51 protein-coding genes and 1 tRNA gene (1 of these 52 cut by a window edge) are annotated in these 57,400 nt (G+C 63.2%); 38 read left to right on the top strand and 14 right to left on the bottom strand.

What is annotated here, in order from left to right:
- The 11 genes from AC0ZT5_RS21250 to AC0ZT5_RS21200 all read left to right on the top strand — a co-directional run.
- Nucleotides 1–965, top strand: the 3' portion of a protein-coding gene (locus AC0ZT5_RS21250; RefSeq protein WP_488498033.1) for an aminodeoxychorismate synthase component I. Its footprint begins 181 nt before the window's first position; only the last 965 of its 1,146 coding nucleotides appear in the window; the start codon falls outside the window, past its left edge; the stop codon is at nucleotides 963–965.
- Complete coding sequence (locus tag AC0ZT5_RS21245) at nucleotides 914–1,576, top strand: aminotransferase class IV family protein (RefSeq protein WP_488498032.1); 663 nt, start codon at nucleotides 914–916, stop codon at nucleotides 1,574–1,576. The genes AC0ZT5_RS21250 and AC0ZT5_RS21245 overlap by 52 nt, the downstream gene beginning before the upstream one ends.
- Before the next feature lie 13 nt (nucleotides 1,577–1,589).
- Nucleotides 1,590–1,877 (top strand): YciI family protein, encoded by a 288-nt coding sequence (locus tag AC0ZT5_RS21240; protein WP_488498031.1) that lies wholly within the window; start codon nucleotides 1,590–1,592, stop codon nucleotides 1,875–1,877.
- A 3-nt stretch (nucleotides 1,878–1,880) separates the two neighbouring features.
- Nucleotides 1,881–2,813, top strand: coding sequence for a heme-dependent oxidative N-demethylase family protein (locus AC0ZT5_RS21235; RefSeq protein WP_488498030.1), 933 nt, complete (start codon nucleotides 1,881–1,883; stop codon nucleotides 2,811–2,813).
- Between the two features lie 126 nt (nucleotides 2,814–2,939).
- Entirely contained in the window at nucleotides 2,940–4,385 is a 1,446-nt protein-coding gene (locus AC0ZT5_RS21230; RefSeq protein WP_488498029.1) for a homospermidine synthase, read from the top strand.
- Between the two features lie 87 nt (nucleotides 4,386–4,472).
- Nucleotides 4,473–4,847 carry an outer membrane lipoprotein Omp10 gene (gene omp10, locus AC0ZT5_RS21225; RefSeq protein WP_184876625.1) on the top strand — a complete coding sequence of 125 codons (375 nt, stop codon included), beginning with the start codon at nucleotides 4,473–4,475 and terminating at the stop codon, nucleotides 4,845–4,847.
- A 190-nt stretch (nucleotides 4,848–5,037) separates the two neighbouring features.
- Entirely contained in the window at nucleotides 5,038–7,044 is a 2,007-nt protein-coding gene (locus AC0ZT5_RS21220; protein ID WP_488498028.1) for a 5'-nucleotidase C-terminal domain-containing protein, read from the top strand.
- 138 nt (nucleotides 7,045–7,182) lie between these two features.
- Nucleotides 7,183–8,247, top strand: coding sequence for a ferrochelatase (gene hemH, locus AC0ZT5_RS21215; RefSeq protein WP_488498027.1), 1,065 nt, complete (start codon nucleotides 7,183–7,185; stop codon nucleotides 8,245–8,247).
- Between the two features lie 52 nt (nucleotides 8,248–8,299).
- Nucleotides 8,300–9,514 carry an NAD(P)/FAD-dependent oxidoreductase gene (locus AC0ZT5_RS21210; RefSeq protein ID WP_488498026.1) on the top strand — a complete coding sequence of 405 codons (1,215 nt, stop codon included), beginning with the start codon at nucleotides 8,300–8,302 and terminating at the stop codon, nucleotides 9,512–9,514.
- A 118-nt stretch (nucleotides 9,515–9,632) separates the two neighbouring features.
- Nucleotides 9,633–10,583: an SPFH domain-containing protein gene (locus AC0ZT5_RS21205; RefSeq protein ID WP_488498025.1), complete on the top strand. Its 951-nt coding sequence runs from the start codon at nucleotides 9,633–9,635 to the stop codon at nucleotides 10,581–10,583.
- Between the two features lie 13 nt (nucleotides 10,584–10,596).
- Nucleotides 10,597–11,061 carry an NfeD family protein gene (locus tag AC0ZT5_RS21200; protein WP_488498024.1) on the top strand — a complete coding sequence of 155 codons (465 nt, stop codon included), beginning with the start codon at nucleotides 10,597–10,599 and terminating at the stop codon, nucleotides 11,059–11,061.
- Between the two features lie 45 nt (nucleotides 11,062–11,106).
- On the opposite strand, the gene AC0ZT5_RS21195 is transcribed toward AC0ZT5_RS21200, so the two are convergent.
- Together AC0ZT5_RS21195 and AC0ZT5_RS21190 are read right to left on the bottom strand one after the other, a co-directional pair.
- Entirely contained in the window at nucleotides 11,107–11,715 is a 609-nt protein-coding gene (locus tag AC0ZT5_RS21195) for a hypothetical protein (protein ID WP_488498023.1), read from the bottom strand.
- Between the two features lie 170 nt (nucleotides 11,716–11,885).
- On the bottom strand, nucleotides 11,886–12,887 hold the full coding sequence (locus tag AC0ZT5_RS21190; RefSeq protein WP_488498022.1) for a KpsF/GutQ family sugar-phosphate isomerase: 1,002 nt from the start codon (nucleotides 12,885–12,887) through the stop codon (nucleotides 11,886–11,888).
- A 228-nt stretch (nucleotides 12,888–13,115) separates the two neighbouring features.
- On the opposite strand from AC0ZT5_RS21190, the gene AC0ZT5_RS21185 reads away from it, so the two are divergent.
- Nucleotides 13,116–14,909, top strand: a complete 1,794-nt coding sequence (locus AC0ZT5_RS21185) for an outer membrane beta-barrel protein (protein WP_488498021.1) — start codon at nucleotides 13,116–13,118, stop codon at nucleotides 14,907–14,909.
- Nucleotides 14,910–15,061: 152 nt separating this feature from the next.
- On the opposite strand, the gene galU is transcribed toward AC0ZT5_RS21185, so the two are convergent.
- Nucleotides 15,062–15,967, bottom strand: a complete 906-nt coding sequence (galU, locus tag AC0ZT5_RS21180; protein ID WP_488498020.1) for a UTP--glucose-1-phosphate uridylyltransferase GalU — start codon at nucleotides 15,965–15,967, stop codon at nucleotides 15,062–15,064.
- Nucleotides 15,968–16,176: 209 nt separating this feature from the next.
- On the opposite strand from galU, the gene AC0ZT5_RS21175 reads away from it, so the two are divergent.
- On the top strand, nucleotides 16,177–17,397 hold the full coding sequence (locus tag AC0ZT5_RS21175; RefSeq protein ID WP_488498019.1) for a lytic murein transglycosylase: 1,221 nt from the start codon (nucleotides 16,177–16,179) through the stop codon (nucleotides 17,395–17,397).
- A 127-nt stretch (nucleotides 17,398–17,524) separates the two neighbouring features.
- Complete coding sequence (locus AC0ZT5_RS21170; protein ID WP_488498018.1) at nucleotides 17,525–18,745, top strand: SGNH/GDSL hydrolase family protein; 1,221 nt, start codon at nucleotides 17,525–17,527, stop codon at nucleotides 18,743–18,745.
- Between the two features lie 150 nt (nucleotides 18,746–18,895).
- On the opposite strand, the gene AC0ZT5_RS21165 is transcribed toward AC0ZT5_RS21170, so the two are convergent.
- Nucleotides 18,896–20,350 carry a glutamate synthase subunit beta gene (locus tag AC0ZT5_RS21165; protein WP_488498017.1) on the bottom strand — a complete coding sequence of 485 codons (1,455 nt, stop codon included), beginning with the start codon at nucleotides 20,348–20,350 and terminating at the stop codon, nucleotides 18,896–18,898.
- A gap of 141 nt (nucleotides 20,351–20,491) precedes the next feature.
- On the bottom strand, nucleotides 20,492–25,237 hold the full coding sequence (gene gltB / locus AC0ZT5_RS21160) for a glutamate synthase large subunit (RefSeq protein ID WP_488498016.1): 4,746 nt from the start codon (nucleotides 25,235–25,237) through the stop codon (nucleotides 20,492–20,494).
- Nucleotides 25,238–25,705: 468 nt separating this feature from the next.
- On the opposite strand from gltB, the gene AC0ZT5_RS21155 reads away from it, so the two are divergent.
- A complete protein-coding gene (locus AC0ZT5_RS21155; protein ID WP_488498015.1) occupies nucleotides 25,706–26,755 on the top strand; it encodes a threonine aldolase family protein in 1,050 nt (349 codons plus the stop codon).
- A 9-nt stretch (nucleotides 26,756–26,764) separates the two neighbouring features.
- Nucleotides 26,765–27,661: an MBL fold metallo-hydrolase gene (locus AC0ZT5_RS21150; protein WP_488498014.1), complete on the top strand. Its 897-nt coding sequence runs from the start codon at nucleotides 26,765–26,767 to the stop codon at nucleotides 27,659–27,661.
- Between the two features lie 54 nt (nucleotides 27,662–27,715).
- On the opposite strand, the gene AC0ZT5_RS21145 is transcribed toward AC0ZT5_RS21150, so the two are convergent.
- Nucleotides 27,716–28,183, bottom strand: a complete 468-nt coding sequence (locus tag AC0ZT5_RS21145; RefSeq protein WP_023759726.1) for an Hsp20 family protein — start codon at nucleotides 28,181–28,183, stop codon at nucleotides 27,716–27,718.
- Between the two features lie 469 nt (nucleotides 28,184–28,652).
- Between AC0ZT5_RS21145 and AC0ZT5_RS21140 the strand changes: the two genes are divergently transcribed.
- Nucleotides 28,653–29,630, top strand: a complete 978-nt coding sequence (locus AC0ZT5_RS21140) for an alpha/beta fold hydrolase (protein ID WP_488498013.1) — start codon at nucleotides 28,653–28,655, stop codon at nucleotides 29,628–29,630.
- Nucleotides 29,631–29,648: 18 nt separating this feature from the next.
- On the opposite strand, the gene AC0ZT5_RS21135 is transcribed toward AC0ZT5_RS21140, so the two are convergent.
- Complete coding sequence (locus AC0ZT5_RS21135) at nucleotides 29,649–30,161, bottom strand: DUF1579 domain-containing protein (RefSeq protein WP_488498012.1); 513 nt, start codon at nucleotides 30,159–30,161, stop codon at nucleotides 29,649–29,651.
- Nucleotides 30,162–30,337: 176 nt separating this feature from the next.
- Here AC0ZT5_RS21135 and AC0ZT5_RS21130 point away from each other — a divergent pair, with 176 nt between their 5' ends.
- The 3 genes from AC0ZT5_RS21130 (at nucleotide 30,338) to AC0ZT5_RS21120 (ending at nucleotide 31,789) form a co-directional block, all read left to right on the top strand.
- Nucleotides 30,338–30,493 carry a hypothetical protein gene (locus AC0ZT5_RS21130; RefSeq protein WP_488498011.1) on the top strand — a complete coding sequence of 52 codons (156 nt, stop codon included), beginning with the start codon at nucleotides 30,338–30,340 and terminating at the stop codon, nucleotides 30,491–30,493.
- 3 nt (nucleotides 30,494–30,496) lie between these two features.
- Nucleotides 30,497–30,760: a DUF1127 domain-containing protein gene (locus tag AC0ZT5_RS21125; protein ID WP_488498010.1), complete on the top strand. Its 264-nt coding sequence runs from the start codon at nucleotides 30,497–30,499 to the stop codon at nucleotides 30,758–30,760.
- Between the two features lie 198 nt (nucleotides 30,761–30,958).
- Nucleotides 30,959–31,789 (top strand): helix-turn-helix domain-containing protein, encoded by an 831-nt coding sequence (locus tag AC0ZT5_RS21120; RefSeq protein ID WP_488498122.1) that lies wholly within the window; start codon nucleotides 30,959–30,961, stop codon nucleotides 31,787–31,789.
- 71 nt (nucleotides 31,790–31,860) lie between these two features.
- Here the strand turns inward: AC0ZT5_RS21120 and hisN are convergent, their stop codons facing one another.
- Nucleotides 31,861–32,634 (bottom strand): histidinol-phosphatase, encoded by a 774-nt coding sequence (gene hisN / locus AC0ZT5_RS21115; RefSeq protein ID WP_488498009.1) that lies wholly within the window; start codon nucleotides 32,632–32,634, stop codon nucleotides 31,861–31,863.
- 315 nt (nucleotides 32,635–32,949) lie between these two features.
- On the bottom strand, nucleotides 32,950–33,891 hold the full coding sequence (locus tag AC0ZT5_RS21110) for an N-formylglutamate amidohydrolase (RefSeq protein WP_488498008.1): 942 nt from the start codon (nucleotides 33,889–33,891) through the stop codon (nucleotides 32,950–32,952).
- Nucleotides 33,892–34,054: 163 nt separating this feature from the next.
- Between AC0ZT5_RS21110 and cpdR the strand changes: the two genes are divergently transcribed.
- Together cpdR and AC0ZT5_RS21100 are read left to right on the top strand one after the other, a co-directional pair.
- The gene (cpdR, locus tag AC0ZT5_RS21105; protein ID WP_006199474.1) at nucleotides 34,055–34,417 is read left to right on the top strand and encodes a cell cycle two-component system response regulator CpdR; all 363 of its coding nucleotides are present in this window, start codon (nucleotides 34,055–34,057) and stop codon (nucleotides 34,415–34,417) included.
- Nucleotides 34,418–34,535: 118 nt separating this feature from the next.
- Nucleotides 34,536–34,610: transfer RNA gene (locus AC0ZT5_RS21100), tRNA-Val, on the top strand.
- Between the two features lie 62 nt (nucleotides 34,611–34,672).
- Here AC0ZT5_RS21100 and AC0ZT5_RS21095 read toward each other — a convergent pair.
- A complete protein-coding gene (locus AC0ZT5_RS21095; protein ID WP_488498007.1) occupies nucleotides 34,673–35,479 on the bottom strand; it encodes a M15 family metallopeptidase in 807 nt (268 codons plus the stop codon).
- A gap of 74 nt (nucleotides 35,480–35,553) precedes the next feature.
- A complete protein-coding gene (locus tag AC0ZT5_RS21090; protein WP_488498006.1) occupies nucleotides 35,554–36,714 on the bottom strand; it encodes a dihydrodipicolinate synthase family protein in 1,161 nt (386 codons plus the stop codon).
- 242 nt (nucleotides 36,715–36,956) lie between these two features.
- Here AC0ZT5_RS21090 and AC0ZT5_RS21085 point away from each other — a divergent pair, with 242 nt between their 5' ends.
- The 14 genes from AC0ZT5_RS21085 (at nucleotide 36,957) to AC0ZT5_RS21020 (ending at nucleotide 52,900) form a co-directional block, all read left to right on the top strand.
- Entirely contained in the window at nucleotides 36,957–38,015 is a 1,059-nt protein-coding gene (locus tag AC0ZT5_RS21085; RefSeq protein WP_184876671.1) for a LacI family DNA-binding transcriptional regulator, read from the top strand.
- Entirely contained in the window at nucleotides 38,012–39,028 is a 1,017-nt protein-coding gene (locus tag AC0ZT5_RS21080) for a Gfo/Idh/MocA family protein (protein WP_488498005.1), read from the top strand. Before AC0ZT5_RS21085 ends, AC0ZT5_RS21080 begins: the two co-directional genes overlap by 4 nt.
- Nucleotides 39,025–40,626 carry an acyl CoA:acetate/3-ketoacid CoA transferase gene (locus AC0ZT5_RS21075; RefSeq protein ID WP_488498004.1) on the top strand — a complete coding sequence of 534 codons (1,602 nt, stop codon included), beginning with the start codon at nucleotides 39,025–39,027 and terminating at the stop codon, nucleotides 40,624–40,626. The genes AC0ZT5_RS21080 and AC0ZT5_RS21075 overlap by 4 nt, the downstream gene beginning before the upstream one ends.
- Nucleotides 40,619–41,395, top strand: a complete 777-nt coding sequence (locus AC0ZT5_RS21070) for an enoyl-CoA hydratase/isomerase family protein (RefSeq protein ID WP_488498003.1) — start codon at nucleotides 40,619–40,621, stop codon at nucleotides 41,393–41,395. Before AC0ZT5_RS21075 ends, AC0ZT5_RS21070 begins: the two co-directional genes overlap by 8 nt.
- 14 nt (nucleotides 41,396–41,409) lie before the next feature.
- Nucleotides 41,410–42,921 (top strand): aldehyde dehydrogenase family protein, encoded by a 1,512-nt coding sequence (locus AC0ZT5_RS21065; RefSeq protein ID WP_488498002.1) that lies wholly within the window; start codon nucleotides 41,410–41,412, stop codon nucleotides 42,919–42,921.
- Between the two features lie 59 nt (nucleotides 42,922–42,980).
- Entirely contained in the window at nucleotides 42,981–44,234 is a 1,254-nt protein-coding gene (locus AC0ZT5_RS21060; RefSeq protein WP_056595179.1) for an ABC transporter substrate-binding protein, read from the top strand.
- 90 nt (nucleotides 44,235–44,324) lie between these two features.
- Nucleotides 44,325–45,281 (top strand): carbohydrate ABC transporter permease, encoded by a 957-nt coding sequence (locus AC0ZT5_RS21055; protein WP_488498001.1) that lies wholly within the window; start codon nucleotides 44,325–44,327, stop codon nucleotides 45,279–45,281.
- On the top strand, nucleotides 45,278–46,222 hold the full coding sequence (locus AC0ZT5_RS21050) for a carbohydrate ABC transporter permease (protein ID WP_488498000.1): 945 nt from the start codon (nucleotides 45,278–45,280) through the stop codon (nucleotides 46,220–46,222). Before AC0ZT5_RS21055 ends, AC0ZT5_RS21050 begins: the two co-directional genes overlap by 4 nt.
- Nucleotides 46,223–46,226: 4 nt before the next feature.
- Nucleotides 46,227–47,342 carry an ABC transporter ATP-binding protein gene (locus AC0ZT5_RS21045; RefSeq protein ID WP_488497999.1) on the top strand — a complete coding sequence of 372 codons (1,116 nt, stop codon included), beginning with the start codon at nucleotides 46,227–46,229 and terminating at the stop codon, nucleotides 47,340–47,342.
- Between the two features lie 5 nt (nucleotides 47,343–47,347).
- A complete protein-coding gene (locus AC0ZT5_RS21040) occupies nucleotides 47,348–48,865 on the top strand; it encodes a GMC oxidoreductase (protein WP_488497998.1) in 1,518 nt (505 codons plus the stop codon).
- The gene (locus AC0ZT5_RS21035) at nucleotides 48,862–49,623 is read left to right on the top strand and encodes a 3-ketoacyl-ACP reductase (protein WP_488497997.1); all 762 of its coding nucleotides are present in this window, start codon (nucleotides 48,862–48,864) and stop codon (nucleotides 49,621–49,623) included. The genes AC0ZT5_RS21040 and AC0ZT5_RS21035 overlap by 4 nt, the downstream gene beginning before the upstream one ends.
- A 13-nt stretch (nucleotides 49,624–49,636) precedes the next feature.
- Nucleotides 49,637–51,265, top strand: a complete 1,629-nt coding sequence (locus tag AC0ZT5_RS21030; RefSeq protein ID WP_488497996.1) for a GMC family oxidoreductase — start codon at nucleotides 49,637–49,639, stop codon at nucleotides 51,263–51,265.
- A gap of 8 nt (nucleotides 51,266–51,273) precedes the next feature.
- Nucleotides 51,274–51,591 carry a Dabb family protein gene (locus AC0ZT5_RS21025; RefSeq protein ID WP_488497995.1) on the top strand — a complete coding sequence of 106 codons (318 nt, stop codon included), beginning with the start codon at nucleotides 51,274–51,276 and terminating at the stop codon, nucleotides 51,589–51,591.
- A gap of 91 nt (nucleotides 51,592–51,682) precedes the next feature.
- Nucleotides 51,683–52,900 carry an MFS transporter gene (locus AC0ZT5_RS21020; RefSeq protein ID WP_488497994.1) on the top strand — a complete coding sequence of 406 codons (1,218 nt, stop codon included), beginning with the start codon at nucleotides 51,683–51,685 and terminating at the stop codon, nucleotides 52,898–52,900.
- A 9-nt stretch (nucleotides 52,901–52,909) separates the two neighbouring features.
- Here AC0ZT5_RS21020 and AC0ZT5_RS21015 read toward each other — a convergent pair whose 3' ends face one another.
- From AC0ZT5_RS21015 to AC0ZT5_RS21005, 3 genes are all read right to left on the bottom strand, one after another.
- Nucleotides 52,910–53,755 (bottom strand): EamA family transporter, encoded by an 846-nt coding sequence (locus AC0ZT5_RS21015; protein WP_488497993.1) that lies wholly within the window; start codon nucleotides 53,753–53,755, stop codon nucleotides 52,910–52,912.
- Between the two features lie 7 nt (nucleotides 53,756–53,762).
- Nucleotides 53,763–54,674, bottom strand: a complete 912-nt coding sequence (locus AC0ZT5_RS21010; RefSeq protein ID WP_488497992.1) for an endonuclease/exonuclease/phosphatase family protein — start codon at nucleotides 54,672–54,674, stop codon at nucleotides 53,763–53,765.
- A gap of 92 nt (nucleotides 54,675–54,766) precedes the next feature.
- Nucleotides 54,767–56,317: a cation:proton antiporter gene (locus tag AC0ZT5_RS21005; RefSeq protein ID WP_477285828.1), complete on the bottom strand. Its 1,551-nt coding sequence runs from the start codon at nucleotides 56,315–56,317 to the stop codon at nucleotides 54,767–54,769.
- A 126-nt stretch (nucleotides 56,318–56,443) separates the two neighbouring features.
- Between AC0ZT5_RS21005 and AC0ZT5_RS21000 the strand changes: the two genes are divergently transcribed.
- Nucleotides 56,444–57,070, top strand: coding sequence for a glutathione S-transferase family protein (locus AC0ZT5_RS21000; RefSeq protein WP_488497991.1), 627 nt, complete (start codon nucleotides 56,444–56,446; stop codon nucleotides 57,068–57,070).
- Between the two features lie 102 nt (nucleotides 57,071–57,172).
- Nucleotides 57,173–57,400: transposase (locus AC0ZT5_RS20995; protein ID WP_488497990.1), on the top strand; the 228-nt coding region annotated here is incomplete at its 3' end.

Raw genomic sequence — 57,400 nt, 5'->3', positions numbered from 1 at the left:
ATCTGCTCGAACCGAAGCTTGTTCCCTTGCTGCCGAAGGGGCGCCGCGCTCCGCTCGTGTGCCTTGGGGTGTTCGACGCGCCGGTCGAAGAGGCGGTGCCGCCCCGCAACGCAGCGGCGACCAATGGCCCGATCTTCGATGCGCGGGCGACTTGGTTGTTCGAGGATTACGAGAAGCGGTTCGCGCGGCTGCACCAGCACATCAGGCAAGGCGACTGCTACCAGGGCAACCTGACCTTTCCCATTCACGCGCAATGGTCCGGCGACCCGCTGGCCGCCTTCGATGCGCTGACCGAACGCCAGCCGGTGAAATATGGCGCGCTGGTCGCGCTCGGTGATCCCATCGTGCTGTCGCGCTCGCCCGAACTGTTCTTCGAGATCGACGCCGCAGGCATGATCGAGACGCATCCGATGAAGGGCACCGCACCGCGCGGCGCCACCAAGGCCGAGGACGAGCGGCAGAAGATCTTCCTGCGCAACGACGAGAAGAACCAGGCCGAAAACCGGATGATCGTCGATCTCCTGCGCAACGATATCTCGCTGATCAGCGAGGTCGGCACGCTGGACGTGCCGGCATTGTTCCGCATCGAGACCTATCCGACCGTCCACCAGATGGTGAGCGACGTCAGGGCAAAGCTGCTGCCGGGTCTCAGCATCCGCCAGGTGTTCGCGGCGCTGTTTCCGTGCGGCTCGATCACCGGCGCGCCAAAAATCCGTGCCATGGAAATCCTGCACGATCTGGAAGGTACGCCGCGCGACGCCTATTGCGGCGCCATCGGCTGGATCGCGCCGGGCGGCACGATGCGCTTTTCCGTGGCGATCCGCACCATCTCGCTCTTTTCCGGCGGCGAGGCCGTCTACAATGTCGGCGGCGGCGTCGTCTTCGATTCGACGGCTGAGGAGGAGTATCAGGAGTGTCTGCTGAAAGCGCGCTTCGCGACGGGAACACTGCCGACTTCCAGCTGATCGAGACCATGCGCTGGCAACCCGGCTCGGGCTTCCTGCGCTTCGATCGCCACCTTGCCCGCCTCTATGGCTCGGCAGCGGAACTCGGCTTTGCCTGCGACCCGCAAAGGGTCGGCGACGTGCTGGGCAATGCGGTCAGCGGATCCGGCATCGCGTTGCGCACGCGCCTGGCTTTGTCGTGCGACGGCGAAGCGACCGCCTCGGCACAGCCCTATGAACCGCTGGCCGCCGACAAGGTCTGGACGCTGCGGCTGGCACGGACAAGGCTCGATTCGCACGACACGTTGCTGCGCCACAAGACCAGCCGGCGCCAGCTCTACAGCCACGCCCGCGCCGAATATCTCATCACCCAGGCCGACGAGGTGCTTCTGGCCAATGAGCGCGGCGAGATCTGCGAAGGCACCATTACCAACGTCTTCGCCGATCTTGGCGATGGCATGCTGGCAACGCCGCGGCTCGACTGCGGCTTGCTGCCTGGCGTACTGCGCGCCGAGCTTCTGGATGAAGGCCGCGCCCGCGAAGCGATCTACAGCTACGGCGATCTGCAGTCGGCCAAGGCGATCTTTGTCGGCAATTCGCTGCGCGGCTTGATTCCCGCAAAGCTGGCATGACCGGGAGAATGCTATGTTCGTCGTTTCGCTGAACTACAAGGTGCCGCTGTCCGAGATCGACCGCTTGCAGGCGGAGCATATCGAATGGCTGAAGACCTGCTATGCGGACGGCATCTTCGTCGCCTCCGGACCAAAGAAACCGAGAACCGGCGGCATCATCATCGCGCAATGCCCGCGCGAAGTGCTCGACGCCAGGCTGGCAGCGGATCCCTTCGCCATGGCCAACGCAGCCGACTATGAGGTCACCGAATTCCTGGCGCGGATGACCACCGCCGGTCTGGACGATTTCAGGGAAGCATGAGCTTTGGCCGAAGCGCTGCCCACCCATACGCCTTATGACGGCTCGTCGAAGCTCTTCAGCATCGGGCTGAAGCCGCTCGATCCGGCAGACTGGATCGAGGTCGACGACCATCTGCTGCCGTATCTGGCCGAGAAGCGCCGGCTCTATGCCGAAATCCCCGAGCGGGTTTTCGTCGAGGAGGACGGCACACGGGACGCCCAGCGGGAAGTGCTCGACTTGCTCGGCGCGTATCTGCCGGGGCGATTTCCGCGCACCCATCGCCGCACCGATGCAGGCGTCGAAATCGTGGGCACGGCGAGCCATTTCGGCATCCCTTCCGGTCTCGACGGCGCACCGCTCGTCGCCGCCTCGCTGTTGGTCCAGGAAGACCTGATCCTGATGCGCCGTAACGACAACGGCTGGCGGCTCGTTGCCGGTTCGTTGTGCTTTCCCTCATCCTGGCTGCTGGTCGAGAAGTTCGGCCGGCCGCTGCAGGATATCCACGCGCCGGTGCCGGGCTTCGGTCCGGGCACCCGCCCGGCCGAGCTGATCAACCGCATGTTCGACGGCCTCCAGGGCCAGGCGGTCGAGCGCTTCAACTGGTCGATCCAGGCCGACAATGCGCTCTATCATCCGCTGTCCAATGTCGAGCGCATCGACCGCGCCACCAGCCGGCCGACACGCTTCCCCGATGGTGACGTCAGGGTGCACGCCTTTATCCGCGTCGAGCGTCAGACGTTGCGCAAGCTGCCGTCCTCGCGCGACATCCTGTTCACCATCCGCATCCACCTCGACCCGCTCGCCGTGTTGGAGCGGCACCCGGATCGGGCGACGCTCGCAGTCTCTTTCGCCGCCCAGCTCGAAGGGCTCGATCTCGCCCAGCTCGACTACAAGGGCCTGACTTCTGACCGCGACCGGCTGATTGCCGTCCTTAACCACATGGCCAATGACGCGTAGCCCCGGTTGGCGCTTTTCGCTGGTTTGTGACAATGATCTGTGATGTAGCGCATGGCCGCCGGGCAAGAATGCCCGGTTTTGCATGTGTTTTCCCAGTTTCCTGGGTTTTGAGGAGTGCTCGATAAAATGGCGAATGAAAACTGGCCCGTTTATGGTGAGATCACCGGCCCTGTCGTGATGATCGGCTTCGGCTCGATCGGACGGGGGACGCTGCCGCTCATCGAACGCCATTTCACGTTCGACAAGTCGCGCATGACGGTCCTCGACCCACGCGACACCGACCGCAAGCTGCTCGACGAGCGCGGCATCGCTTTCGTCCAGGACGCAGTGACCGAGAAGAACTACAAGAAGCTTTTGACGCCGCTTCTGACCAATGGCGGCGGCCAGGGCTTTTGCATCAACCTGTCGGTCGATACCGGCTCGGTGGACCTGATGCGGCTCTGCCGCAAGCTCGGCGTGCTCTACATCGACACCGTCGTCGAGCCATGGCTCGGCTTCTATTTCGATGCCCAGGCCGACAATGCCAGCCGCACCAACTACGCGCTGCGCGAAGCGATGATCAAGGAAAAGCACGACAAGCCCGGCGGCGCGACGGCGGTCTCCACCTGCGGCGCCAATCCCGGCATGGTCTCGTGGTTCGTCAAGCAGGCGCTGGTCAACCTCGCCACCGATCTTGGCCTCGAGTTTTCTGAGCCTACGCAGGACGACCGCGAGGGCTGGGCCAAGCTGATGAAGAAGGCCGGGGTCAAGGGCATCCACATCGCCGAGCGCGACACCCAGCGCACCAAGAAGCCGAAGCCGATGGATGTGTTCTGGAACACCTGGTCGGTCGAGGGCTTCATTTCCGAGGGCCTGCAGCCTGCCGAGCTCGGCTGGGGCACGCACGAGACGTGGATGCCGAAGAACGCCAAGAAGCACAAGCACGGTTCGAAGGCCGCCATCTATTTGGAGCAGCCCGGCGCCAACACGCGCGTGCGTTCATGGTGCCCGACGCCAGGACCGCAATACGGCCTGCTTGTCACGCACAACGAGGCGATCTCGATCGCCGATTTCTTCACCGTGCGTTCCAGGAAGGGCAAGGTTCAATACCGCCCGACCTGCCACTATGCCTATCATCCCTGCAATGACGCGATGCTGTCGCTGGACGAGATGTTCGGCGCCGCGGGCAAGCCGCAGCCTGTGCACCACGTGCTCGACGAGAATGAACTGGTCGACGGCGTCGACGAACTCGGCGTGCTGCTCTACGGCCACGACAAGAATGCCTACTGGTACGGCTCACATCTTTCGCTGGCCGACGCGCGCAAGCTGGCGCCCTATCAGAACGCTACCGGCATGCAGGTCACCTCGGCGGTTCTCGCCGGCATGGTCTGGGCTCTGGAAAACCCTGAAGCCGGTATCGTCGAGGCCGATGAGATGGACTACAAGCGCTGCCTGGAAGTGCAGTCGCAATATCTGGGACCGGTCAAGGGCCACTATACCGACTGGACGCCACTCGATAACCGGCCGGGCCTGTTCCCGGAAGACCTCGACCGCAGCGACCCGTGGCAATTCCGCAACATCCTCGTCCGATAGCAGCCCCGTCAGCATGCCTCGTTGCCTTGCAATCGCCCGGAAATCAGGCGATTGAAGGGATGCGGACTGAGGAGAGGATTTTTTAAAATGAACATTGCGCGCAAGATTGTTTGGATGAGCGTTGCAGCAGCTGTAGTGGGACTTGCTGGCTGTGCGACCAGTGGTCCGGATGAACCGCCGATGGCGGCCTCACCGAAAGGCGTCGAAGGCTCCTGGATCGACGCCAAGGGGACGGGCCTTTCGACCTTCGCCAGCGGCACCTTCACGACCGTCGCCACCGACACTGGCCAGAAGCTTGCCGACGGCAGCTACACCATGACCGGCGCCACGTCGGTGCAGATCAACGGCACGTCGCTGATCCGCCAGACCGCGGTCAGCTTCAACTGCCTGATGGTGTCGACTAGTCAGCTCAACTGCACCAGCTCAAGCGGCCAGAACTTCGTGCTGACACGGCGCACCTGAGCCGACGAGCATTCGCTTCCCCAGGGGACGGCGGCCAATGGCCGCCGTCCCTTTTTTATGCCGGCAAAAGTCCCCGGATTTCCGCTTGCGTCATCTGGAACGCGATGGGAACATACTCCAAACGCCGACTGTTATGTTCCAGTCAAGCAAGAGCGTTAAACGCCTCTGATCAGCCTTCCGGGAGACGAAGATGAAGAAATTTGCCGCCATTGCCGCCCTCTCCGCCTCAACGCTCGCTCTGTCGTCCGGCGCATCCTTTGCCGACTACACGCTGAACATCCTGCACATCAACGACTGGCACAGCCGCATCGAAGGCAACAACAAGTATGAATCGACCTGCTCGGCCGATGAGGAGACCAAGGGCGAGTGCATCGGTGGCGCGGGCCGGCTGATCACCGCCATCGCCCAGGAGCGCAAGAAGCTGGCAGGCCAGAACGTGCTGTTGCTCAGCGCCGGCGACAATTTCCAGGGATCGCTGTTCTACACGACCTACAAAGGCAAGGTCGAAGGCGAATTCCTCAACGAGATGAAGTTCGACGCCATGGCGCTCGGCAACCATGAATTCGACGATGGCGAGACGGCGTTGGCGCCGTTCCTCGACATGATCAAGTTCCCGGTGCTCGGCGCCAATGTGAAGGCCAACGCGCAATCCAAGCTCGGCGACCGCGTCAAGCCGTCGATCGTAGTCGAGGTCGGCGGCCAGAAGATCGGCATCATCGGCGCGGTGACCAATGACACCCCGGAACTCGCTTCCCCCGGTCCCAACATCACCATCGAGGACGACGTCAAGTCCATCACCGCCGAGGTCGAGAAGCTGAAGGGCGAAGGCGTCGACAAGATCATCGCAGTGACCCATATCGGCTACAAGCGCGAGCGCGATGTCATTGCCAAGATCCCGGGCATCGATGTGGTCGTCGGCGGCCACAGCCACTCGCTGCTGTCGAACACCGACCCGAAGGCGGAAGGCCCCTATCCGACGATGGTCGACAATCCCGACGGCTACAAGGTGCCGGTCGTGCAGGCGGCGTCCTATTCCAAATATCTCGGCGAGTTCAAGGTGGTGTTCGACGACAATGGCGTCGTCAAATCGGCCAGCGGCGACCCGATCTATCTCGACAAGTCGATCACCCCTGACCCGGCTGTGCTCGCCCGCATCAAGGAGCTTGGCGCGCCGATCGAGGCGTTGAAGAACAAGGAAGTGGCCGAGACCACCGACGTCATCGACGGCAGCCGCGAGAACTGCCGCACCCGTGAATGCGCGATGGGCAACCTCGTCTCCGACGCCATCCTCGACCGCGTCAAGGGACAGGGCGTCGAGATCGTCATCTCCAATGGCGGCGGCCTGCGTGCCTCGATCGACAAGGGCACCGTGACCATGGGCGAGGTGCTGACCGTGCTGCCGTTCCAGAACACGCTGGCAACCTTCCAGATCTCCGGCAAGGACCTGGTGGCCGGCCTCGAGAACGGCCTCAGCCAGATCGAGGACGGCGCCGGCCGCTTCCCGCAGGTCGCCGGCCTGAAATATTCCTTCGACAAGTCGGTTGCTCCCAATGCCGGTCGTGTCAAATCGGTGGAAGTCATGGAAGGCGGCGCCTGGACGCCGATCAATCCGAACAAGGACTACCTCGTCGCCACCAACAACTATGTCCGTCAGGGTGGCGACGGCTACAAGATCTTCGCCGACAAGGCCAAGAATGCCTATGACTACGGTCCGGGCCTCGAACAGGTGGTTGCCGACTATCTTGGCGCGCACCGGCCTTACACGCCCAAGCTCGATGGCCGCATCACGGAGATCGCCGCGACCGTCGCGGCGGCTCCGGCAGCTGAGCCGGCCAAGCCTGCCGAAGCAGCAAAGCCCGCTGAGGCTGCGCCTGCAATGCCCGAACTGCCCGCCAAGTCGGGTGATATCGCCAACACACCGCCGGCCGTATCGACAGAGACAGCGCCGGCCGCACCGGCCGCACCGGCCAAGCCCGCGGAAGCGGCACCGGCGCCCGCGCCCGCCGAACCGGCAAAGCCGGCAGAGGCCGCGCCGGCCGAAAGCAGCCATGTCATCGTTGCCGGCGACACCTATTGGGATCTGGCAAAGAAGGCCTATGGCGACGCGACCAAATGGAAGCTGATCTATGAGGCCAACAAGGGCCAAAGGCCTCATCGGCTTGCGCTTGGCGCAACCCTGACCATCCCGCCAAAGTAAGGTCGCTGCGCCTCTTTCAACGACGCGCCCGCCCGGGAAACCGGGCGGGTTTTTTCGTTGCCTGCTAAGGTGCGGCCAGACGCTGCATTGAAAACTGGCGTCGCATCGCTAGTTTCGCGCCGTGTCCGGAGACCAGGTATGACCCTTTCCACCCCTGCCGATCCCAAAGCCGCGAAGACCGGCGGCCCGTTGCCCGCCGGGCATCCGCCGGTCAAGGCTGGCAAGATCGGTGTCATGCTGGTCAATCTCGGCACGCCGGACGGCACCGATTTCAAGCCGATGTGGCGCTATCTGCGTGAATTCCTGTCCGATCCACGCGTCATCGAGCTCAACAGGGCGATCTGGTACCCGATCCTCTATGGGCTGGTGCTCACCAGGCGGCCGAAGGCGTCGGGCGCCAACTACGCCCGGATCTGGAACCGGGAGAGGAACGAGTCGCCCTTGCGCACCTACACCCGCGCCCAGGGCGAGAAGCTGGCCGAGGCGTTGCGCGATCTGCCGGAGGTCGTCGTCGACTGGGCGATGCGCTACGGCAACCCTTCGACCGCGAGCGTCGCCCAGGGGCTGGTCGAAAAGGGCTGCGACCGCATTCTTTCATTCCCGCTCTATCCGCAGTACTCGGCGACCACCACCGCCACCGCCAACGACCAGTTGTTTCGTGCCCTGATGAAGATGCGCCGCGCGCCGGCCATCCGCAGCGTGCCGCCTTACTACGACGAACCGGTCTATATCGAAGCGCTGGCGCGTTCGATCGAGCGGCATCTGGCGACGCTGGATTTCGAACCGGAGGTTGTCATTGCCTCCTTTCACGGGATCCCAAAACCCTATTTCGAGAAGGGCGACCCTTATCATTGCCACTGCCAGAAAACGACGCGGCTGTTGCGCGAACGGCTCGGCTGGGATGAAAACAAACTGATCATCACCTTCCAGTCGCGCTTCGGCGCACAGGAATGGCTGCAGCCCTACACCGACAAGACCGTGGAGAAACTGGCCAGGGACGGCGTCAAGTCGATCGCCGTCGTCAATCCGGGCTTTTCGGTCGACTGCATCGAGACGCTGGACGAGATCGGCCGCGAGGCGGCCGAAACCTTCCATCACGGCGGCGGCAAGAACTTCGCCCACATCCCTTGCCTCAATGACAGCGCCGAGGGCATGGCGGTGATCGAGGCGATGGTGCGGCGCGAACTGTCCGGCTGGGTCTGACGCCGGAACAACACAAGCTCCGGGGCGTTGAGCAGCACCTCCGGAGAATTTTATGCCTCGCAAGCTTGACCTCAGAAGCGGCCGGCCCGTCTGGTCCGCCTACCGGGCGCCTGCGGTCCCGACAGCCGCGCTGACCCGTGACGCCAAGGCTGACGTGCTGATCGTCGGCATGGGCATCAGCGGCGCCATGACGGCCGAGGCGCTGACGGCGCAAGGCCATGCGGTGATCTGCATCGACCGGCGCGGCCCGCTGAAAGGCTCGACGTCCGCGACCACCGCTCTCGTGCAGTTCGAAATCGACCAGCCGCTTTCGATGCTGTCGAAGATGATCGGCAAAACCTTGGCGGAGCAAGCCTGGCGGCGCTCGCGGCTCGCCGTTTCCAACCTCGCTGCCCGCATTGCCGAACTCGACATCAACTGCAGCCCGAGCCGCAACCCGTCGCTCTATCTGGCGGGCACTCTGCTCGGCCCGTCGGAACTCCGGAACGAGGCCGAAGCGCGAAGACAGGCAGGCATCGCCGCGACCTATCTCACGGCGGCGCCGCTGGCGGAGAAATTCGGCATCGACCGCGAAGGCGCCATCCTCAGCCACGGCAACATCGCCCTCGATCCGCGCAAGCTGACGGCCGGGCTGCTGCTGAGGGCCTCGCAGCGCAAGGCACGCTTCTATGCTCCCGTCGAAGCGACGGCGATCAAGCACAGTGCCGACGCGGTGGTCGTGGCAACCAGGGATGGGCCGACCATCACGGCACGGCATGTTGTTCTGGCCACCGGCTACGAGTTGGTCGACATGGTGCCAGCGGCAGCCCACCGGATCATCTCGACATGGGCGATCGCGACACGCACGCAACCGCGAAAGATCTGGCCGCGGGCAGCGTTCATCTGGGAGGCGTCGGACCCGTACATCTATATGCGCGCGACATCGGACGGCAGGGTCGTCTGTGGCGGCGAGGACGAGGACTTTATCGACGAGACGCGGCGCGACGGGCTGATCGCCGACAAGAGTGCACGCATCGCCGAAAAACTTGGCCGCCTGTTCCCGCATCTCGACGTCAGGCCCGAATTCGCCTGGACCGGTTCGTTCGGCACCACGACCACCGGCTTGCCCTATATCGGCGCCATTCCCAGGCACCCGCGCATCCACGCCGTGATGGGTTACGGCGGCAACGGCATCACTTTCTCGCAGATCGCTTCCGAGATTGTCTCGGCCTCGATCAACGAGCTGAGCGACACGGATGCAGAGTTGTTTGCTTTCAACCGCCGATAGCAAACCTACAAACAATCCATCATCACCTGATTGTAACGCACTTGAAACACACTTAAGTCTTTGTTGAAGCCGGCTGCGCGAGAATGGCTTTCGCGGCCTGCCTCTGAGGGAGAGCCAAATGGATTTCAGTGGTTTCGATATTGCGGTCATTGTTCTGGTCGCGCTTGTCGTGCTGGTGCTGTTCAAAGGCATCAAGACAATTCCGCAAGGCTATAACTATACGGTCGAACGTTTTGGCCGTTACACCAAGACACTGAGTCCAGGCCTCAATCTCATCACGCCTTTCGTCGACCGCATCGGCGCCAAGATGAACATGATGGAGCAGGTGCTCGACGTTCCGAGCCAGGAAATCATCACCCGCGACAACGCCATCGTCGGTGTCGACGGCATCGCCTTCTACCAGATCCTCAATGCGGCGCAGGCCGCCTATCAGGTTGCTGGACTGCAGAACGCCATCCTCAACCTGACGATGACCAACATCCGTACCGTCATGGGCTCGATGGACCTTGACGAGCTGCTGTCGAACCGCGACGCCATCAACGAGCGCCTGCTGCGCGTCGTCGACGAGGCCGCGCATCCGTGGGGCATCAAGATCACCCGCGTCGAGATCAAGGACATCAACCCGCCGGCCAATCTTATCGAATCGATGGGTCGCCAGATGACGGCCGAGCGCAACAAGCGCGCGCAGATCCTCGCCGCCGAAGGGCTCAAGCAGTCGCAGATTCTCGAGGCCGAGGGCCGCAAGGAAGCCGCCTTCCGCGACGCCGAGGCGCGCGAGCGTTCTGCCGAAGCCGAAGCGCGCGCCACGCAGGTGGTGTCGGAAGCAATCTCGAAGGGCGACGTGCAGGCGCTGAACTACTTCGTGGCGCTGAAATACACCGAAGCGCTCGGCAGGATCGGCACGGCCACCAACAGCAAGATCGTGCTGATGCCGATGGAAGCCTCGTCGCTGATCGGCACGCTTGGCGGTATCGGCGAGATCGCCAAGGAAGTCTTCCGCAGCGATGGCACGGCCGGCGCGCAAAGGCAGGCCGCACGCCCGCCGGTGGTTCGCCCAACCGAGAACTGAGGGGCATACTCCCATGTTGGACCGCATCATTTCCGAACTCGGCCCGTGGAACTGGATGGTTCTGGGCTTCGTCCTGCTGGTGATGGAGATCATCGCGCCAGGCATCTTCATGCTGTGGATCGGCATCGCCGCCCTGATCATCGGTGCGGTGTCGCTGTTGATCTGGGATACCGGCTTCTGGACCTGGCAGGTCCAGGTCCTCGCCTTCCTGGCGCTGTCACTGGTCTCGGCCTATGTCGGCAAGAAACTGGTCGGTGGTCGCGATGATCCGACCGACCAGCCGCTGCTCAACCGGCGCGGCGCTCAGATGGTCGGCAAGATGGCGACGCTGGCCGAACCGATCCGGGACGGGCGTGGCCGCATCAAGCTGGGCGATACACTGTGGCGTGTCTCCGGCCCGGATCTGCCGGCCGGCACCCAGGTGCGGGTGACGGCTGCGGCCGACACGGATCTGGAACTGACCGTCGAGCGGGTCTGACATCGAAGCATTGGTTTTGGGAAATCCGAGCGTGGCTGGAAAATGTCATCCAGTCGCGATTGTGGCCGCTTCGTTTCTCGCTTTTGTCAGGACGGCATCGTCCCGCGCAACCGCAAACCTGTCACAATACGCATCGAGGTGGTTCTGGCCCCTATCCGCCTCTCCGATGGCGATGAGGACCAAGCCCCACGCGAGGTCCGTTTGCACATAATTTTCCAACGAAAAGCGTCGAAACTCCATCTTCGATCGTCGTTCGAAACTATCAGCAACGTCGTTTAGCGAAGTGATTCTAGACCAGTCCTGTCGTGCCGCATCGAGCACCTTCAAGGCGGCGTGTGCAACTCGATCATCGCGATCATTGCTGTAAAACGAGCACCAGCTAGGGATCCGGCCTGATACGTCAATGGGGTCGATACAGAGATCGAAGTTTGCCGACTTTGCTGTCCTTTTCCACCGTAAGCTTCCGCCTCTGGAAATTGGAACAAAGTCGACTGAGAGGCCCCAGCAGGCAGAGAAGCTCATCCCTTTCATCGCCTGAAATTTCAGCAGATAACGGATATGATCTGTCGAGCTTCCAGCCCAGGACAGATCGCCCACTCGTTGAAAACCGGGCGCCAGGCTGCCTTCCAATGCTCCAGCGACGATGTCGCCCAACACTTTTCCACATTGCGGCGGACGACTAAAGTCCGGCCGCCGACGAAATCTTTCGATTAGGCTGGAGAACATCTGACCTCGTCAACGGCAATCGTGAGCTAGGGCTTTGCAAGCAATCATTGCCGATCGCAACAGGTCGAATCAAGTCGTCCAGAGCGGCTTGAGTTAGACTAGGCCGCGCCGATGCGCAGGAGATCGTGCAGGTGGATCAATCCGACCGGCCGTCTGCCTTCCACCACCATCAGACTGGTGATGGCTGAATTGTTGATCGTCTGCAGCGCCGTTGCCACCAACGTGTCCGGCGACGCCGTCTTCGGTCCTTTTGTCATCACCTCATCCACCGTCATCGCCAGCAGATTGCTGCCGATGTGACGCCTTATGTCACCGTCGGTGATGATGCCGACCAGCGCGCCGTCGGCGTTGGTGACCGCCACGCAGCCAAATCCCTTGCGCGACAGTTCAAGGATAGCATCCTGCATGCCGGTGCCCGTGGCCACCAGCGGCAGCCTGTCGCCGACATGCATGATCTCGTGGATCTGCGTCAGGTTGGCGCCGAGCTGACCACCGGGGTGAAAGGTGCGGAAATGGTCCGGCGTGAAGCCGCGTGCTTCGAGCAGGGCGATCGCCAGCGCATCGCCCATCACCAGTTGCAGCAGCGTCGACGTCGTTGGCGCCAGGCCGTGTGGACAGGCTTCAGGCGCGCGGGGCAGCAGCAGCATGACGTCCGCGGCTCGCGCGAGCGCCGATGTCTCTCCGGCGGTGATGGCTATAAGCGGAATGGAGAAGCGCCTGGAATAGGCGACAATGCCCATCAGTTCCCTGCTCTCGCCCGACCACGACATGGCGATGATGGCATCGTCCCTGGCAATCATACCGAGATCGCCGTGATTGGCTTCGGCGGGATGGACGAAAAAGGCCGGTGTGCCGGTCGAGGCCAGCGTCGCCGCGATCTTTGAACCGATATGGCCGCTTTTGCCGACGCCGGTGACGATCAGCCGACCCTCGATCTTCGAGATCATCTCGACGGCCTGGGCGAAAGGCTCAGCCAGTCCGTTCTCGAGTGCCTCGGCAAGGGCCGCGACACCAGCCTGCTCCGTTGCCACCGTTCTCAGCGCCGAAGCGATCGAGGCTTGCCTGTCCAAAGGCTTCTTATTCAGGGATCCCGCATGCATGGCTGATGCGATTAGCGCGTTGCCGCCCGCCTGTCCAACAGAAATGGCCCCACAGTGCTTCGGGACAACGACAAGCAGGCAACCAAAAGGCTTAACGCACGCCGCATGAAACCCTTTGAAAGTCGGCACTTGAGGTCGCTGCGGGTTGCCGCCTCAACCCTCCGTTAACCATCCCCATTTACGGTTCGGTAAGTATGGCGCGCGTGCGCCGCGCAAGCAGTGGTGAAGATGTCCGGGGGCCAGCCAGAAAAATCAGGAAGACGAAAGGGCAAGGCTGCCTGCGCCTTGCTGCTGGCGACCGGCATGCTTGCCTTGCTGCGCCCAACGGCGCTCCATGCCCAGGAAACGGAGCTGCGCGGCGAGGTCTCCGAAACGGCGATCCTGTCCGACCAGCAGCGCAAGGCGAGACAGCTGGCTCTGGCAGCCCAAGGCCAGCAGGCGCCGGCCAACGCCGCGCAGGACAATGCGCCGGCACGAACCTACCTGCCGGCCAGCGCCGGCGCGGTGCCTGACAACACGGATACCGACTCGGCGACTGCGACCGGCAGCGTGTTCGATCCGCCTTCGGCCACCGACGATGCCTCCGCCGATGCCGCGGCACCGCCAAAGCCTCGCCGCCGACCATCAACCGCCAGCCAAAATGCAGCGGATCAGGCCAAGGACAAGGCGGCCGGCAAGTCGAAGAAGAAAAAGCCGACGGGCGCGGCCACGGACGCCGCGACCACAGGCGCCATCACATCCACGACGGATGATACCGACACCAATGACGCGGACCAGGAGGCAGCCAACCGCCGCGCCGTCACCATCGACAGCGTCGATAGGCAGAAGCTTGACCGCGGCGCCGAACGCACCGCCTCCATCGAAGGCCAGGACACGAAGGCCGAGGACGATCCGTTTGCCGCCACCGGCGTCAAATGGGGCTCTTTCGTCATTCGGCCGACGATCGAACAGGGCCTGACCGCCACCTCGAACGGCGACGCGAGCAGTGCCGGCACGTCGGCGCTGCTGTCCGAGACGGCGCTGCGCTTTTCCGCCGCCTCCGACTGGCGTGAGAACTCGGCGACGATCGACGGCTATGGCCTTTTCCGCGAGACCGTGTCGGGCTATTCGGTTCACAATGAGCAGGGCCGCATAGAAGGCCAGCTCAACGTCGACCTCGACAACGAGCTGCGCGCCATCGCCAAGCTCGGCTACGAGGCGGTGCCGGAATCGGCCTCCTCGCCGGACGCCATTGCTGGCGTCAACACGCAGCCGCTGCGGCAGACCGTGGACGGCAGCCTCGGCATCGAGAAGGACGTCGGCAAGATGCGCTATGCGTTGACCGGCGCGGTGACGCACGACTTTTATGGCGACGCCGAGCTTTCGGACGGCACCACGTTGTCGCAGAAGGACCGCGACTCCACACTCTATACGGCAACCCTGCGCACGGGCTACGAGATTTCTCCGGCACTCACCCCCTTCACCGAAATCGAGGTCGGCCGCCGGACTTATGATCAACGCATCGACACCGATGGCTTCGAGCGCTCCTCGACGCGGCTCGGAGGCCGCGCCGGCCTTGAGCTCGACATGGGCGAGAAGCTGTCGGGCGAATTTTCGGCCGGCTGGCTGAGGGAGGCGATCGACGACGATCGGCTCGAAGCAATTTCGGGTGCGACCGTCAACGCCGACCTCAAATGGTCGCCGGAACGCGGCACGACGATCGGCCTGACCGGCCTGACCACCGTCGAGCCCACGACCACCGCTGGGCAAAGCGGCGATATCCTTTATTCAGGCCGCTTGACGGGCGAGCGGCAGATCCGCGCCAACCTCACCGGAAATGCGGCTCTGGGCCTTGATTGGCGCGATTATATCGGCGTCGACGGCCATGACCGGACCCTGAGCGCTGAGGCCGGCCTGACATGGTGGCTGAACCGCTATGCCGGCCTCACCACCCGGGTGAGGACCGAAAAGCTGACCAGCAATCTGCCAGGCCGCGACTACACCGCCAACAGCATCTTCCTGGGCGTGAAGGTGCAGCGCTGAGCACTGCGCCGAGTGTATGTTGAGATTCAGGTCAGGACGAGTCGAGCGATGGATTCCGAGAACCGGAGCGGAGCGTACGTTCGGGTACGTGAGCACCGGAAGCTCAGGAAACCGTCGCTCGCAGGCCGGCCTCACCTGAATACCGACATAGCCTAGAAGGCGGCGCCGCGACGTTCTGATGGCTTCAGCTCGTCGAGAAGCGTGCGGATGACACCGGCCATGTTCTCGTTCATGTCGCTGCGCCACAAAGCGAAGGCGACATTGGCCTCGACGAAGCCTTCCGGCGATCCGCAATCGAACGTGCGGCCCTGATAGTGGTAGCCATAGAAAGGCTGCTGCTTTTCCAGCTTCAGCATCGCGTCGGTGAGTTGGATCTCGTTGCCGGCGCCCTTTTCCTGGCCTTCGAGGATCTTGAAGATCTCGGGTTGCAGGATGTAGCGCCCATTGATGTAGAGATTGGACGGTGCGGTGCCGGTCTTCGGCTTTTCCACCATCTCGGTGATCCGGAAGCCGTGATGCGTGTCCTCGCCACGGCCGACGATGCCGTATTTGTGGGCTTCGGCGGGGTCACATTCCTGCACCGCAATGATGTTGTTGCCGGTTTCCTGGTAGAGCTCGACCATGTCCTTCATGCAGCTCTTTTCCGACTGCATGATCATGTCGGGCAACAAAAGGGCGAACGGTTCGTCGCCGACCAGCTCGCGCGCGCACCAGACGGCATGGCCAAGGCCAAGTGGCACCTGCTGGCGAGTGAAGCTTGTCTGCCCCGGCGCCGGCTGCAGGCGTTGCAGGCGGGCAAGCTGGTCGTCCTTGCCGCGCTGGGCCAGCGTGTCGTAGAGCTCGAACTGGACGTCGAAATGGTCCTCGATGACGGCCTTGTTGCGGCCGGTGACGAAGATGAAATGTTCGATGCCGGCCTCGCGCGCCTCATCCACCACATATTGGATCACTGGCCGGTCGACGACGGTCAGCATTTCCTTAGGGATGGCCTTGGTGGCCGGGAGAAACCGTGTGCCGAGACCGGCGACCGGGAAGACTGCCTTGCGAACTCTCTTCATACTGTCAATTATCCGTTTGATGGCCTGCTCCGCAATCCCCGTCTCAAGACATTTTCACGCCGGAATTGAGGACTACTGAGCGACTGAGGGGAACATCCCCCGGTAAAGCTTTGAGGCGTCTTTTCGTTCCCGGCGGCACGTATGGTAAACTAATTCCTAACCTGGTTCGGCGATGAATGGTCTTTCCTGAGACAGAGAAAGGGGAAAAGATGTCCGTTCGCAGTGCCGCAAAGCGTTTTACCAGCGTCATCGCGGTAGGCAGCCTCTCGCTCGCCCTGCTGATGCCCGGCCCGGCTTTCGCCGATGCCGGTTTCCGGCAGTGGGTCGCCGGCTTCCGCGCCACCGCCGTGCAGAGCGGCGTTTCCGGTGCCCTCTACGACCAGGCCTTCAGGGACATCAGGGATATCGACCCGGTGGTGCTGGAAAAGGCGCGTACGCAGCCTGAATTCACCGCACCCGCCTGGGACTATTTCGACAACCGCGTCCATGACCAGTCTGTCGCCGTCGGCCAGCAAATGGCCAAGAAGTGGAAGCCATGGCTGGACAGGATCGAGGCGAGGTTCGGCGTCGACCGCTACATTCTGCTCGCCATCTGGTCGATGGAATCGAACTATGGCGAAATCCTCAAGCGCGACGACATCATGCGCAACGTCGTGCGCTCGCTGGCCACCCTGGCCTATGCCGATCCGAAGCGGGCGAAATTCGCCCGCACCCAGCTGATTGCCGCACTCAAGATCCTGCAGACCGGCGATATCGACGAAAGCCATCTGAGCGGATCCTGGGCCGGCGCCATGGGCCACACCCAGTTCATCCCGACCAGCTATCTGCACTATGCCGTCGACATGGACGGCAACGGCAAGCGCGACATCTGGAATTCGATCCCCGATGCGCTGGCGACGTCCGCCAATCTGTTGAAGAAGAATGGCTGGCAGGCCGGCAAGACCTGGGGCTATGAGGTTGCCTTGCCGGCCGGCAAGCTTCCTGGCGGCTCGAAGACGCTGTCGCAATGGCAGGCGCTCGGCGTCGTCAGGGCCAACGGCAAGCCGTTCAAGAACGGCTCCGACAAGGCGACGCTGAAAGTGCCGGACGGCCGCGGCGGGCCGGCCTTCCTGATGATCAAGAATTTCTCGGTCATCAAGGCCTACAACAATGCCGACAAATATGCGCTTGCCGTCGGTCTTCTCGCCGACGAAATCGCCGGCTCCAGCGGCCTCGTGCAGGACTGGAAGCGGCCTTTCACCAAGCTCACTTTCGAGGAAAGGCAGGAACTGCAGAAACGGCTTTCCCAGCATGGCCTCTACGACGGCAAATTCGATGGCAAGATCGGCGACGGCTCGAAAACCGCCATCATGGCCTTCCAGGCCAAGGCCGGATTGGCCCAGGACGGCTATCCGAGCATGGAAGTGCTGAAGTGGCTCCGGCAGAAATAGAGCCACCTGCGGTGCCGCGCGGCCTTTCGGACGCGCAAAGGACACTGTAGCAATCTGTTTGGCGCGATGACCCTTGAAAAGTCGACGCGACTTTTCAAGGCAGTGCGCCACGGGATGGAGGAAAAAATTGGCTTCGGCTGCGCGCATCGCAGGGCTTGTTCGTCGCATGCCGGTGCTGATCCTGGCCGTCGTCGTGCTCGCCGTCGGCGTGGCTGGCGCCTTCCATGCGCCGGCCATGGCGCAGGAGCAGCAATACCGCGGCTGGTCACTGCGCGACCTTTTGTTCCCACGCCGCAGCGAGCGGATCGAGCCGCCACTGAACATCCAGAAGGCGAAGCCAAAGCCGCGCAAACCCCGCGTCCCGCGTGCGCCGGCCGAACCGCAAATACCGATCGCCGAGAAAGTCCCTGATGCCCGCACCGTCCTGGTGGTCGGCGATTTCATGGCGTCCGGGCTTGCCGAAGGTCTCGACACCGCCTTTGCCGAAAACACCGGCATCAGGATCGTGGCTCGCAGCAATGGCTCGTCCGGCTTCGTGCGCGATGATTTCTACAACTGGCCCGAGCAGATCAAGACGTTGATCGAGACCGAAAAACCGGCCGCCGTGGTCGTCATGCTGGGTTCCAACGACCGTCAGCAGATGAAGGTAGGGGATGTGCGCGAGCCGCCCCGATCCGAGAACTGGACCAAGGAATATGACCGCCGCACCGATGCGCTCGGCAAGGCCATCGCCGACGCCAAGGTGCCCTTCCTTTGGGTTGGCATGCCGGCCTTCCGGGTGCCGAAGATGACCTCCGACATGCTCGCCTTCAACGACATCTACCATCAGGCCGCCGAAAGCCATGGCGGCGAATTCGTCGACGTCTGGGACGGCTTCGTCGACGAGAACGGCGCCTTCGTCACCAGTGGACCGGACATGAACGGCCAGCCCGTGCGGCTGCGTGCCGATGACGGCATCAATGTCTCGAAGGCCGGCAAGCGCAAGCTCGCCTTCTATACCGAGAAGCCGCTGATGAAGATCCTCGGCCTCGCCGCGCCGGGAGGCGTGGCCCCGGCGACCGCGCCGGCGGGCGCTCCCGTCGAAGCGCCTGGGCCGGCCGCCGCGCCCATCGTCATCGACCGCACCGCGCCGATGCTGCTCAGCGATCCGGCACTCGACGGCGGCTCCGAACTTCTGGGCGCAGCCCCGCCGGCAAAAGCCAATCCGGATCTGCCCGGTGAAAAACTGGTGGTCGAGGGCAAGGCGCCGCAAGCCTCGCCCGGCCGCGCCGACGATTTCTCCTGGCCACCCCGGACGCAGCCTGCTTCGGCGGCGGCACCCGGCACGACGACGGCGATCAACCCTTAGAAGCTCCCCTGAGCCCGTTTCGAAATTCGCTCCCGCGAGTCATATGGTGGCGGTTTCGAGAACCGGCGCGGAGCGTACGTCTAAGTACGTGAGCACCGGAAGCGCAGAAAACGCCTTCAGATGGCCGCGAGAGTAGAATTTCCAACGGGCTCAGCTCGGCAGTACGGTCGCCCCCATCAACGCCTCGTCGATCGAACGCGCCGCCTGGCGGCCCTCGCGGATCGCCCAGACGACCAGCGACTGGCCGCGACGCACGTCGCCCGCCGCATAAAGCCTGTCGACGCTGGTCCTGTAGTCGCGGTCATTGGCTTCGACGTTCCTGGAACGGCGGCTGTCGGTGACGATCTTCATCTGGCCGTCCAATTCCCCAATCAGGCCGGCCGTGGCCGGGCCGGCAAAGCCGATGGCGATGAAGGCGAGATCGGCGCGGATGACGAATTCGGTGCCGGCGATCGGCTTGCGCTTCTCGTCCACCTCGCAGCACTTGACGCCGGTCAGTTGACCCTCCTCGCCGATGAACTCGAGCGTCGCCACCTGGAATTCGCGCTCCGCCCCTTCGGCCTGCGAGGACGAGGTGCGCATCTTGGTTGCCCAGTAGGGCCAGACCGACAGTTTGTCTTCCTTCTCGGGCGGCTGCGGGCGAATGTCGAGCTGGGTGACGCGCACGGCGCCTTGGCGGAAGGCGGTGCCGACGCAGTCGGACGCGGTATCGCCGCCACCGACGACGACGACATGCTGGCCGCCGGCGATGATCGGGTGCGACGGCCAGGCCACCGACTGGATCGGCTCGCCGCCGACCCGCCTGTTCTGTTGCACCAGATAGGGCATCGCATCATGCACGCCGCCGAGATCGTCGCCGGGAATGCCGGCCGCGCGCGGCGTTTCGGAACCGCCGCAATAGAGCACAGCGTCATGTTCGGCGAGCAGCTCGGCAACCGGCTTGTCGACACCGACATTGACGCCGCAATGGAAGGTCACGCCCTCGCCCTGCATCTGCTCGATGCGCCGGTCGATATAGTGCTTCTCGATCTTGAAGTCGGGAATGCCGTAGCGCATCAGCCCGCCCGGCCGGCTTTCGCGCTCATAGACATGGACGTCGTGGCCGGCGCGGCCAAGCTGCTGGGCAGCCGCCATGCCGGCCGGGCCGGAGCCGATGACGGCGACGCGCTTTCCCGTCTTCTTCTCCGGCGGATAGGGCCTGATATGACCGGTCTCATAGGCCTTGTCGGCGATCGCCTGCTCGACCGTCTTGATGGCGACGGGAATGTCCTCGAGGTTCAGCGTGCACGCTTCCTCGCAGGGCGCGGGGCAGATGCGACCGGTGAACTCCGGGAAGTTATTGGTCGAATGCAGGTTGCGAATCGCGTTGTCCCAGTCGCCATTGTAGACGAGGTCGTTCCAGTCCGGGATCTGGTTGTGGATCGGGCAGCCCGTCGGTCCATGGCAGAACGGAATGCCGCAATCCATGCAGCGCGCGGCCTGTTTCTCGACCTCCTTGTCCGACATCGGCAGCGTGAATTCGCGGAAATGCCGGATGCGGTCGGAGGCCGGCTGGTACTTGTGCACCTGCCGGTCGATTTCGAGAAAGCCTGTTACCTTGCCCATAGTCCAGTTCCTGCTGTCCAGATGGTACGGTTTTCGCCGCACCCGTTAACCTCTTGAGGCAGCCATGGCAACCTTGCCTTCGAGGTCAAACTTTCGATGAAAGTGGACCGGGAAACCTGAGCCTCCCGGCAACTGCCAAGTCTATTCCGCCGCCACGCCCATGCGCATGCGTTCCATCTCGATCAGTGCGCGGCGGTATTCGACCGGCATGATCTTGCGGAATTTCGGCCGGAAGGTCGTCCAGTCGTCGAGGATTTCGCGACCGCGCACCGAACCGGTGTAGTGCACATGGTTCGAGATCAGCTGGTAGAGCCGCTCCTCGTCATGGCTGGTCATGTCACCGGACACGTCGACGCGACCCTTGTGGTCGAGGTCGCCGCCATGGTGCAGCAGCCTTTCCATCAGGTCGTCTTCTTCCGGAACCGGTTCCAGCTCGACCATCGCCATGTTGCAGCGCTCGGCGAAATCGCCCGCCTCGTCCAGCACATAGGCGACGCCGCCCGACATGCCGGCGGCGAAGTTGCGGCCGGTCTTGCCGATGACGACGACGATGCCGCCAGTCATGTACTCGCAGCCATGGTCGCCGACACCTTCAACGACGGCGGCCACGCCCGAATTGCGCACGGCGAAACGCTCGCCGGCGACGCCGGCGAAATAGGCCTCGCCCTCGGTCGCCCCATAGAGCACCGTGTTGCCCACGATGATGGACTCCGCCGCAACGATCTTGGCCTCTTCCGGTGGCCGGATGACGATACGGCCGCCCGACAGGCCCTTGCCGACATAGTCGTTGCCGGCGCCGACGAGATCGAACGAGATGCCGCGCGCCAGGAAGGCGCCGAAGGACTGGCCGGCGGTGCCGGTCAGCTTCACCGAAATCGTGTCCTCACGCAGGCCCTTGTGCTTGAAGCGCTTGGCCACTTCGCCTGACAGCATGGCGCCGGTCGAGCGGTCGACATTGCGGATGTCGACCTCGATCTTGACCGGCTGCTTGCTTTCGAGCGCGGGCTTCGCCAGTTCGATCAGCTTGCGGTCGAGCACGTCGTCGATCGGGTGCTTCTGCCGCTCGGTCCAGTGCACCGCTTCATGCGGCGCGTCCGGCTTGAAGAACATCTTCGAGAAATCGAGCCCGCGCGCCTTCCAGTGGACGATCAGGTCGCGCTTCTCCAGCAGGTCGGCGTCGCCGATGATCTGGTCGATATGGGTGTAGCCCATCTCGGCGAGCAGCGCCCTCACCTCTTCTGCCACGTAGAAGAAGAAGTTGATGACATGCTCGGGCGTGCCCTTGAAGCGCTTGCGCAGCACCGGGTCCTGCGTCGCCACGCCGACCGGACAGGTGTTGAGGTGGCACTTGCGCATCATGATGCAGCCGGCCGCGATCAGCGGCGCGGTCGAGAAGCCGAACTCGTCGGCACCGAGCAGCGCGCCGACGATGACGTCGCGGCCGGTGCGCAAGCCGCCATCGACCTGCAGCGCCACGCGCGAACGCAAGCCGTTCAGCACCAGCGTCTGGTGCGTCTCGGCAAGGCCCATTTCCCATGGGCTACCGGCATGCTTGAGCGAAGTCAGCGGCGAGGCACCGGTGCCGCCATCATAGCCCGAGATGGTGATGTGGTCGGCCCGCGCCTTGGCGACGCCCGCAGCAACCGTGCCGACGCCGACTTCCGACACCAGCTTGACTGACACGTCGGCCGCCGGATTGACGTTCTTCAGATCGTAGATCAGCTGCGCCAGATCCTCGATCGAATAGATGTCGTGATGCGGCGGCGGCGAGATCAGGCCGACGCCCGGCGTCGAGTGCCGGACCTTGGCGATGGTCGCGTCGACCTTGTGGCCGGGCAGCTGGCCGCCCTCGCCGGGCTTGGCGCCCTGCGCCACCTTGATCTGCATCATGTCGGAATTGACGAGATATTCGGCCGTCACGCCGAAACGGCCCGAGGCGATCTGCTTGATCGCCGAGCGTTCCGGGTTCTTGCCGCCGCCGGGCAGCGGCAGATAGCGGTCCGCCTCTTCGCCGCCCTCGCCGGTGTTGGACTTGCCGCCGATGGCGTTCATGGCGCGTGCCAGCGTGGTGTGCGCCTCGCGCGAGATCGAGCCGAAGGACATCGCCCCGGTCGAGAACCGCTTGACGATGTCGGCCGCCGACATGACGTCGTCGAGCGCGACCTTCTTGCGGCCGGTTTCTTCGGCCAGCTTGATCCTGAACAGGCCACGAATGGTCTGGGCGCGGGCCGTCTCGCTGTCGATCTGCGCGGAATAGTCCTTGAACGTCTCCCACGAGCCCTGGCGCACGGCGTGCTGCAAGGTGGCGACCGCGTCGGGTGACCACATATGCGCCTCGCCGCGCATGCGGAACATGTATTCGCCGCCGACTTCCAGGCTGTTGCGCAGCACCGGATCGTTGCCGAAACCGTCATTGTGGCGGCTGAGCGTCTCGGTCGCGATCTCGTCCAGCCCGACGCCTTCGATCAGCGTCGCGGTGCCGGTGAAATACTGCTGCACGAAATCGGTCTTCAGCCCGATGGCGTCGAAAATCTGCGCACCGCAATAGGACTGGTAGGTCGAGATGCCCATCTTGGACATCACCTTGAGGATGCCCTTGCCGATCGACTTGATGTAGCGCGTGACGACTTCGTAGGCGTCGACCTCTTTCGGCAGTTCGCCGCGCTTGTGCATGTCGAGCAGCGTGTCGAAGGCGAGGTAAGGGTTGATCGCCTCGGCGCCATAGCCGGCAAGGCAGCAGAAATGATGCACTTCGCGCGGCTCGCCGGATTCGACGACGAGGCCGACAGAGGTGCGCAGCCCCTTGCGGATCAGGTGGTGATGCACCGCGGCTGTCGCCAGCAGCGCCGGGATGGCAATGCGGTCCGGCCCGACCTGGCGGTCGGACAAGATGATGATGTTGTAGCCGCCGGCGACCGCCGCCTCCGCCCGCTCGCACAAGCGGTCGATGGCGCCCTGCATGCCCGCGGCCCCTTCATTCGAGCCATAGGTGATGTCGATCGTCTTGGTGTCGAAACGGTCCTCGGTGTGGCCGATGGAGCGGATCTTCTCCAGATCGCCATTGGTCAGGATCGGCTGGCGCACCTCGAGCCGCTTGCGGCGCGAATTGCCGACCAGGTCGAAGATGTTCGGCCGCGGCCCGATGAAGGATACCAGGCTCATCACCAGTTCCTCGCGGATCGGATCGATCGGAGGGTTGGTGACCTGGGCGAAGTTCTGCTTGAAATAGGTGTAGAGCAGCTTCGACTTGTCCGACATCGCCGAGATCGGCGTGTCGGTGCCCATCGAACCAACGGCTTCCTGGCCCGTCGTCGCCATCGGAGACATCAACAGCTTGGTGTCTTCCTGGGAGTAGCCGAACGCCTGCTGGCGATCGAGCAGGCTGACATCCTTGCGCAGCGCGCGCGGTTCGACCGGCTTCAGGTCTTCGAGGATCAGCTGCGTGTTGGCGAGCCAGGTCTTGTAGGGATGCTTGGTCGCGATCTCCGACTTGAGCTCTTCGTCGGAGACGATGCGCCCCTTCTCCAGGTCGATCAAAAGCATGCGGCCGGGCTGCAGCCGCCACTTCTTGACGATCTTCTCTTCCGGCACCGGCAGCACGCCGGCTTCCGAAGCCATGATGACGCGGTCATCGTCGGTGACGATGTAGCGCGCCGGGCGCAATCCGTTGCGGTCGAGCGTGGCGCCGATCTGGCGGCCGTCGGTGAAGACAACCGCCGCCGGTCCGTCCCACGGCTCCATCAGCGCGGCATGGTATTCGTAGAAGGCCTTGCGATCGGCATCCATGAGCTTGTTGCCGGCCCAGGCTTCCGGGATCAGCATCATCATGGCATGGCTGAGGCTGTACCCACCCTGGAACAGGAATTCGAGCGCATTGTCGAAGCAGGCGGTGTCGGACTGGCCTTCGTAGGAAATCGGCCACAGCTTCGAGATGTTGTTGCCGAACAGTTCGGAATCGACCGACGCCTGTCGCGCCGCCATCCAGTTGTTGTTGCCGCGCACGGTGTTGATCTCGCCATTGTGGGCGACCATGCGGTAGGGATGCGCCAGCTTCCACGACGGGAACGTGTTGGTCGAGAAGCGCTGGTGGACGAGGATCAGCGCGGTTTCGAAGCGCGGATCGGTCAGGTCCTTGTAATAGGCGCCGACCTGATAGGCCAGGAACATGCCCTTGTAGACGATGGTGCGCGCCGACAGCGACACGCAGTAGGAGCCGATGTCCTTGTTGTCGTTCTCGGCGTAGATGCGGCCCGATATGACCTTGCGCAGCAGATAGAGCCTGGCCTCGTACTCCTCGTCGTCGGGAATGTCTGATGTGCGGCCGATGAAGACCTGCCGATGGAACGGTTCGGACGCGACGATGTCAGGCGCCTTCGACAGCGACGAATTGTCGACGGGCACGTCACGGAAGCCGATGAGCGGAAGCCCCTCGGACTGCGCCGATTCGGCGATGATGTCTTCGATATGGGCGCGAAGTGCCGCGTCCTGCGGCATGAACCAGTGTCCGACGCCGTATTGACCCGCCGGCGGCAGTTCGATGCCCTGGGCCGCCATCTCCTCGCGGAAGAAACGGTCCGGAAGTTGCACCAGCACGCCGGCGCCATCGCCGACCAGCGGATCGGCGCCGACGGCGCCGCGATGCGTCAGATTTTCGAGCACGGCAAGGCCGTCCTCGACGATCTGATGCGACTTCACGCCCTTCATGTTGACGATGAAGCCGACGCCGCAGGCATCATGCTCGTTGCGCGGATCGTAGAGGCCTTGGGCGGAAAAGCCGGTTCGGCCAATATTGGATCGGCCAATGTCGGTTCGGGACGCGGTTTTGACGGTTGCCGCTTTCGTCTGCGCGGCCTGGCCGTTCGTCGCAGAGTGCGTCATGTCCGTCATCTCTTGGTCCTCCATTCCCAGCCCTTCGGGCGCTGGTCTGCCCCGGCAAGCGCCTGGCTCACCCTGATCCTTGCGGCACGTCTTGCGAAATCCTTGCCGAACCAGGCGGCTTTCCGCATGGTTCGTATTCGTACAGGCCAGCGTCTGGCTGTCCAACCTGTCGCCCGCAGCAACAGCCGGAGAGGCCCAAATGATACGCCAATCCAGCTCGTTTTGTGCGACAAAATAAGACAGCACTACTGTCCTAAATTTTTATGACAGAAATCCTGGACGCACACAAGACCGATTCACAAAAAACTTGGCCCGCCGGCGACATAAAATAACGTGAAGCGACCGCAAAACGTAAGCTTCGATCACAGCCGCTTTTCGGATCTGGCTGGCTTTACCGCTTTTCCGACACGTGGCCCTTGCGCGTGAAACCCCAAAGCAGCCAAGGTCGCGCCGTTTTCAACCGAAGCAGGATTCCTGATGTTTTTTGCATCCGACAACTGGGCGGGCGTCCATCCCGACATCTCGGCCAATTTATCCCGGCATGCCGCGGGCATCGCCACCGCTTATGGCGACGGCGAGCTCGACCGCGCCGTCTATCGGCGCTTCAGCGAGATTTTCGAACGGGATGTCGCGGTGTTCTTCGTCGCGACCGGCACGGCGGCAAACGCGCTGTCCATGGCGGCGTGCAATCGCATCGGCGGCGTCGCCTTCTGCCATTCCGAAGCGCACATGAATGTCGATGAATTCGGCGCCGCGGGCTTCTATACCGGTGGAGCGCGCATGTCGCCGGTTCCGGGGCCACTGGGGCGCATCAATCCGCAGGCCCTCGACCGGGCCATCACGCGCTACTCGCAAGACCTCGCCCCCGCCGGCCAGCCTATGGCGGTGACGATCACCCAGGCGACCGAGGTCGGCACCGTCTACACCGTCGACGATGTCAAGGCGATCGCCGAAGTCAGCCGCCGTCACGGCCTGCCTCTGCACATGGACGGGGCGCGGTTCGCCAACGCGATTGCGGCGACGGACATCAGTCCCGCAGAAATGACCTGGAAGAGCGGCGTCGATATCATCTCCTTCGGAGGCACCAAGAACGGCTGCTGGCTGGCCGATGCGGTGGTGGTCCTGAACCCCGACGTGGCACGCGACCTGCGCCTGCTTCGCCAGCGCGCCGGGCAGACCTTTTCCAAGGCGCGCTTCATCTCGGCTCAGTTCGAAGCCTATTTCACCGACGATCTCTGGCTGAGGATGGCGCACCACGCCAATGCCATGGCCGCGCGGCTGGCCGCGACGATCGAGGATGCACCGGCAGGCCGGCTGGCCTGGCTGCCGCAGGCCAATGAAGTGTTCGCGATCCTCGACCGCGCCAAAGCCGAAAAGCTGCAGGCGGCCGGGGCAAAATTCTACGAATGGGGTTTGCCGAAGGGCTTCGACAGCCACCTCGGCGACAATGAAGTGATCTACCGTTTCGTCGCCAGCTTCGCGACCACGACCGAAGAGATCGACCACCTTGGCCACCTGATCGCTTGAGCTTTTCCTATGACCATGTCACCGCTCGGCTCGACTATGCGGCTGATCCGCCCCGCTCCAAACGTGCTCGGCTTTTATGACGGCCGGATAGAGGGCGTTCGCGGCTGGTCGGATCAGCCCAATTGGCTCGATGACGGCGCCTATGCCCTTGGCATCTGCACCTATGCAATTGTCGATGGCTCGGAAGCGCTTGTCTATGACACGCATATTTCGCTTCAGCACGCCCGGATCATCCGCCAAACGCTGGAGGGTATGGGCGTCACCTCGATGCGGGTGGTCCTCAGTCATTGGCATGATGATCATGTCGCCGGCAACGAGGTGTTCCGGGATTGCGAAATCATCGCCAACAACCTCACAGCCTCTGCTCTCGCAGAGAACCGGACCAAACTGGAAAATGAGAACCCGCCGATCAGACCCCTTATCCTTCCGAATCGGACATTCGACGGCAATCTCGACCTCATGGTCGGGTCGATAGCGGTCGACCTTCAGCACGTCGAAATCCACAGTCACGACGGTACCGTGTTGGTCATGCCCAGCGCCGGTCTGCTCTTTGCCGGCGATACGCTTGAAGATCCGATCACTTATGTCGGCGAACCGGAACGGCTGACTAAACATCTGGACGATCTCGAACGCATGGCCGGCTGGACCTTTGACCGCATCCTACCCAATCACGGTTCGTTGCAGATGATCCAATCCGGTGGGTACGGTCGCGAGTTCATTGCCGCTACCCGATCCTATGTCGAAAAGCTGCTTCGCTGCCGACACGAGCCCGATCTGGTGAGGCAAGATTTGAGAGCCTTCGCTGCCGAAGTGTTCGCCTCCGGTGCGGTCCGTTATTTCGCGCCATACGAGGCCGTTCACCGACAAAACGTTGAGGCCGTGGTGGCTTCGGGGACTGCCAGCTAAACATAAGAAAGGCGGCGCCCTTCGGCGCCGCCTTTGCCTTGGGAGGCTATCGGTTTAGTTGGCGGTCTTGGCCTCGATCTGCTTGGCCTTGGCCGGAGCCGAGGTGATCGCGATCTTACGCGGCTTCAACTCCTCGGGAATGTTGCGCTTGAGGTCGACGAAAAGCAGGCCGTTCTTCAGCGCGGCGCCGACGACTTCAACATGGTCGGCAAGCTGGAAGCGGCGTTCGAAAGCCCTTGAGGCAATGCCGCGATAGAGCAGTTCGGAACCTTCGCCGGTGCCCTCGTCCTTGCGCTCACCTTTTACCGTCAGCACGTTGCGATGGGCTTCGATCGAGATTTCCTCGTCCGAGAAGCCGGCAACGGCCATCGAGATCCGGTAGGAATCCTCGCCGGTGCGTTCGATGTTGTAGGGCGGATAAGTCTGCGCGCCATCGGGCTGCGCAAGCGAATCGAGCATGGTGAAGAGACGGTCGAAGCCGACGGTCGAGCGATAAAGCGGGGAAAAGTCAACGTGACGCATGAGGTGTTCTCCTGTTGAGCAACATGGTTTGCGTATGGCCGGTGCGAAACCCTTGAGCGGCGTTTCGGCTGGACCAGCGGCCCCGATATTGGCGACCGCATCCGACATTTGGGGAGCGCTCGAATGCATTTCAAGATTTCGCCTCTGGCAAAAAGCCATGCAGCTGATCGTTGATGAACGGCAGATGAACCAGCGCTTCGGCGTGCGTTCAGACAGCCAGCGCTAGAGTGACTTCAAGATCAAGGACTGGCGGGCGCCGACTGAAGAACAGGCGCCGCAACGAGGCCGACCGGGGTGTAACGTCCCTTCCTCCCGGATCGACAGAGGCCGGAAGCGCGCTTTCAAGCGGCTTCCGGCCTTCCTCATTGTGGGTCTCCCGTCACCGGGAATTCCTTTGCTTTTGGCGCATGGGCGTCTATCACCTTAGCAGAGCCAGCCAGCACCGGCGGGCACGAGCACGAAGCGCCGAATGACGGATCTTGTCCCAGACATCCCCCTTTTTCACGAAATCGAGGGCAATCCACGACCGGAAAACGCCAGCGGCGGCTTTTTCACCACCCGTGACCGCAAGAAGATCCGCTACGGCCTGTTCGGCGCAGTCACTCGCCCCTTGAAGGGCACCGTGGTCGTGCTCACCGGCCGCAACGAGTGCATCGAGAAATATTTCGAAACCATCCGAAATCTTGCCGACCGTGGCTTTGGCGTCGCCACCATCGACTGGCGCGGCCAGGGCGATTCTTCCCGTCTGATCCGCAATCGCCAGCGCGGCTATGTCCGTAGCTTCCGCGACTACACCGCCGACCTGGAGCAGTTCTTCGAGGAGATCGTCCTGCCCGACTGCCGCGGCCCCTACTACATCCTCGCCCATTCAGCCGGCGCGGTGATCACGCTGCTTGCCATGCCGTCGATGGTGAACCGCGTGCGGCGCATGGTGCTGATCGCGCCATTCCTGACCGTGCCCGATCTGCCAGTCTCGATATCGACTGTTCGCCGCGTCTGCTCGTTCTTCTGCGCGCTCGGCCTTGGCCGTCTTTATGCCGCCTGGGGTCCACGGCCGAAGATGACGGCGCCCTTCGAGACTAACAAGCTGACGTCCGACCCGGTACGCTATCGGCGCAACACGCGGATCTACGAAGAGTACCCGCAGCTGGCGCTCGGCGGCCCGACGATCCGCTGGCTGCAGGCCGCCGCCAAAGCATCTGAGGCTGTCAGCGACCCCGATTTCATGGCTCGCATTCAGGTCCCCATGCTGATAATCGCCGCCGGCGCCGACCAGGTCGTCTCGACCAAGGCGGTGGAAGCCTATGCCAGGCGTCTGCGGCTCGGTTCGCTGCTGATGATCGACGGCGCCCGCCACGAAATCCTGCAGGAGGCCGACATGTACCGCGAGCAACTCCTCGCCGCCTTCGATGCCTTCATTCCCGGCAGCGACGACCCTACGGTCTGACGGACGCCGATTACCGGCTCACGCCTGGCGGGCGAACTCCATGACCCAGTTGGTCTCCCAGCTCGTGCCCCCATCAAGCGAAAAGGCTTGTTCCCAGCGCGCCGAATTCTCCATCATCCGTGACCAGAGGAAACGAACCTGGATCGGCCGTCCGTCGAAGACATCGTCACACAGGAACGTGCCGACACCGTCGGTGAACGCGCCGCGCACCGGCACATCGATGGTCAGCGGGTTGCGACCGTCGATCCACCAGATCGACCATTGCCGCGTCGCCGGATCGAAGGTCCGCACCGTTGCGGCACGATAGGCGCAGCCCGGCAGCTCGATCACATTGTCGTCGACATTGCCGAGACCACCGAGCAGTGGGCGTACCTCGCATGTGCCGCCAAATTCGTCCCAGTTGGTGTCGTCCGCCAGGCGCTTTTGCAGCCTTCGATGGCTGACATCCCAGTTGCCGAAGAAGAAGTCGAAATCGCTGCCCCCGTCCGTCCGACTGTCATTGGCGTTGCTGGCTGTTGATTGCATCGGCATGTCTGGTCCTCCTCTTGGAAAGGCCCTTCCATAGTCGGTGCCAACTGACACCCTGTTGTCAGTAGGGATCGGCCGGCGGCGCCCGCGGCGCGCAAAGTGCTAAAGATTCTGACAGCCCGCGCCGTCCCGGAGTGCTCATCTGCCCGCGTCGAACTGAACGCCATGGAGATGAGATCATGACCGAGAAAAGCTGCGCCGCCTGCGATAGCCAGTTGGACGCCAACCCGATCCGCGTCAAGGTCGGCGGCAAGACCGTCGAAGTCTGTTGCGAGGAATGCGCGCAAGCGCTGAACGAAGCCGGCGCCTCGGCAGCCGGCGCCAGGGAGGACTGAGCGATGCGCCCCGATCATACAGCAGCAACGCAATGCCTGGCCGACACGATCCCCGCACTCAAGCCAACGGTTCGCGCATCGGGCGCCGCAACGATCCGGCAGGCCCTGCGTGCACAATTCGTGGTTGCGGCCAGCTGGGTCAGCTATCAGATGGAGCGGCGTCGAAGCCGGCGCGCTTTGCTCGAGATGACCGACGACCAGCTCAAGGACATCGGTCTGTCGCGCGGTGAAGCCTACTCAGAATCCACGCGTCGGCTGTGGGATTGATGCATGTCGCCCAGAAGTGGTCCCGGTTTCGGGGCGACGAGGAACAAAAACTCAATGCGCGTCACATGAATCCGTTTTGACGCGACGCGCCTCAAGAAGCACCCTGCCAGGAAGTCTCCTGACAGGAATGGGCGAGCCGATTGCGTAGAGTGCCGATGCAGGACCCATGGTCCGGTGCAGGGAAACAACGCAATGGCCATATCGCAATTCACGGTCCAGCCGCTTCTCGACATCGGCACTGTCAGGGTGCGCGACGTCGTCTGTAGCGGGCAATGCCGGCACAGGAGCGAGGAAGAGTGCACGTCGGCGACGCATCTTGTGTTTCCCTATCGCGGCGTCTTCGTGCGCCATGTCGGCCGCAATGACGCCGTCGCCGAAGCCAATCAGCTGCTGTTCTTCAACGAGGCGGAAGCCTATCGGATCAGCCACCCCGTCGAGGGTGGCGACGCCTGTCTCGATCTCGTCGTCGAGGAGGCACAACTGCTGGAGCTGGCGCCGAAGGAACAATTGCGCAGCGGCGCCACCCCGGCATTTCGTCGCCAACGCCGACGCATCGACCCGAGGGCCCAGGCTTTGGTGGCTTTGCTGCGCCACAGCCTCAGCCGCAACGTCGCGGAAATACTCGAGGCCGAAACCCTGGCGCTGACGCTGGTGCGGCGCTCTCTCGGCGAGCGGACCTCGCATGTCGCCGGCGCCAGCACGAGCCGGCAGAAACTGGTCGACCGCGCCAAGCTCGTTTTGTCCTCGGATCTATCGCGACGCTGGACGCTGGCAGAAATTGCCGCCGAGGTCGGCGTCTCGCCGGTCTACCTGACGCAAGTGTTCCAGCAGGTCGAGGCCATGCCGCTCTATCGCTATCATCTGCGCCTGCGGCTGGCACGTGCGCTCGACCTGCTTGGCCGCTACGACAATCTGACGACGCTTGGCATGGACCTTGGCTTCTCCAGCCACAGCCATTTCAGTTCCGCGTTCAGGCAGGTCTACGGCCGCACGCCGGCGGAATTCCAGCGCTCGATCAGGTCGCGCTGACGCAATTCCAGGAAAGTGTGAAGCGGTTTTCCGTCCGCAATTGCGTCGAAACAGAGAAAAGCATAGAGATTTCAGCCGCGCAGCGCTGCCATCGCGGCCGCATGTAGCTCCGGCGTCGCCGCCGCCAGGACATCGCCGCCCTTCTCCGCCGGCCCGCCATCGAATGCGGTGACCACGCCGCCGGCCTTTTCGATGATCGGGATCAGCGCCACGATGTCGTACGGCTTCAATCCGGGATCGGTGACGATGTCGACGCTTCCCGACGCGATCATGGCGAAGGCGTAGCAATCGGCGCCGTAGCGGGCGAGTTGGACCTGCTTCTCCAACTGGTCGTAACGCTCGCGCGCCGCGCCCTTGAACAGCGCCGGCGTGGTGGTGAACAGCGTCGCCTCGGCGAGCTTCGTCGTCTTGCGGGTTGTCAGCTTGCGCGGGCCGCCCGGCCCCTCATAGTGCGAGCCCGAGGCGTTGGCGTAGAACAGCTCGCCGGTGAACGGTTGCGACATCATGCCGGCAACCGCGTCGCCGTCGACCGTCAACCCGACCAGCGTCCCCCACACCGGCAGGCCGGAGATGAAGGCGCGCGTGCCGTCGATAGGGTCGATCACCCAGACATGCTTGCTCGAAACGTTTTCGCTGCCATGCTCCTCACCGAGGATGCCATGGTCGGGATAGTGCGCCGATATCAGCGCCCGGATGGCGCGCTCGGCCTCGCGATCGGCTTCGGTGACCGGGTCGAAACTGCCCTTTTCCTTGTTGGCGACGGCGCCCTGGCTGCGGAAGCGCGGCAAGGTTTCCGCCGCTGCCGCCTGCGCGATGCGGCGCATGAAATCGATGCTGATGTCCACCTGATTCTCCCGCATTGCAGCATGCCCAAGCCGTGCTCTGCCGCCAATTTCCTGCCAAAACAAGGGTGTTCGACGATTTTCCCGCAGCGGCACCTGTTGCCCGGATGTCACACAAGCGTCACCGAAATGCAATTTCCACATCAGAGTGAATTAAAAAAGCCTGAAGGTCGCTTGACATTTGTGCAGCGCACAATACCCTCAGCCTCGGACAGGTTTTCCTGTCCATGCCCTCCTTGGGCGTTTCCTCCCTAGACTTCGACCGTATCGTGCAAACGATGCGGTCTTTTTTTACGCCGGAGCACCCGGACCAAGGCTTCACTCAGCCGCCAGCGGCAGGTCGATGAAATGATGGTCCGGCATTGCCATCAGATCCGCCGAAAATCGCGACAGATCGTCGGCCAGCGCGTCGAAGCCGGCGGCCTTCTCGAATGTCCGCTCGTTCATGTAGAGCCCGCGATTGACTTCGATCTGCAGGGCGTGGAGATGGCGCGCCGGGCGGCCATAGTGCTCGGTGATGAAGCCGCCGGCATAGGGCTTGTTGTGGGCGACGGTGTAGCCCATGGCGGTGAGCAGGCCGATCGCGGTCTCGGTCAAGGCCGCCGTGGCCGAGATGCCGAAACGGTCACCGATGATGAAGTCGGGCCGCAAGCCGTTGTCGCCGACGCGGATGCTCGCCGGCATCGAATGACAGTCGATCAGCACGGCAAAGCCGAAGCGCGCATGGGTTCTGGTCAAGAGCCGTTTCAGCGTCTCGTGATAGGGCTTGTAGACAGCCTCGATGCGAGCGACCGCTTCGGACAGCGGCAAGCGGCCGGAATAGATATCGAGCCCCTCGCCGACCAGTTTGGGCACCGTGCCAAGCCCGCCGGCGACCCGCGCCGAGCGGATGTTGCAGAACGACGGCACCGGCTCGGCGAACATGCGCGGATCGAGTTCCCACGGCTCGCGGTTGACGTCGAGATAGGCGCGCGGGAAATTCGCCGCCAGCATCGGCGCGCCCAGCGCCACGGCGCCGCCGAACAGTTCGTCGACATAGCAGTCCTCCGACCGGCGGATGGCGTTGCGGTCCAGCCTTGCCATGGCAAGGAAGCGCTCCGGATAGTAGCGACCGCTATGCGGTGAGTTGAAGAGGAAGGGGACGCGCTGCTCGGCGCCCGACCGGATTTCGAAGGGTGGAAAGACCGAAAAATCCTCGGCTGCCGTCTTCAATTTGAGCGAACCCGCAAACACCAGTGCATCATGATGTGAAGGTGCCACCTTGCTGGCCGCGTGTCCAGTATTTCAGCAGCAGCACAGGCCGGGCAAATATGAACCGTCCCGGCTCACGTTCACTTGATGTTTACCCTCACCTCCTCATATACAGGATGGTTAACGGGCTTGCCCAACGGCAATCTCGAGCGGGTGATTCGGACGGGACATCATGGCACGCATTCTTCTGGCGGAAGACGACGACGATATGCGTCGGTTCCTCGTCAAGGCGCTGGAGCGCGCCGGTTACCAGGTCAGCGATTTCGACAATGGCGCCAGCGCCTACGAGCGGCTGCGCGAGGAACCATTCTCGCTGCTTCTGACCGACATCGTCATGCCGGAGATGGACGGCATCGAACTGGCGCGCCGCGCCACCGAGATCGATCCCGACCTCAAGGTCATGTTCATCACCGGTTTCGCTGCCGTTGCGCTGAACCCGGATTCCAAGGCGCCTAAGGACGCCAAGGTGCTGTCGAAGCCGTTCCACCTGCGCGACCTCGTCAACGAGGTCGAAAAGATGCTGCAGGCGGCCTGAGCCGCTTTCCGAGTAAGGCGTAAGCACCCTTGTCGCCACTGCGGCGAGACGACGCCTTCTTTCCTTTTTCCTGCTATTGACGCGCTGGATCAAAAATGGTGTATGCGCGGCTTCGGATGGGCGTGTAGCTCAGCGGGAGAGCACTGCATTGACATTGCAGGGGTCACAGGTTCAATCCCTGTCACGCCCACCATCCAATCCCAGACGATCGATACATTGCGCTGAGTTTCCGCTGGCCTGGCATCCAAGGGCCGGCTAGCCCTGCTTTTCCTTGTAGAGCAGCAATTCGGGCCGGTATTCGAAATGCATGGTGTCATAGTGATACCAGCGCCCACCCCAGATAAAACCCTGCCTTTCAAACAGCGTGACGATTGATAAGGGAATGCGGTTCTTGAACGGGATCCGGCCCTTGCTGTCGGGCTTATTCCAGAACCAATAGTCGGAATAACCGACATTGATGTCGAATGCGGCCCCGAAGGAATGGACGCTGAGTTGATCCGTGCCGGCGATGACCCGCCAATTGAAACCGCCGCCCGGCTTGAGGCCGAAGCGGCTCATGTCGGCGGGCAACTCCTGCAAGGCATTCGAGATTTTGGCGAGGCGCTCGTCAACACCGAAGAGTGAGGTTATCCGAACCGGATACTTGCCCAGTTTGGGCAGCCATTTGACAGTCGTTAAATGATGGCCGACCGCCGCGGCACTGGCCCCATAGAGTTTTTTGAAAAAAGCCTCGTTGCGAATCCGCCCCGGATCGAAATCCACGTCAGGGACAAGGTCTCCGGCACTGGCTGTCGGATAAACGTAGTGGAACATGTCCTCGATATCGGGGGACTTGATCAACTCCTCGGGCGTGCGCGCCTTGCCATCATCCCACACCATCGTGGCACCATCCGACCACGTCACTGTATTGCCCGAGATGGTAAAAAGGCCAGGGTAAGCTTCGAGCAGCGCAGCCTTGGCGTCAGCCTGATCGACGCCATCACCGCCTTGCGCGGCTGACAAGGGGATCGCCGCCATCAAAACCACGAAAACGACCGAAATCCTTAGCCTCATCGCCAGCATGTCCCCACGAAATCGCACGCCTACGATTTCGATCATAAACGAAAAGGAATTGGGATCAGGGCACGAGCCCACATCTATTCAGAGACGCTTGCGACGGCACACAAACTTCTCATCCTGGCCACCGCCAGCTCCGGATCGGCCAGCAACCCGGCCTGGTCGGCAAGGCGGAAGATATCGGCATAGTGACGGATACCGCGCGCCGACTGCATGCCGCCGACCATGGCGAAATGGTCCTGATGGCCGTTCAGCCAGGCCATGAAGACGATGCCGGCCTTGTAGTATTCGGTCGGCGCCTCGAAGATCTTTCGCGATAGCGGCACTGTCGGCGCCATCAGCGCGTCATAGCCGGCACGGTCGCCGTCCGCCAGCTTCGCCAGTGCAGCATTGGCGACCGGCGCGATCGCATCGAAAATGCCGAGCAGCGCGTGCGAGTGTCTCCTGCTGTCGCCGGCGATCAGCTCGGGATAGTTGAAGTCGTCGCCGGTGAACATGACGACGCCGTCCGGCAGCCGGTTCCTGAGCGCGACCTCCTTGCCGGCATCGAGCAGCGAGATTTTTATCCCTTCCACCTTGCCGGCATGGCGTTCGATGATGGCGACGACGGTGTCGAGTGCGGCCTCGAAATCGCCGCTGCCCCAGTAACCTTTCAGTGCCGGATCGAACATGTCGCCCAGCCAGTGCAGGATGACTTTGCCGGACGCCTGGCTCAGGATCCGGTCGTAGACACGGGCATAGTCGTCCGGACCCTTGGCGACAGCCGCCAGGGCGCGGCTGGCCATCATGATCGCCTTGCCGCCCTGCCCTTCGATGAAAGCGAATTGCTGCTCGTAGGCCGCGATGACATCGTCGAGCGTCCGGGCGGCGCTAGGCGCCAGATGGTCTGTTCCGGCACCCGAAGCGAGATCGGCGCCTTCGACGGTGCGCGCTTCAGCGATCGAACGGCGGATCAACTCCTGCGCACTTGTCCAGTCGAAACCCATGCCGCGTTGCGAGGTATCCATCGCCTCGGCGATGCGGAAGCCGAGCCGCCACAGGTGATGACGAAACGCCATCGTCCTGTCCCAGTCGACCACCGGCTTCGACCACGGATCGGTCATCGCAAGCGGATCGGCAACGACATGGGCTGCAGCATAGGCGATGCGCGAAAACCGCGCGCCGACCACCGGCTGCACCGGTTGGCCGACCAGCGCATAGCGGGTGCTGCGGCCACCCTCACTAGGCAAGACAATGTCCATCGTTCTCTCCCTATCGTCGTGCCTATAAATGGAACGTTCCAATAAATCAAGAACCTTTACGATTCGTCGTTCATTCGCGGAAAAATGCTGCGCCGCAACACAGAAAGCCTTATAGAGTGGGCCTGCAGGCCTTATCATGTCAATTCTTCGAAATTCGGAAAGAACCCCGATTGACTCCGAATGGGAGTAGTGATTAGAACGTTCCAATAGATCGACGTTGGAAAGCGGGAGGATGCATCTGGATGGCCAGCCGGGCCAAGGCAACGATATTCGACATCGCCCGCGAGGCAGGCGTGTCCAAATCGACGGTGTCGCTCGTGCTCCAGGGCAGCGGGCTGATCCGGCCTGAGACCGCGGTCAAGGTTCGCAAGGCGATCGAGGATGTCGGTTACGTCTACAACCGTGGCGCCGCCAACCTGCGCAAGGCTCACTCCAACGTCATCGGCATGGTCATCAACGATCTCACCAATCCCTTTTTCGCCGAACTGGCGGTCGGCATGGAGCGCGTCTTCCAGTCGGCCGGCATCGTGCCTTTCATCGCCAACACGGCGGAAAATCCGGTGCGCCAGGAAGAGGTGCTGAAATCTCTCATGGAACAAGGCGTCGCCGGCCTCATCGTGTCGCCGGCGCGCGGCACCACGCCGGGCGCTTTCCGTCGCCTGGAGATGGCGGGCGTTCCGGTCGTCTTCGCCATGCGCCGGCTGCCCGAAAGCCGCATTCCGGTGATCACGCCCGACAATCATCGCGGCGCCTACCTGGCCGCCGCCCATCTCATCGGCAAAGGACATCGCCGGCTGGCCTTCTTCGGCGGCTCGGCCGACCTCGTGGTCTATCAGGAGCGGCTGGGCGGCTTTCGCGAAGCCTGCGAGACGCTTGGCATCGCCGCCCGCGACATCACCGTGATCGAAGGCGAGACCAGCCGCAGGGGCGGCATTGCCTGCCTGGATACCGCTCTCGCAACATCCGAACCGCCGACCGCGGCACTGTGTTTCAACGATGCGGTCGCTTTTGGCGTCATGCTGGCGCTGCGCAAGCGCGGGCTTGAGCCGGGACCGGATTTCGCCGTCGTCGGCTTCGACGATGTGGTGGAGGCCGAACACTACATGCCTGCCTTGACCAGCGTTTCGGTGGACACGGCCGGCCTTGGCGAACGTGCCGCCCATGTCATGCTGAAGATGATCCAGTCGCGCACCACGCGGGCCGAAGATCATATCGGTGCGGTCAATCTGGTGATCAGGGAAAGCTGCGGCCCGGATCGCCGCGCCCGAAACAGGCCCGCAGGAATGGGGGACGCGGCATGAGCGTCAGATGGGGCTTGATCGGCGCCAGCACGATCGCCAGACAGTTCATGATCAACGCCATCCGCGCGCAAGGCGATGGCGAGATCGCGGCGGTGATGAGTTCCGGCCCCGAGCGCGCCACGGCCTATGCCAGGGAAAACAGCATCCCGCTGGCTGTTTCGACGCTTGATGCTCTGCTCGGCGCCGACATCGACGCGGTCTACATCTCGACCACCAACGAACTGCATCTCGAGCAGGCTTTGGCCGCCACCAAGGCGGGAAAACATGTGTTGTGCGAAAAGCCGCTGGCGCTGACCAGCGACGACGCGCGCACAATGGTCGCCACGGCAAAAGCCGCCGGCGTCGTGCTCGGCACCAACCACCATCTGCGCAATGCCGGCGCGCATCGCGCCATGCGTGACGCGATCGCAGCCGGCCGTATCGGCAAGCCGATCGCCGCGCGCGTCTTCCATTCCGTCTACCTGCCGGAAAACCTGCAGGGCTGGCGCATCACGAAGCCTGAGGCAGGCGGCGGCGTGGTGCTCGACATCACCGTGCACGATGCTGATACACTGCGCTTCGTGCTCGGCGACGATCCCATCGAAGTCTCGGCCTTCACGCAATCGGCCGGCATGGCCGGCAGCGGGCTGGAAGACGGCGCCATGTGCATCTGGCGCTTCAAGTCAGGCGTCATCGCCCAGTCGCATGAAGGCTTCACCACCAAATTCGCCGACACCGGTTTCGAGGTGCATGGCTCGGAGGGCTCACTGATCGCCAGGAATGTCATGACGCAGAAACCGGTCGGCTCGGTGTTGCTGCGCACGGCAAAAGGCGAAGAGGACCTTAGCTTCGACCGCGAGGACCTCTATTCCCGGTCACTGCGCCAGTTCCATGCCGCGATCCGCGGCGACGGCCAACCTTCCGCCACGGGCGAGGACGGCATCTGGTCGCTCGCTGCAGCCGAAGCGGCACTTCAATCGGCCAGCTCCGGCAAGGCAGTCAAGATCGACCCGAAACTCGGGAGCAGGAATTGAGCAAGGTCGTTTCCGCCGCTGAAGCCGCAGGCCTGATCAAGGACGGCATGGTGGTGTCCGTCTCGTCGTCGAGCGGTCTCGGCTGCCCGGACGCGGTGCTGGCCGCGATTGGCGAACGCTTCGACAGGGAAGGCCATCCGAAAGACATCACCACGCTGCACCCGATCGCCGCCGGCGACATGTATGGCATCAAGGGCATCGACCATCTGGCCAAGCCTGGCCTGTTGAAGCGCACTTTGTGCGGCTCCTATCCGTCAGGCCCGTCCTCATCCGAACCGCCGCAGATCTGGAAGATGATCGGCGACAATACCGTCGCCGCCTACAATGTGCCGTCGGGTATCCTGTTCGACATGCACCGCGAGGCCGCCGCCAAGCGGCCGGGCGTGCTGACCAAGGTCGGCCTCGACACCTTCGCCGACCCCCGCCACCAGGGCTGCGCCATGAACGCGGCTGCCAGCGAGCCGATCGTTTCGGTGCAGCAGTTCGACGGCGAGGAATGGCTCTATTTCCGCTCGATCGTGCCGCAGGTCTCGATCATCCGCGCCACAACGGCCGACGAGCGCGGCAATCTCACCTACGAGCACGAGGGCGCCTATCTTGGCGGCCTGGAGCAGGCGCTCGCCGCCCGCAACAATGGCGGCGTCGTCATTGCCCAGGTCAAGCGCGTCGTCGAGAACGGCACGCTGAAGCCGCATGATGTGCGCGTGCCCGGCGTGCTGGTCGACCACATCGTCGTCGCGCCCGACCAGTTGCAGACGACGCTGACGCCCTATGATCCGGCAATCTCGGGCGAGGTCTTCCGGCCACTGTCTAGCTTCCGCAATGCCGAAATGAACGTACAGAAGGTGATCGCGCGCCGCGTCGCCTTGGAACTGCGCGACGGCATGGCCGTCAACATCGGCTTCGGCATCTCGGCCAATGTGCCGCGCATCCTTCTCGAGGAAGGCCAGCACGGCAAGGTCACCTGGGTGATCGAACAGGGTGCCGTCGGTGGCGTGCCGCTGCTCGACTTCAAGTTCGGCTGCGCCTCCAACGCGGAGGCGATCATGCCCTCGCCGCACCAGTTCATCTATTTCCAGGCTGGCGGCTTCGACGCGTCGCTGCTGTCCTTCCTGCAGATCGACCGCCACGGCTCGGTCAACGTCTCGAAACTGTCGGCACGGCCGCATGTCACCGCCGGTGCCGGCGGCTTTGTCGACATCACCGCGCGGGCAAGGAAGATCGTCTTCTCGGGCTTCTTCAACGCCGGAGCGAAACTCTCCTTGGCCGACGGCGGCATCCGAATCGACCAGGAGGGCAAGGTCAAGAAGGTGGTCAACGAGGTCGAGCACATCTCCTTCTCGGGCAAGAGAGCGGTCGCGCAGGGACAGGACATCACCTATGTCACCGAGCGCTGCGTGATGACGCTGACGCCGGAGGGTCTGGTCGTCACCGAACTCGCCCCCGGCATCGACCTGCAGCGGGACGTGCTGTCCCAGGCCGAGATCCCGCTCGGCGTTGCCAAGGATCTCAAGACGACACCGGCAGCGCTCTACCTGGACCAGCCGATCGGTCTGTCGCTGAATGGCGGCGCCTCGCTTGGAGGCGCGCATGGCTGAGCGTCTCGTCACCTTCGAGCAGGACGGCGCCATCGGCATCGTCACCTTGCACCGGCCGGAGAAATTCAACGCGCTTGATATTCCGATGCTGCGCGCGCTGGAGGCGGCGCTGGACGAAGCGGAGATGGCGAAAGGCGTTCGTGTCGTGCTGCTGCGCGGCGAAGGCAAGGGCTTTTGCGCCGGCGGCGATGTCGAGGCGTGGGCGCACATGAGTGCCGCCGACTTCCAGGTGCAATGGGTGCGGTACGGGCATCGTGTCTTCGACCGGCTGGCGCGGTTGCGGCAGCCGACCATCGCCGTGCTGTCGGGCCATGCGTTGGGCGGCGGGCTGGAACTGGCGGTCGCCTGCGACTTCCGCGTGGCGGAGACACAGGTGAAATTGGGCTTCCCCGAAACCTCGATCGGCGTCGTCCCCGGCTGGTCCGGCACGCAACGCGCGGTGCGCCGCTTCGGCGCGCAGACGGTGCGGCGCATGGCGCTGGGCGGCGAGATTCTGCTCGCTCCTGAAGCGCTGGCGCTCGGCGTGGTCGACCGGGTGGTCGAGATCGGCGGCGGCCTGTCCGAAGCCAAGGCCTGGGCCGAAAAGATAGCCGAGCGCGGCCCACTGGCGACGGAAGCCGCCAAGCTGATGATCGCGGTCGCCGAAGGCGAGGAAAGTGCAGCGGCGACGGAAGCGCTGGCCAGCGGCTTCATCGCCCTGACCGGCGATCTCAAGGCCGGCGTCGGTGCTTTCAAGACCAAGCAAAAACCAGCATTTTCAAGAACCTAGAGAAACGAAAACTGATGAACGCCCCTCTCAACATCATCATGCCCGCCGAGGCATCCACAGCGCCAAGAACCTATCGGCTGCTGATCGACGGCAAGCATGTCGATGCCCGCGATGGCCGCATGCTGGAGCGCAAGAGCCCCGGCCACGGCTTCGCCGTCTCACACTATGCACAGGGTGGCGAAGCCGAAGTCGAAGCCGCGGTGCAGGCCGCGCACAGGGCGTTCGAGACGGGCCCATGGCCGCGCATGAAGGCGGCCGAGCGCGCCGCGATCCTGCTCAAGACGGCCGACCTGATCGAGGCACGGCTGGAGGAGATCGCCCGGCTCGACGCACTGGAATCCGGCAAGCCGATCGCCCAGGCGCGCGGCGAAATTGGTGGTGCCGTCGACATCTGGCGCTATGCCGCCTCGCTCGCCCGCACCCTGCACGGCGAATCCTACGCCAATCTCGGCGACGCCATGCTTGGCGTGGTGCTGCGCGAGCCGATCGGCGTCGTCTCGATCATCACGCCGTGGAATTTCCCCTTCCTGATCGTCAGCCAGAAACTACCATTCGCGCTCGCCGCCGGCTGTACGGCGGTGGTCAAGCCGAGCGAAATGACCTCGGCCTCGACCTTTGTTCTCGGTGACATCCTGATGCAGGCCGGCCTGCCAGCCGGCGTCGTCAACATCCTCGCCGGTCTTGGCGCCGATGTCGGCGCGCCGATGGTCAGCCATCCCCTGATCGAGATGGTCTCGTTCACCGGCTCCACCCGCGTCGGCAAGATGACCATGGCCTCGGCCGCGCAATCCTTGAAGAAAGTCTCGATGGAGCTCGGCGGCAAGAACGGCCAGATCGTCTTTCCGGACGCGGACCTCGAAGCGGCCGCGGACGCGGCGGTTTTCGGCGGCTTCTTCAATGCTGGCGAATGCTGCAATGCCGGCAGCCGGCTGATCGTGCACGAGGCGATCGCCGAGGATTTTCTCGGCGCGGTCAAGGCGCTCACCGCCAGGGTGACGGTCGGCGATCCACTCGACGACAACACCAAGGTCGGCGCGATGATCTCGTCCGACCATCTGGCCAAGGTAGCCGGCTATGTTACGGCAGCGGCAAGCGACGGTAGCAGTGTCTACAGCGGCGGCAAGCGTTTGGCCTCGAATGCCGGCCAGTACCTCGATCCCACCATCATCCGCGGCGTCACCGAGGATATGGCCATCGCGCGCGAAGAAGTGTTCGGACCGGTGCTCTCGGTGCTGACTTTTGAAACGATTGAAAAGGCGTTGCACATCGCCAACAACACGCCTTATGGTTTGTCTGCGGGCGTGTGGAGCGCCAGCATCGACACCTGCATGTCGGTGGCGCGGAGTGTGCGTTCGGGAACCGTCTGGGTAAACACGTTCATGGAAGGTTACCCCGAGCTGCCATTCGGAGGCTACAAGCAGTCCGGTCTCGGACGCGAACTCGGCAAACGCGCCGTAGAGGACTATACCGAAGAAAAGACAATCCAGTTTCATCGCGGCCAACGCACCGGATGGTGGGTCGGCTGAGTTGGGAAGAACCCGGCGGACATTCGCCGGTCGTGTAGATGCAACAAGGGAGGAAGTACATGTTGCGCAAACTTCTTATCGGAACGGCTCTCGCATCGGGCCTTGCTTTCGCGGCCCATGCCGAGGACGTCAAGGAAGTCCAGATGCTGCATTGGTGGACGTCGGGCGGCGAAGCGGCTGCTCTCAACGTCCTCAAGGGCGACCTGGCCAAGGAAGGCTATGCTTGGAAGGACGTGCCGGTGGCCGGCGGCGGCGGCGACGCAGCCATGACCGCGCTGAAGGCGATGGTCGCGGCCGGCAACTACCCGACCGCCTCGCAGATGCTCGGCTACACCGTGCTCGACTATGCGGCGGCCGGCGTCATGGGCGACCTGACCGAGACGGCGAAGAAGGAAGGCTGGGACAAGTCCGTTCCGGCAGCCCTGCAGAAGTTCTCGGTCTATGAAGGCAAGTGGGTCGCGGCTCCGGTCAACGTCCACTCGGTCAACTGGCTGTGGATCAACAAGGCCGTCATGGACAAGATCGGCGGCACCGAGCCGAAGACCTTCGACGACTTCGTTGCCCTGCTCGACAAGGCCAAGGCGGCAGGCGTGATCCCGCTCGCTCTCGGCGGCCAGAACTGGCAGGAAGCCACCATGTTCGACTCGGTCGTGCTGTCGACCGGCGGACCTGAGTTCTACAAGAAGGCCTTCAACGACCTCGACGACGCTTCGCTCAAGTCCGATACGATGAAGAAGTCGTTCGACAATCTCGCCAAGCTCGTCACCTATGTCGACCCGAACTTCTCCGGCCGCGACTGGAACCTGGCCACCGCCATGGTCATCAAGGGCGACGCTCTGGTGCAGGTCATGGGCGACTGGGCCAAGGGTGAATTCCACGCCGCCAAGAAGACCCCGGGCACGGACTTCCTGTGCTATCGCTTCCCGGGCACCGACGGCTCGGTGATCTACAACTCCGACATGTTCGGCATGTTCAATGTTCCGGATGACCGCAAGGCCGCCCAGGTCGCATTGGCCACCGCCACCCTGTCGAAGAGCTTCCAGTCGGCCTTCAACGTCGTCAAGGGTTCGGTTCCGGCCCGTACCGACGTTCCGGACACCGACTTCGACGCCTGCGGCAAGAAGGGCATCGCCGACCTGAAGGCAGCCAATGACGGCGGCACGCTGTTCGGCTCGCTCGCCCAGGGTTATGGCGCGCCTCCGGCGGTCGCCAATGCCTACAAGGATGTCGTCTCCAAGTTCGTCCATGGTCAGATCAAGACCTCGGACGAGGCCGTGACCGAACTGGTTAAGGCGATCGACGACGCCAAGTAAGCGCCACACACCAAACGCGCCTTCCCCGCTCCAGCGGGGAAGGCTCCGATCCGCGAACCTGGTTGGCCTCGCGTCGACGGGAGGAGCCCTATGAGCACGGTAGCGACAAGCCAGATCAAGCTGACGCCAGAGCAGGCCCGACCGCGCGCCTCGGTGCGCTCGCGCCTGCAGGACGCGCTGCCTAAGATCGTGCTGGCGCCGAGCTTCGCCATCACCATTGTCTTCGTCTACGGCTTCATCCTGTGGACGATCTATCTGTCCTTCACCAATTCCAAGACCTTCCCGTCCTATGTCATCACCGGCTCGCGCGCCTACCAGCGGCTGTGGGGCTGGACCTTCGACACCGACCCGCCATCGAGCTGGTACACGTCGATCACCAACATGGGCATTTTCGGCTTTCTCTACATCTTCATCTGCCTGGCGCTCGGCCTGTTCCTGGCCATCCTGCTCGACCAGAAGATCCGCGGCGAAGGCGTGCTGCGGCCGATCTATCTCTATCCGATGGCGCTGTCCTTCATCGTCACCGGCGTCGCCTGGAAATGGTTCCTCGATCCCGGTCTCGGCCTCGAGCAGACCTTGCATCAATGGGGCTGGACGAGCTTCCATTTCGACTGGATCAAGAACAAGGACTTCGTCATCTACACCGTGGTCATTGCCGGCGTCTGGCAGGCCTCCGGCTTCATCATGGCGATGTTCCTGGCCGGCCTGCGCGGCATCGACGGCGAGATCATGAAGGCGGCGCAGATCGATGGCGCCACCACCTTGCAGCTCTATCGCCGCATCGTCATCCCGCTGCTGCGGCCGATCTTCCTGTCGGCCTTCATCGTGCTCGCCCACCTCGCCATCAAGTCGTATGACCTTGTCGTGGCGTTGACCAGCGGCGGCCCCGGCGGCTCGGCCTGGCTCCCGTCGAACTTCATGTATGAGTACACCTTCAAGCGCAACGAAATGGCCGTCGGCTCGGCCAGCGCGGTGATCATGCTGATGACCATCATCGCCATCATCGTTCCCTATCTCTATTCGGAACTGCGGGAGAAGCCGCGATGAGCGCCGTCACCACGCCCGCCCGCCAGGCCTCAGGCGGCGTCAACGCTAGGATCGTCAACCGCATCGTCATCTACGGGCTGCTGGCGCTGTTTGCGCTGTTCTACCTGATGCCGCTGTTCGTCATGCTGGTCACCTCGTTCAAGACCATGGACGAGATCCAGAACGGCAATATGCTGGCGCTGCCCCAGGCACCGACCTTCGACCCGTGGCTGAAGGCCTGGGGCGAGACCTGTGTCGGCCTCACCTGCGCCGGCATCAAGGGCTATTTCTGGAACTCCATCAAGATGGTGGTTCCGGCCGTGCTGATCTCGACGATGCTCGGCGCGCTCAACGGCTACGTGCTGACCAAATGGCGCTTCCGCGGCGCAACGCTGGTGTTCGGGTTGATGCTGTTCGCCTGCTTCATCCCGTTCCAGTCGGTGCTGTTGCCGATGGCGACGATCCTCGGCAGCGTCGGCCGCTTCGGCGTGACGCTGCGGAACTCGGTCGGAACGAGCTTCGGACTCGGCAATTCGACGGTCAACCTCGTCTTCGTCCACGTCGTCTACGGCATCGGCTTCACCACTCTGTTCTTCCGCAACTATTACGAGGCCTTCCCGACTGAGCTGGTCAAGGCAGCGCAGGTCGACGGCGCCTCCTTCTTCCAGATCTTCCGCCGCATCATGCTGCCGAACTCGATGCCGATCTTCGTCGTCACCGTCATCTACCAGTTCACCAACATCTGGAACGACTTCCTGTTCGCCTCTGCCTATGCCGGCACCGGCGACGCGATGCCGATGACAGTGGCGCTCAACAACGTCGTCAACACCTCGACAGGCGTCGTCGAATACAACGTCAACATGGCAGCTGCGATGATCGCCGCACTGCCAACCCTTCTCGTCTATGTGCTCGCCGGCCGCTATTTCGTGCGCGGTCTGATGGCGGGCGCCGTCAAAGGATAATCTGATGGCTTTTCTGGAAATTGATGGCCTGAGAAAGCGCTTCGGCCAGGTCGAGATCCTCAAGGGGATCGATGTCGAACTCGATAAGGGCGGCTTCCTGGTTCTGGTCGGCCCGTCCGGCTGCGGCAAGTCCACCTTGCTCAACACCATCGCCGGCCTGGAGACGATCACCTCGGGCGAAATCCGTGTCGAAGGCCGCGCCATCAACGATCTGCATCCGTCCAAGCGCGACATCGCCATGGTGTTCCAGAGCTATGCGCTCTATCCGAACATGACGGTGGCCGGAAACATCTCCTTCGGCATGGAGATGCGTGGCGTGCCGGCGGCAGAGCGCCAGCAGGCCATCGACAAGGTGGCCAAGGTGCTGCAGATCGGCCACCTCCTGCAGCGCAAGCCAAGCCAGCTTTCCGGCGGCCAGCGCCAGCGGGTTGCCATGGGCCGGGCGCTGGTGCGCGACCCCAAACTGTTCCTGTTCGACGAGCCGCTGTCCAACCTCGACGCCAAGCTGCGTGTCGACATGCGCATCGAGATCAAGCGCCTGCATGCCACCACCGGCACCACCATCGTCTATGTCACCCACGACCAGATCGAGGCGATGACGCTGGCGACCAAGATCGCCGTCATGCGCGACGGCGAAGTGCAACAGTTCGGCACCCCGGCCGAGATCTACAACAACCCGACCAATCTCTTCGTCGCCGACTTCATGGGTTCCCCGGCAATGAACCTGATCCCGGCGACGATCGGCACCAACGGCAACGCGCTGTCCGTCGTGCTGCAGCGCGAGGCACGCGAGCCGATCTCGCTGCCGATGGCCAACGCCCCGGCGGGCCTGTCGGCATTCCAGGGCAAGCCGATCATCTTCGGTGTCCGCCCCGAAGCGCTGACCGATCCGGAAGGCGCCGAGCGCAATGCCTCGAACATAGCCACCGCCGACTGCTTTATCGAGGTGGTGGAGCCGGCAGGCTCCGACACCTTCGCCGTCACCAATCTCGGCGGCAAGGGCGTAGTGGCGCGGCTGCGCGCCGACGCCAACATCCAGCCCGGGACCAACACGCCGCTCGCCTTCAACCTGACCAAGGCGGTGTTCTTCGATCCGGCGACCGAAAACCGCATTCTCTGACCGAGATGACCAATCCCGATATCGTCATCATCGGCTCCGGCATCGGCGGCGCCACGATCGCCTCCGGTCTGGCCGGCAGCGGCGCCTCGATCCTGATGCTGGAGCGCGGCGAACCGTTGCCGGCAACGCCGCATGCGCGCGACACGCGTTCGATCTTCGTCGACGGTCATTACCGGCCGAAAGAGATGTGGCGCGAGGCGGGCGGTGCAGCCTTCAACCCCGGCAACTATTACTATGTCGGCGGCAATTCGAAATTCTACGGCGCCGTGCTGATCCGCTACCGCAGGGAAGATTTTGCGGCCATGGAGCATTTCGGCGGCGTCTCGCCGGCCTGGCCGTTTTCCTATGAAGAATTCGAGCCCTGGTATTCGAAGGCCGAGCAGCTGTTTCGCGTGCGCGGCTCACTGGGCGAAGACCCGACCGAGCCGTTTCATTCGATCCCCTATGCCTTCAAGCCGGTGCCCGACGAGGCGCCGATCGCCCGCGCCCGCGCCGAGCTCAAGGGCCTCGGCCTGCATCCGGCTTCGCTGCCGCTTGGCGTCGACATCGACACATGGCTGAAGGAGGGAAAGACCGGCTGGGACGCTTTCCCGAACACCGGCCAGGGCAAGGTCGACGCGCAAACGGGACCACTGACGGCGGCGCTGACCGACCCGAGCATAAAGTTAGAGACCGGCGCCTATGTCGAGTATCTCGAAGCCTCGGCCGACGGCAAAACCATCGTCGCTGTTCACTATCGCCAGAATGGCGCGTTGAAAAAACTGACGCCGAAGCTGGTCATTCTCTCCGCCGGTGCGGTCAATTCGGCGGTCATCCTGCTGCGTTCGCCGTCACCCGCCACCGGCAAGGGAGGTGGCAAGGGCCTCGCCAACCGCTCCGACCAGGTCGGCCGCAATTTCATGAACCACAATTCCAGCGCCATGCTGGCGATAGATCCGCGCCGCCGCAACGATGCCGTCTATCAGAAGACGCTGATGCTGAACGATTATTACCTCTCCGACGGCAAGGGCGGCAGGCCGCTCGGCAACGTCCAGTTGCTCGGCAAGATCGACGGCAACATCCTCAGCGCCAATGTGAAGTTCGCGCCGAAAATCGCGCTCGATTTCATGGCCGGCCATGCTGTCGACTGGTACTTGATGTGCGAGGACCTGCCTGATCCCGAAAGCCGCATCATGGTCGACGGCAAGGACATCGTCATGCAATGGCGGCGCTCCAACATGCAGTCGCTCGACGGCTTGACGAAGGTGATGCGCGAAAACTTCCGCGCCTGCGGCTATCCGATCGTGCTGTCGCGTCCCTTTGACAAGCGCACGCCGTCGCACCAGTGCGGCACGGTGAAGATGGGCGACGATCCGGCCACCGCGCCGCTCGACCCGTTCTGCCGGTCGTTCGATCATCAGAATCTGTTCGTTGTCGATGGCGGCTTCCTGCCGAATTCGGCCGCCGTCAATCCGGCGCTGTCGATCGCCGCGCAAGCGCTGCGTGTCGCCGACCATATCCGCAAGAGCGAGCTTTCCGCATGAGCCGCCCAGCGGCCATCGTCACTGGCGGCGCGCGCGGCATCGGCCTTGCCTGCGCCCATGCGCTGGCCGATGCCGGCTTCGATATCCTCGTCGCCGACCTTGCCGAAAAGCCCGCTGACGCGTTAGCCGAGGACATCACCACGCACGGCGCGAAGTTCGCCTATGTCAGCTGCGACATCGCCGATCTCGGCGGCCATGCGGCACTGGTCGATGCCACGATGCGCGCCTTCGGCCGCATCGACTGCCTGGTCAACAATGCCGGTGTCGGCGCCGTGGTGCGCGGCGACCTCCTGGAACTGAAGCCCGAGAATTTCGACAAGGCGCTCAACATCAATCTGCGCGGCACCGTGTTCCTCAGCCAGGCCGTCGCCAAGGCGATGCTGGCTGTACCCGGAGATCACCCGAAATCGATCATCACCATCACCTCGGTCAGCGCCGAAATGGCGTCGCCGGAACGGCCGGACTACTGCATCTCGAAAGCCGGCCTGTCGATGTGGGTGAAGACCCTGGCGCTCAGGCTCGCCGCCGAGGACATCGCTGTGTTCGAGGTGCGGCCGGGCATCATCCGAACCGACATGACATCAGGCGTCACCGCCAAATACGGCGCCTTGATCGACGGCGGGCTGGTGCCGGCAAAGCGCTGGGGCGAAGCATCGGACATCGGTGCCGTGGTGGCGACGCTTGCCGGCGGCAAGCTCGGCTTTTCGACCGGCTCGATCATCAATGTCGACGGCGCGCTCTCCGTGCCGCGGCTGTAAGGTGGATAGTGTCATGACCGACTACATCATCGTGGGCGCCGGCCCGGCCGGCTGCGTTCTGGCCAACCGGTTGAGCGAGGATCCGACGCATCAGGTGCTGCTGCTGGAAGCCGGCGGAAAAGACTGGCATCCCTACATTCACATGCCGGCGGGCTTCGCAAAGATGACCAAGGGCATTGCTTCGTGGGGCTGGTCGACCGTTCCGCAGAAGCACATGAAGGACCGCGTCTTCTGGTACACGCAGGCCAAGGTGGTCGGCGGCGGTTCTTCCATCAACGCCCAGATCTACACGCGCGGCAATGCCCGCGACTATGACGCCTGGGAGAAGGAAGAGGGCCTCGCCGGCTGGGGCTATCGCGATGTGCTGCCCTATTTCAAGCGCGCCGAGAACAACCAGCGCTACGCCAACGACTTTCATGGCGACCAGGGCCCGCTCGGCGTGTCGAACCCGATTTCGCCGTTGCCTATCTGCGAGGCCTATTTCCGCGCCGGCCAGGAGATGGGCATTCCCTTCAACCCGGATTTCAACGGCGCCAGCCAGGAGGGCGTCGGCTACTATCAGCTGACCCAGAAGGATGCGCGGCGTTCCTCCGCTTCGGTCGCCTATCTCAAGCCGATCCGCGCTCGCAAGAACCTCACCGTCAGGACCGACGTGCTGGTGACCCGCATCGTCGTCGAGAAAGGCCGCGCCATCGGTGTCGAGATCGTCGACAGGCCGGGCGGCGAGAAGAGAATCCTGCGCGCAGACCGCGAGGTGATCGTCTCGTCCGGCGCCATCGGCTCGCCTAAGCTGTTGATGCAGTCCGGTATCGGGCCGGCCGACCATCTCAAATCGGTCGGCGTTACGCCGGTGCATGACCTGCCCGGCGTCGGCTCCAACATGCAGGACCATCTCGATCTTTTCGTCATCGCCGAATGCACCGGCGACCACACCTATGACAATTACGCCAAGCTGCACCGCACGGCCTGGGCCGGTCTGCAATATCTGCTGCTGAAGAAGGGCCCGGTGGCTTCCAGCCTGTTCGAGACCGGCGGCTTCTGGTACGCCGACCCGACCGCCGCCTCGCCCGACATCCAGTTCCACCTCGGCTTGGGCTCCGGCATCGAAGCCGGCGTCGAGAAGCTGAACAACCCGGGCGTCACCCTGAATTCCGCCTTCCTGCGGCCGCGCTCGCGCGGCACGGTGCGGCTGAAGAGCGCCGACCCGGCCGACCATCCGCTGATCGATCCGAACTACTGGTCCGATCCCTACGATCGCGCCATGTCGATCAAGGGATTGCGGCTGGCGCGCGAGATCATGCAGCAGAAGGCGCTTGCGCCCTACGTGTTGCGCGAAGTGCTGCCCGGCCCGTCGCTCGCCAGCGACGACGAGCTGTTCGACTATGCCTGCCGCAGTTCCAAGACCGACCATCATCCGGTCGGCACCTGCCGCATGGGCCATGACGATATGGCCGTGGTGACACCCGATCTGCGGCTGCGCGGCATCGAGGGCCTGCGGGTCTGCGACGCCTCGGTGATGCCGCGCGTGCCCTCCTCCAACACCAATGCGCCGACCATCATGGTCGGCGAGAAGGGCGCCGACCTCATCCTCGACCGCGAGCCGCTGCCGCCCGCGGTATTTTCCGGAAACCGGGCGGCTTAGGAGCAAAGATGATCAGGCACTGCGTCTTCGCCAGGTTTCGCAACGATGTTCCCGCCGCCGAGCGCATGGCGATCCATGCCGATCTCGAGGCGCTGCGACAGGTGATCGACGGCATGGACACGGTCCAATTCAGCGCCAATGTCAGCCCGGAGCCGTTCGCACGCGGCTTCACCCATGGCTTCACCATCGATTTCCGCGACGCCGCCGCCCGCGACGCCTATCTGGTGCATGAGGCGCATCAGCGCGCCGGCACCCGACTGGTTGCCGCACTCGAAGGCGGCACCGACGGATTGATGGTCTTCGATCTCGAGCTTACGAAAAAGTGACCGCCGGTTTTTCGAAAGCCGGCTGACCAGCTGTTCTCTTTTGCCGACCGGGCGACATATCGTTGCCCGGGGACGGCAAAGGAGGAAGGTCTTGAACCTCAATTCCCAACAGAAAAAAACCGTCCTGGCTTCATTTCTGGGCTGGACGCTCGACGCTTTCGATTTCTTCCTCCTGACATTCCTGCTCACGGATATTGCGACTGAATTCCAGACTGACGTTCCGGCCGTCTCGAAGGCGCTGTTCCTGACTTTGGCGACACGCTTCATCGGCGCCTTTTTCTTCGGCATGCTTGCCGACAGATACGGGCGCAAGCCCATCCTCATGCTCAACATCGTCAGCTATTCGGTGATTGGCGCGCTGGCCGCCTTCTCGCCCAATCTCGGCATCTTCCTGGCACTGCGCGCCCTGTTCGGCATTGCCATGGGCGGCGAATGGGGACTTGGCAGTTCGCTCGCCATGGAGTCCATCCCGCCCAGCGCGCGCGGCATGGTCTCGGGCATCCTGCAATGCGGCTATCCGACCGGCTACCTCTTGGCGGCAGTGGTCTATGGCTTGCTCTATCAGCAGACGATCGGCGGCTACACGATCGGCTGGCGCGCCATGTTCCTGCTCAGCTTCGTGCCGGCATTGATCGTGCTGTTCATCCGCTCGCACGTGCCGGAATCGCCGGCCTTCGTCGACGCGCAGAAGACCGCGAGGCCGGGACTGTTGGAAACGCTGCAAAAGCACTGGGGCGTCGCCCTCTATGCCGTCGTGCTGATGATGTTCTTCAATTTCTTCAGCCATGGCACGCAGGACCTCTACCCGACCTTCCTGAGGAAGCAGCACGGGTTCGATCCGCATACGGTGAGCTGGATCACCATCGTCGCCAACATCGGCGCCATCGTTGGCGGCCTGGCATTCGGTGCTTTGTCCGAGAAGATCGGCCGCATCAACGCCATCACCCTGGCGTGCCTGATCGCCTTGCCGTCGATTCCGCTGTGGGCCTACAGCACCACGCCCTTCATGCTCGCCATTGGCGCCTTCGTCATGCAGGTCGCGGTCCAGGGCGCCTGGGGCGTCATCCCGGTGCATCTCAACGAGCTTTCGCCGGGGTCCGTGCGGGCGACCTTGCCCGGCTTCATCTATCAGGCCGGTAATCTCGCAGCGTCCTATGGCGGCCCTTACCAGGCAGGCATAGCGGAGGCCCCTGGGGGTAGCTATGGCTACGCTCTGGCGGTTTTTGCCGGGGTGGTTGCCGTCTGCATCATCGTCGTCATCCGCTTCAGTCCGGAGCGACGCGGCCAGGTAATGACAGTGCTGGGCTGACCGCAGCGGTTAACCCAGTCGGAGTGCAACGACGCCGGCGACGATGCTGAGCGTGGCGGCAGCGCGCCAGCTGGTCATCTTCTCGCCGAGGGCGAAGACCGAGATCATCATGGCGAACAGGATCGAAGTCTCGCGCAGCGACGCCACCGAGGCGATCGGCGCCTTGGTCATTGCCCACATCACGATCCAATAGGCCGCACCGCTGAGTACGCCGGTGAACAGGCCCACCTTCCAGTCGCGCGCCAGCACCGGCAGCGCTTTCGGTCCACGGAAGATCAGGCATAGCACCAGCGCTCCAACGGCATCGCAGATGAACAGCCAGGCGGCGTAGCTTTGCGCCGTGGCGGCCAGCCGCGCGCCGCTGCCGTCGGACAGCGTATAGCTGGCGATGAAGATCGAAGTGCCCAACGCAAAGCCGACCGCGCGCAGGTTCAGCTTTTCCAGATGCGCACCGCCGCGAAACGACATCACCAACGTGCCGGCCGACAGCAGGAAAATGCCAAGAATGGCAAGCGGCGCCGGCACCTCGGCGACCACGAACATACCGCCAAGGGCTGCCAGCAAAGGTGCCGTGCCACGCGCCAGAGGATAGGTCTGGGCGAAATCGCCGGCCTGGTAGGCGCCAATCAGGAAGGTCCGGTAGCCCATATGGAAGATCACCGAAGCGATGATGTAGGGCCACACCTGCGCCTTCGGCACTTCGACGAAAGGCAGCACGACAAGGGCGGCAGCGCCCATGCCGAGCGTCATCAGCGTGATCGACAGGAAGCGGTCGAGATGCACCTTGACCAGCGCGTTCCAGATCGCGTGCATGGCGGCGGCGGCAAGCACCGCGAAGAAGACGAAGGGCGTCATTGCCGGCTCATCCGCCGCGCAGCACGGCGAGCGGCGTTTCGAGGTCGATGTCGATCCGCAGCGGGAAATGGTCCGATGCGACCTCGCCGACATCGGCGCCGACCGAGCGGACGCGCCCGGCAAACATGCCGCCGACGAAGCAATGGTCGAGCCGGCGTTTGGCCAGTTTACCGTCGATGGTCTTCAAATGGGTGTGGAAATCCGCGGTCGGCTGGCTGGCAACGGCGGCGGCATCGACGAAGCCATCGAGGTAGGCGGCGCCGCGATGATAGGGCGCACTGCCGACGATGCGGCCATATTCGGCGCTGCCCGGCTCCATGTTGAAATCGCCCATCCAGATCGCTTCCAACGGATTTTCCGGCTCCGGCTCGCCATTGCTCCAGTTGCGCACCGGCTCGTCATCGACGCCGCTCCACGGCCCGCCCTCGCGGGTCGCACGGCGATGTTCGCCCAAGAGGTAATCGATCTGCTCCAGTCGCTCCTCCGCCGCGATATGGGCGAGATGCAACGAAAACACCCGAACCGGGCCGGCCGGCGCTCGGATCATGCATTCAAGCGCCGCGTTGCGCGTGTTGAGCGGCCGCAGCGTGCGGCGCATCGGCAGCGCATGCAGCCGCGACCAGACGATCGGCAGCTTCGACAGCACCATCGTGCCGAACTGCCGGCGTCGGTTGATCGGACGGGCGTCGCGCTGCTCGCTGGCGTCCATGTCGAAGGCCGGACCATAGACCCAGTGATAGTCGGGCAGCAGGCGCGAAAGCAGCTCCGGCTGGTCGTCGTAGTTGCTGCGCTGCCAGTGCCGTTCGACTTCCTGCAGCGCGATGATGTCGGCGCCGGCGACGATGCGGGCGGCACGCGAAAGATCGTAGCGGCCGTCGCTGCCGAACCCGTACTGGATGTTGTAGCTGACCAGCTTCATTGCTTATCCGGCTCAATTTCGATGATGGCAGTAGCGGTTCGGCAGATTGGTTGCAATGTGCAGGGAAATGGCAGCGGCTTGGGCCAGATATCTCACGTCGTCAGCGGCTGGAAACTTCCAGCTGGCGATGCCGCCAGTTCCGACCAGTCGATTTCCTCTTCAAGCCGGTGATAGGCCTCGTCACCGATTGTGCCGTTGCGGCGCAGCTCCTCGAGCGTGTCGCGCTGGCGGTTGATGGCATAGAGGCGCAGCCGGTCATATTCGGTTGCCGCCTGTGCGTCCTCCGGGTTTTGAGCGATTAGGCGCTGAGCCTCATACTGCTCGCGCACAACAGCAGCAGCCGCCGATGTCTTGCGGCTCAACACGTCAAGGGCTGCCTGCATGATGGCGACTCGCGCCTGCGCCACCTCGTTGTCGATCGTTCTGTCCGGGTCGAAGTTGAGTATCCGCAGCAGCGGCTTCAGGGTCATGCCTTGCAGCACCAGCGTGCCGAGAACGACCGCGAAGGCGGCAAGCACGATCGGATCACGGCCGGGAAAACCCGCCGGCAGCGCAATGGCCACCACCAACGTCACCAGCCCCCGCATGCCGCACCAACCGACGAGCACCGCGCCGCCAAACGTCGGCACATCTCGCCTTTGGCCTTCGCTGCCGAAGCGGGCCAACCATCGGATGATCGCAACGTAACTCCCCACCCAGACGAGGCGCGCCACGACGACGACGGCCAGCACCGTTGCAGCGAAGAGAAAGGCTTCGCCTTGCCCTTCGCCGGAGAGGCGGCCGACGATCGATCGTGCCTGCAGGCCCATCAGCACGAAGGCCAGCACGTTGAGCACGAAGACCGCCGACTCCCACACCGAATAGGTGCTGACGCGCCGCCTGGCCGACATGCGGCGCGGCGCCATCCGCGCAATGGTCATGGCGTAGACGACGATGGTGATGATGGCCGACAGGCCAAGCCTGTCGGCCAGGATCCACACCCCGAATGTCCCGGCGAATTGCACCACGGTGCTGCTTGCCGCATCCTCGATCCGGCTGAGCGTCAGCAGCGAAAAGCGGCCTAGCAGATAACCCGCGACGAGGCTGCCAATCGTCGACAGCAGGATCGTCGGGATGGCGTTGCTCAGCATGATGGAGCCGAGCGCTGCCGAAACCGCCAGGCGGTAGATCAGGAGTGCGGTGGCATCGTTGAGCAGGCTCTCGCCCTGCAGGATGGCGGTGATGCGGTGCGGCACCTTGAACTGCCCGAGTACGGCGGACGCCGCGACCGCATCGGGCGGCGCGACGATGGCGCCGAGCGCGATTGCCGCCGCGATCGGCAGCCCGGCCATCTTCCAGCCAACGAAAGCAACGACCACCGTGGTGAAGACGACGGCGCCGAGCGCCAGCAGCGCAAGCGGCAGCCGGTAGCGGTTGAGATCCCGCAACGATGTGTCGTAGGCGGCATCCAGAAGCACCGGTGCAATGAACAGGGCAAGAGCCAGTTCCGGATCGATTTCGATCATTGGCGCACCGGGCACGAAGGCAATCCCAACCCCGGCCAAGGCCAGCAGGGACGGATAGGGAATCTCCAGCCGTCGCGACAGCGCCGTTAGCGCCACGGCAGTCAAAAGCAGGACAAGCGTCAGTTCGAAAAGAGCCATGGCCTGTTACCCCCGTGATGCTGCATTGTCGGCAGTGGCAAGCCAGCAAGATGCTGTTGATTGGCCATTGCGCACAAGCCCCGTGGCAGTATGTCCAGCAGTCACTTGCGGCGTAAGAGTCCGACGATGATCCTGATTGGCCAATTTGACTCCCCCTTCGTTCGCCGCGTCGGCATTGCGATGACCTTATACGGCATCGCCTACGAGCACCGTCCATGGTCGGCCTTCGGCGATGCCGACAAGATCCGGCCCTACAACCCGCTGGCCCGCGTGCCGACCCTGGTGCTGGACAATGGCGAGGTGCTGATCGAAAGCCATTTGATGCTCGACTATCTCGACAGCCTCGTTCCGGCCGAGCGGAGGATTTTTCCGACGACCGAACCGGCGCGTCACCACGCGCTGCGGATATCAGCTCTGGCAACCGGCCTCGGCGACAAGGCGGTCAGCCTGTTCTACGAGACGCGGCTGCATGAGAAAGTTTCCGACCTTTGGGCCGAACGCTGCCGCACACAGATCGAGGCTGTCCTTGCAGTCTTGGAAGCCGATCGTCAGGGAAGGTCGACACCTTACTGGTTCGGCGACCGCATCGGCCATGCCGACATCGCGGTCACCGCCGTGCTCCGCTTCATCGGCGAGGCGCATCCGGGGCTTGTGTTGCTTGCCGACTTCCCGGCGCTGGACGCACATGCCGCAAAAATGGAAGCGCTGCCGGTCTTTCAGACAGTCATGCAGCCATTCATAGCGCCGGCCTGAGGGTTCTTCCTCTGCCCCGTCCGCTCTACCGCCTAAGGCTTGTTGAGATTCGGGATTCCCCCTGAGCCTGGATTGTGATTCAAGCTTTGGATGGAACGATTTGTGCTGACGGACGCCCAATGGGCGAAGATGGAACCGCATTGCCTGGGTAAGCCAAGCGATCCCGGACGAAGTGGCGGTGACAATCGCCGCTTCATCGAAGCCTTGCTTTGGATCGTGCGGACAGGAAGTCCGTGGCGTGACCTTCCAGCCTTCTTCGGGAGCTGGAACACCGTTTTTAAGCGCTACCGCGATTGGGTCAAAGCCGATGTTTTCGTTCGGCTTTTCGAA

It is taken from the genome of Mesorhizobium sp. CNPSo 4670 (assembly GCF_057784235.1).
Note: the sequence above shows the minus strand (reverse complement) of the source record. Positions and strands in the feature narration are given on the sequence as shown.

Bases quoted from the DNA above. Each gene is read 5' to 3' on its own strand.
- AC0ZT5_RS21240 (WP_488498031.1), top strand. From the start codon at position 1,590: ATGTTCGTCGTTTCGCTGAACTACAAGGTGCCGCTGTCCGAGATCGAC.
- AC0ZT5_RS21230 (WP_488498029.1), top strand. From the start codon at position 2,940: ATGGCGAATGAAAACTGGCCCGTTTATGGTGAGATCACCGGCCCTGTC.
- omp10 (WP_184876625.1), top strand. From the start codon at position 4,473: ATGAACATTGCGCGCAAGATTGTTTGGATGAGCGTTGCAGCAGCTGTA.
- AC0ZT5_RS21220 (WP_488498028.1), top strand. From the start codon at position 5,038: ATGAAGAAATTTGCCGCCATTGCCGCCCTCTCCGCCTCAACGCTCGCT.
- hemH (WP_488498027.1), top strand. From the start codon at position 7,183: ATGACCCTTTCCACCCCTGCCGATCCCAAAGCCGCGAAGACCGGCGGC.
- AC0ZT5_RS21210 (WP_488498026.1), top strand. From the start codon at position 8,300: ATGCCTCGCAAGCTTGACCTCAGAAGCGGCCGGCCCGTCTGGTCCGCC.
- AC0ZT5_RS21205 (WP_488498025.1), top strand. From the start codon at position 9,633: ATGGATTTCAGTGGTTTCGATATTGCGGTCATTGTTCTGGTCGCGCTT.
- AC0ZT5_RS21200 (WP_488498024.1), top strand. From the start codon at position 10,597: ATGTTGGACCGCATCATTTCCGAACTCGGCCCGTGGAACTGGATGGTT.
- AC0ZT5_RS21190 (WP_488498022.1), bottom strand. From the start codon at position 12,887: ATGCATGCGGGATCCCTGAATAAGAAGCCTTTGGACAGGCAAGCCTCG.
- AC0ZT5_RS21185 (WP_488498021.1), top strand. From the start codon at position 13,116: ATGTCCGGGGGCCAGCCAGAAAAATCAGGAAGACGAAAGGGCAAGGCT.
- galU (WP_488498020.1), bottom strand. From the start codon at position 15,967: ATGAAGAGAGTTCGCAAGGCAGTCTTCCCGGTCGCCGGTCTCGGCACA.
- AC0ZT5_RS21175 (WP_488498019.1), top strand. From the start codon at position 16,177: ATGTCCGTTCGCAGTGCCGCAAAGCGTTTTACCAGCGTCATCGCGGTA.
- AC0ZT5_RS21165 (WP_488498017.1), bottom strand. From the start codon at position 20,350: ATGGGCAAGGTAACAGGCTTTCTCGAAATCGACCGGCAGGTGCACAAG.
- gltB (WP_488498016.1), bottom strand. From the start codon at position 25,237: ATGACGGACATGACGCACTCTGCGACGAACGGCCAGGCCGCGCAGACG.
- AC0ZT5_RS21155 (WP_488498015.1), top strand. From the start codon at position 25,706: ATGTTTTTTGCATCCGACAACTGGGCGGGCGTCCATCCCGACATCTCG.
- AC0ZT5_RS21150 (WP_488498014.1), top strand. From the start codon at position 26,765: ATGACCATGTCACCGCTCGGCTCGACTATGCGGCTGATCCGCCCCGCT.
- AC0ZT5_RS21145 (WP_023759726.1), bottom strand. From the start codon at position 28,183: ATGCGTCACGTTGACTTTTCCCCGCTTTATCGCTCGACCGTCGGCTTC.
- AC0ZT5_RS21140 (WP_488498013.1), top strand. From the start codon at position 28,653: ATGACGGATCTTGTCCCAGACATCCCCCTTTTTCACGAAATCGAGGGC.
- AC0ZT5_RS21135 (WP_488498012.1), bottom strand. From the start codon at position 30,161: ATGCCGATGCAATCAACAGCCAGCAACGCCAATGACAGTCGGACGGAC.
- AC0ZT5_RS21130 (WP_488498011.1), top strand. From the start codon at position 30,338: ATGACCGAGAAAAGCTGCGCCGCCTGCGATAGCCAGTTGGACGCCAAC.
- AC0ZT5_RS21125 (WP_488498010.1), top strand. From the start codon at position 30,497: ATGCGCCCCGATCATACAGCAGCAACGCAATGCCTGGCCGACACGATC.
- cpdR (WP_006199474.1), top strand. From the start codon at position 34,055: ATGGCACGCATTCTTCTGGCGGAAGACGACGACGATATGCGTCGGTTC.
- AC0ZT5_RS21095 (WP_488498007.1), bottom strand. From the start codon at position 35,479: ATGCTGGCGATGAGGCTAAGGATTTCGGTCGTTTTCGTGGTTTTGATG.
- AC0ZT5_RS21090 (WP_488498006.1), bottom strand. From the start codon at position 36,714: ATGGACATTGTCTTGCCTAGTGAGGGTGGCCGCAGCACCCGCTATGCG.
- AC0ZT5_RS21085 (WP_184876671.1), top strand. From the start codon at position 36,957: ATGGCCAGCCGGGCCAAGGCAACGATATTCGACATCGCCCGCGAGGCA.
- AC0ZT5_RS21080 (WP_488498005.1), top strand. From the start codon at position 38,012: ATGAGCGTCAGATGGGGCTTGATCGGCGCCAGCACGATCGCCAGACAG.
- AC0ZT5_RS21070 (WP_488498003.1), top strand. From the start codon at position 40,619: ATGGCTGAGCGTCTCGTCACCTTCGAGCAGGACGGCGCCATCGGCATC.
- AC0ZT5_RS21065 (WP_488498002.1), top strand. From the start codon at position 41,410: ATGAACGCCCCTCTCAACATCATCATGCCCGCCGAGGCATCCACAGCG.
- AC0ZT5_RS21060 (WP_056595179.1), top strand. From the start codon at position 42,981: ATGTTGCGCAAACTTCTTATCGGAACGGCTCTCGCATCGGGCCTTGCT.
- AC0ZT5_RS21055 (WP_488498001.1), top strand. From the start codon at position 44,325: ATGAGCACGGTAGCGACAAGCCAGATCAAGCTGACGCCAGAGCAGGCC.
- AC0ZT5_RS21050 (WP_488498000.1), top strand. From the start codon at position 45,278: ATGAGCGCCGTCACCACGCCCGCCCGCCAGGCCTCAGGCGGCGTCAAC.
- AC0ZT5_RS21045 (WP_488497999.1), top strand. From the start codon at position 46,227: ATGGCTTTTCTGGAAATTGATGGCCTGAGAAAGCGCTTCGGCCAGGTC.
- AC0ZT5_RS21040 (WP_488497998.1), top strand. From the start codon at position 47,348: ATGACCAATCCCGATATCGTCATCATCGGCTCCGGCATCGGCGGCGCC.
- AC0ZT5_RS21035 (WP_488497997.1), top strand. From the start codon at position 48,862: ATGAGCCGCCCAGCGGCCATCGTCACTGGCGGCGCGCGCGGCATCGGC.
- AC0ZT5_RS21030 (WP_488497996.1), top strand. From the start codon at position 49,637: ATGACCGACTACATCATCGTGGGCGCCGGCCCGGCCGGCTGCGTTCTG.
- AC0ZT5_RS21025 (WP_488497995.1), top strand. From the start codon at position 51,274: ATGATCAGGCACTGCGTCTTCGCCAGGTTTCGCAACGATGTTCCCGCC.
- AC0ZT5_RS21015 (WP_488497993.1), bottom strand. From the start codon at position 53,755: ATGACGCCCTTCGTCTTCTTCGCGGTGCTTGCCGCCGCCGCCATGCAC.
- AC0ZT5_RS21010 (WP_488497992.1), bottom strand. From the start codon at position 54,674: ATGAAGCTGGTCAGCTACAACATCCAGTACGGGTTCGGCAGCGACGGC.
- AC0ZT5_RS21005 (WP_477285828.1), bottom strand. From the start codon at position 56,317: ATGGCTCTTTTCGAACTGACGCTTGTCCTGCTTTTGACTGCCGTGGCG.
- AC0ZT5_RS21000 (WP_488497991.1), top strand. From the start codon at position 56,444: ATGATCCTGATTGGCCAATTTGACTCCCCCTTCGTTCGCCGCGTCGGC.